Source organism: Undibacterium sp. Dicai25W (assembly GCF_049340505.1).
In the GTDB taxonomy this organism is placed as follows: Bacteria; Pseudomonadota; Gammaproteobacteria; order Burkholderiales; family Burkholderiaceae_D; genus Undibacterium; species Undibacterium jejuense.
Genome location: NZ_JBMPOQ010000012.1, coordinates 1 through 57671 on the forward strand (window position 1 = coordinate 1; position 57671 = coordinate 57671).

Annotated in this window: 52 protein-coding genes (1 of these 52 running past the window's edge); 36 read left to right on the top strand and 16 right to left on the bottom strand. The window is 46.0% G+C overall.

The features are described 5' to 3' along the window. Positions 1-253: 253 nt before the first annotated feature. From ACO0KY_RS13550 to ACO0KY_RS13585, 8 genes are all read right to left on the bottom strand, one after another. Positions 254-634 carry a hypothetical protein gene (locus tag ACO0KY_RS13550; RefSeq protein WP_423046851.1) on the bottom strand — a complete coding sequence of 127 codons (381 nt, stop codon included), beginning with the start codon at positions 632-634 and terminating at the stop codon, positions 254-256. 295 nt (positions 635-929) lie between these two features. Next, positions 930-1733: a DUF2145 domain-containing protein gene (locus ACO0KY_RS13555; protein ID WP_423046853.1), complete on the bottom strand. Its 804-nt coding sequence runs from the start codon at positions 1731-1733 to the stop codon at positions 930-932. Continuing rightward, positions 1733-2179: a hypothetical protein gene (locus tag ACO0KY_RS13560; protein ID WP_423046855.1), complete on the bottom strand. Its 447-nt coding sequence runs from the start codon at positions 2177-2179 to the stop codon at positions 1733-1735. Before ACO0KY_RS13560 ends, ACO0KY_RS13555 begins: the two co-directional genes overlap by 1 nt. Before the next feature lie 214 nt (positions 2180-2393). Continuing rightward, a complete protein-coding gene (locus ACO0KY_RS13565; protein WP_423046857.1) occupies positions 2394-3281 on the bottom strand; it encodes a sulfurtransferase in 888 nt (295 codons plus the stop codon). A gap of 71 nt (positions 3282-3352) precedes the next feature. Next, entirely contained in the window at positions 3353-3826 is a 474-nt protein-coding gene (locus ACO0KY_RS13570; protein WP_423046859.1) for a GNAT family N-acetyltransferase, read from the bottom strand. Between the two features lie 48 nt (positions 3827-3874). Continuing rightward, positions 3875-4720 (bottom strand): LytR/AlgR family response regulator transcription factor, encoded by an 846-nt coding sequence (locus ACO0KY_RS13575; RefSeq protein ID WP_423046861.1) that lies wholly within the window; start codon positions 4718-4720, stop codon positions 3875-3877. A gap of 25 nt (positions 4721-4745) precedes the next feature. After that, complete coding sequence (locus ACO0KY_RS13580) at positions 4746-5873, bottom strand: sensor histidine kinase (protein ID WP_423046863.1); 1128 nt, start codon at positions 5871-5873, stop codon at positions 4746-4748. Between the two features lie 155 nt (positions 5874-6028). Beyond that, positions 6029-7270, bottom strand: a complete 1242-nt coding sequence (locus ACO0KY_RS13585; protein WP_423046865.1) for a CaiB/BaiF CoA transferase family protein — start codon at positions 7268-7270, stop codon at positions 6029-6031. Between the two features lie 44 nt (positions 7271-7314). Between ACO0KY_RS13585 and ugpQ the strand changes: the two genes are divergently transcribed. The 7 genes from ugpQ (at position 7315) to ACO0KY_RS13620 (ending at position 13883) form a co-directional block, all read left to right on the top strand. After that, the gene (ugpQ, locus tag ACO0KY_RS13590; RefSeq protein WP_423046867.1) at positions 7315-8061 is read left to right on the top strand and encodes a glycerophosphodiester phosphodiesterase; all 747 of its coding nucleotides are present in this window, start codon (positions 7315-7317) and stop codon (positions 8059-8061) included. A gap of 183 nt (positions 8062-8244) precedes the next feature. Continuing rightward, entirely contained in the window at positions 8245-10857 is a 2613-nt protein-coding gene (alaS, locus tag ACO0KY_RS13595) for an alanine--tRNA ligase (protein WP_423046869.1), read from the top strand. Next, positions 10854-11372, top strand: coding sequence for a GNAT family N-acetyltransferase (locus tag ACO0KY_RS13600; protein WP_423046871.1), 519 nt, complete (start codon positions 10854-10856; stop codon positions 11370-11372). Before alaS ends, ACO0KY_RS13600 begins: the two co-directional genes overlap by 4 nt. Further along, on the top strand, positions 11372-11890 hold the full coding sequence (locus tag ACO0KY_RS13605; protein ID WP_423046873.1) for an NUDIX domain-containing protein: 519 nt from the start codon (positions 11372-11374) through the stop codon (positions 11888-11890). The genes ACO0KY_RS13600 and ACO0KY_RS13605 overlap by 1 nt, the downstream gene beginning before the upstream one ends. 185 nt (positions 11891-12075) lie before the next feature. Then, positions 12076-12303 (top strand): sulfurtransferase TusA family protein, encoded by a 228-nt coding sequence (locus ACO0KY_RS13610; protein WP_186912886.1) that lies wholly within the window; start codon positions 12076-12078, stop codon positions 12301-12303. Between the two features lie 293 nt (positions 12304-12596). Beyond that, on the top strand, positions 12597-13073 hold the full coding sequence (locus ACO0KY_RS13615) for a VOC family protein (RefSeq protein WP_423046875.1): 477 nt from the start codon (positions 12597-12599) through the stop codon (positions 13071-13073). 12 nt (positions 13074-13085) lie between these two features. Further along, complete coding sequence (locus ACO0KY_RS13620) at positions 13086-13883, top strand: thioesterase family protein (protein ID WP_423046877.1); 798 nt, start codon at positions 13086-13088, stop codon at positions 13881-13883. 75 nt (positions 13884-13958) lie between these two features. Here ACO0KY_RS13620 and ACO0KY_RS13625 read toward each other — a convergent pair whose 3' ends face one another. Further along, positions 13959-15401 (bottom strand): lipase/acyltransferase domain-containing protein, encoded by a 1443-nt coding sequence (locus ACO0KY_RS13625; RefSeq protein ID WP_423046879.1) that lies wholly within the window; start codon positions 15399-15401, stop codon positions 13959-13961. Positions 15402-16012: 611 nt separating this feature from the next. On the opposite strand from ACO0KY_RS13625, the gene ACO0KY_RS13630 reads away from it, so the two are divergent. The 3 genes from ACO0KY_RS13630 (at position 16013) to ACO0KY_RS13640 (ending at position 19892) form a co-directional block, all read left to right on the top strand. Beyond that, positions 16013-16765, top strand: coding sequence for an electron transfer flavoprotein subunit beta/FixA family protein (locus tag ACO0KY_RS13630; RefSeq protein WP_423046881.1), 753 nt, complete (start codon positions 16013-16015; stop codon positions 16763-16765). 113 nt (positions 16766-16878) lie between these two features. Further along, on the top strand, positions 16879-17811 hold the full coding sequence (locus tag ACO0KY_RS13635; protein WP_186912890.1) for an electron transfer flavoprotein subunit alpha/FixB family protein: 933 nt from the start codon (positions 16879-16881) through the stop codon (positions 17809-17811). A gap of 290 nt (positions 17812-18101) precedes the next feature. After that, positions 18102-19892, top strand: a complete 1791-nt coding sequence (locus ACO0KY_RS13640; RefSeq protein WP_423046883.1) for an acyl-CoA dehydrogenase — start codon at positions 18102-18104, stop codon at positions 19890-19892. A 187-nt stretch (positions 19893-20079) separates the two neighbouring features. Here the strand turns inward: ACO0KY_RS13640 and ACO0KY_RS13645 are convergent, their stop codons facing one another. Further along, a complete protein-coding gene (locus ACO0KY_RS13645; RefSeq protein ID WP_423046885.1) occupies positions 20080-20496 on the bottom strand; it encodes an NINE protein in 417 nt (138 codons plus the stop codon). Positions 20497-20666: 170 nt separating this feature from the next. Here ACO0KY_RS13645 and rpsP point away from each other — a divergent pair, with 170 nt between their 5' ends. From rpsP to ACO0KY_RS13680, 7 genes are all read left to right on the top strand, one after another. Further along, a complete protein-coding gene (rpsP, locus tag ACO0KY_RS13650; protein WP_186912892.1) occupies positions 20667-20918 on the top strand; it encodes a 30S ribosomal protein S16 in 252 nt (83 codons plus the stop codon). Between the two features lie 13 nt (positions 20919-20931). Further along, a complete protein-coding gene (gene rimM, locus ACO0KY_RS13655; protein WP_422991390.1) occupies positions 20932-21474 on the top strand; it encodes a ribosome maturation factor RimM in 543 nt (180 codons plus the stop codon). 25 nt (positions 21475-21499) lie between these two features. Next, complete coding sequence (trmD, locus tag ACO0KY_RS13660; RefSeq protein ID WP_423046888.1) at positions 21500-22246, top strand: tRNA (guanosine(37)-N1)-methyltransferase TrmD; 747 nt, start codon at positions 21500-21502, stop codon at positions 22244-22246. Between the two features lie 246 nt (positions 22247-22492). After that, complete coding sequence (rplS, locus tag ACO0KY_RS13665; protein WP_186912895.1) at positions 22493-22876, top strand: 50S ribosomal protein L19; 384 nt, start codon at positions 22493-22495, stop codon at positions 22874-22876. A 290-nt stretch (positions 22877-23166) separates the two neighbouring features. Further along, entirely contained in the window at positions 23167-23835 is a 669-nt protein-coding gene (locus tag ACO0KY_RS13670) for a CoA pyrophosphatase (protein ID WP_423046890.1), read from the top strand. A 160-nt stretch (positions 23836-23995) separates the two neighbouring features. Next, positions 23996-24946, top strand: coding sequence for a CobD/CbiB family protein (locus ACO0KY_RS13675; RefSeq protein WP_186912897.1), 951 nt, complete (start codon positions 23996-23998; stop codon positions 24944-24946). A 289-nt stretch (positions 24947-25235) separates the two neighbouring features. Continuing rightward, on the top strand, positions 25236-25574 hold the full coding sequence (locus ACO0KY_RS13680; protein ID WP_186912898.1) for a DUF3579 domain-containing protein: 339 nt from the start codon (positions 25236-25238) through the stop codon (positions 25572-25574). Positions 25575-25701: 127 nt separating this feature from the next. On the opposite strand, the gene ACO0KY_RS13685 is transcribed toward ACO0KY_RS13680, so the two are convergent. After that, positions 25702-26601, bottom strand: a complete 900-nt coding sequence (locus tag ACO0KY_RS13685; RefSeq protein ID WP_423046893.1) for a LysR family transcriptional regulator — start codon at positions 26599-26601, stop codon at positions 25702-25704. 137 nt (positions 26602-26738) lie between these two features. Here ACO0KY_RS13685 and ACO0KY_RS13690 point away from each other — a divergent pair, with 137 nt between their 5' ends. From ACO0KY_RS13690 to ACO0KY_RS13705, 4 genes are all read left to right on the top strand, one after another. Next, entirely contained in the window at positions 26739-27473 is a 735-nt protein-coding gene (locus ACO0KY_RS13690; protein ID WP_423046895.1) for a histidine phosphatase family protein, read from the top strand. A gap of 68 nt (positions 27474-27541) precedes the next feature. Further along, complete coding sequence (locus tag ACO0KY_RS13695) at positions 27542-28768, top strand: acyl-CoA dehydrogenase family protein (protein WP_423046897.1); 1227 nt, start codon at positions 27542-27544, stop codon at positions 28766-28768. A gap of 231 nt (positions 28769-28999) precedes the next feature. After that, the gene (locus ACO0KY_RS13700) at positions 29000-30706 is read left to right on the top strand and encodes a long-chain-fatty-acid--CoA ligase (RefSeq protein WP_423046899.1); all 1707 of its coding nucleotides are present in this window, start codon (positions 29000-29002) and stop codon (positions 30704-30706) included. A gap of 615 nt (positions 30707-31321) precedes the next feature. Continuing rightward, positions 31322-32071 (top strand): substrate-binding periplasmic protein, encoded by a 750-nt coding sequence (locus ACO0KY_RS13705; protein ID WP_423046901.1) that lies wholly within the window; start codon positions 31322-31324, stop codon positions 32069-32071. Positions 32072-32187: 116 nt separating this feature from the next. Here ACO0KY_RS13705 and pstS read toward each other — a convergent pair whose 3' ends face one another. Next, positions 32188-33225 (bottom strand): phosphate ABC transporter substrate-binding protein PstS, encoded by a 1038-nt coding sequence (gene pstS / locus ACO0KY_RS13710; protein ID WP_423046903.1) that lies wholly within the window; start codon positions 33223-33225, stop codon positions 32188-32190. A 469-nt stretch (positions 33226-33694) separates the two neighbouring features. Between pstS and ACO0KY_RS13715 the strand changes: the two genes are divergently transcribed. After that, on the top strand, positions 33695-34540 hold the full coding sequence (locus tag ACO0KY_RS13715) for a serine hydrolase (protein ID WP_423046905.1): 846 nt from the start codon (positions 33695-33697) through the stop codon (positions 34538-34540). 49 nt (positions 34541-34589) lie between these two features. Here ACO0KY_RS13715 and ACO0KY_RS13720 read toward each other — a convergent pair whose 3' ends face one another. Continuing rightward, entirely contained in the window at positions 34590-35210 is a 621-nt protein-coding gene (locus ACO0KY_RS13720; protein ID WP_423046907.1) for a response regulator, read from the bottom strand. 328 nt (positions 35211-35538) lie between these two features. Between ACO0KY_RS13720 and ACO0KY_RS13725 the strand changes: the two genes are divergently transcribed. Next, complete coding sequence (locus ACO0KY_RS13725) at positions 35539-36693, top strand: ATP-grasp domain-containing protein (protein ID WP_423046909.1); 1155 nt, start codon at positions 35539-35541, stop codon at positions 36691-36693. A 195-nt stretch (positions 36694-36888) separates the two neighbouring features. Here the strand turns inward: ACO0KY_RS13725 and sppA are convergent, their stop codons facing one another. Together sppA and ACO0KY_RS13735 are read right to left on the bottom strand one after the other, a co-directional pair. Then, complete coding sequence (gene sppA, locus ACO0KY_RS13730; protein ID WP_423046911.1) at positions 36889-38745, bottom strand: signal peptide peptidase SppA; 1857 nt, start codon at positions 38743-38745, stop codon at positions 36889-36891. A gap of 25 nt (positions 38746-38770) precedes the next feature. Next, positions 38771-39784 (bottom strand): S1/P1 nuclease, encoded by a 1014-nt coding sequence (locus tag ACO0KY_RS13735; RefSeq protein WP_423046913.1) that lies wholly within the window; start codon positions 39782-39784, stop codon positions 38771-38773. Positions 39785-40057: 273 nt separating this feature from the next. Here ACO0KY_RS13735 and ACO0KY_RS13740 point away from each other — a divergent pair, with 273 nt between their 5' ends. Then, positions 40058-41746 (top strand): peptide chain release factor 3, encoded by a 1689-nt coding sequence (locus tag ACO0KY_RS13740; RefSeq protein WP_423046915.1) that lies wholly within the window; start codon positions 40058-40060, stop codon positions 41744-41746. Positions 41747-42274: 528 nt separating this feature from the next. Further along, entirely contained in the window at positions 42275-42589 is a 315-nt protein-coding gene (locus tag ACO0KY_RS13745; protein WP_423046917.1) for a hypothetical protein, read from the top strand. Between the two features lie 60 nt (positions 42590-42649). Here ACO0KY_RS13745 and ACO0KY_RS13750 read toward each other — a convergent pair whose 3' ends face one another. Then, complete coding sequence (locus ACO0KY_RS13750; RefSeq protein WP_423046919.1) at positions 42650-43411, bottom strand: YoaK family protein; 762 nt, start codon at positions 43409-43411, stop codon at positions 42650-42652. A 1029-nt stretch (positions 43412-44440) separates the two neighbouring features. On the opposite strand from ACO0KY_RS13750, the gene ACO0KY_RS13755 reads away from it, so the two are divergent. The 11 genes from ACO0KY_RS13755 to ACO0KY_RS13805 all read left to right on the top strand — a co-directional run. Beyond that, the gene (locus ACO0KY_RS13755; RefSeq protein ID WP_423046921.1) at positions 44441-47092 is read left to right on the top strand and encodes a TonB-dependent receptor; all 2652 of its coding nucleotides are present in this window, start codon (positions 44441-44443) and stop codon (positions 47090-47092) included. Between the two features lie 211 nt (positions 47093-47303). Beyond that, positions 47304-48011, top strand: a complete 708-nt coding sequence (locus tag ACO0KY_RS13760; RefSeq protein ID WP_423046923.1) for a DUF6445 family protein — start codon at positions 47304-47306, stop codon at positions 48009-48011. Positions 48012-48255: 244 nt separating this feature from the next. Then, a complete protein-coding gene (locus tag ACO0KY_RS13765; protein ID WP_423046925.1) occupies positions 48256-49200 on the top strand; it encodes a BadF/BadG/BcrA/BcrD ATPase family protein in 945 nt (314 codons plus the stop codon). A 15-nt stretch (positions 49201-49215) separates the two neighbouring features. Then, complete coding sequence (locus ACO0KY_RS13770) at positions 49216-49950, top strand: GntR family transcriptional regulator (RefSeq protein WP_186912915.1); 735 nt, start codon at positions 49216-49218, stop codon at positions 49948-49950. Then, entirely contained in the window at positions 49947-51059 is a 1113-nt protein-coding gene (gene nagA, locus ACO0KY_RS13775; protein WP_423046927.1) for an N-acetylglucosamine-6-phosphate deacetylase, read from the top strand. The genes ACO0KY_RS13770 and nagA overlap by 4 nt, the downstream gene beginning before the upstream one ends. Beyond that, on the top strand, positions 51052-52062 hold the full coding sequence (locus ACO0KY_RS13780; protein WP_423047036.1) for an SIS domain-containing protein: 1011 nt from the start codon (positions 51052-51054) through the stop codon (positions 52060-52062). Before nagA ends, ACO0KY_RS13780 begins: the two co-directional genes overlap by 8 nt. Before the next feature lie 297 nt (positions 52063-52359). Continuing rightward, entirely contained in the window at positions 52360-53535 is a 1176-nt protein-coding gene (locus tag ACO0KY_RS13785) for an ABC transporter substrate-binding protein (RefSeq protein ID WP_423046929.1), read from the top strand. Continuing rightward, positions 53532-54404, top strand: a complete 873-nt coding sequence (locus ACO0KY_RS13790; RefSeq protein WP_423046931.1) for a carbohydrate ABC transporter permease — start codon at positions 53532-53534, stop codon at positions 54402-54404. The genes ACO0KY_RS13785 and ACO0KY_RS13790 overlap by 4 nt, the downstream gene beginning before the upstream one ends. A 14-nt stretch (positions 54405-54418) precedes the next feature. Next, positions 54419-55240: a carbohydrate ABC transporter permease gene (locus ACO0KY_RS13795; protein ID WP_423046933.1), complete on the top strand. Its 822-nt coding sequence runs from the start codon at positions 54419-54421 to the stop codon at positions 55238-55240. Next, on the top strand, positions 55237-56751 hold the full coding sequence (gene nagZ / locus ACO0KY_RS13800) for a beta-N-acetylhexosaminidase (protein ID WP_423046935.1): 1515 nt from the start codon (positions 55237-55239) through the stop codon (positions 56749-56751). Before ACO0KY_RS13795 ends, nagZ begins: the two co-directional genes overlap by 4 nt. Positions 56752-56865: 114 nt before the next feature. Continuing rightward, positions 56866-57671, top strand: the 5' portion of a protein-coding gene (locus ACO0KY_RS13805) for an ABC transporter ATP-binding protein (protein ID WP_423046937.1). It continues 322 nt past the right edge of the window; the window shows 806 of its 1128 coding nt (coding positions 1-806); the start codon lies at positions 56866-56868; the stop codon falls past the right edge of the window.

A 57671-nucleotide genomic window follows, 5' to 3' on the forward strand; every position in this document is an offset into this window, starting at 1 on the left:
TGTGTCGCCGACGCCGTCTAGGCGTATTGATTCCATCTTCCATCATGTACAAGTGTCCACTTAATAAGTGGACACGATCATCTACGCTTACGCTCTTAACTTCAAGATGACTTCACCGGGTGCTTACGATTAAACCTCATAGTCATCAAGAGCACTGAGCAAGATCACTGAGCATGAGCATGAGCATGTGCTTGTAAAAAATGATGGGCGGCCTATGCTAGCCGCCCATCAAATGTTGAACCGTTAGTTGGAATTACTTGCCGGTTGAAACGCCAGCCTGATTAGATTGAATGTCTGCTTTACGCTGTGCGTTGACAGCGTTTTCCTGACGGTTTAATTGACGTTGTTCAGCCTTGGTAATATGACCGCCGTCAGCCGCTGCATCGGCGCGTTCTTCGCGGCGGATTGCATTGTCTTCTTTGTTCAACTGTTTGCCCTGTGCTTGAGTCAGACTGCCATTTTTTACTTCTTTGGCAGTCATCGCTTTTTCATGCTTTTCGCGTTTAATCACTTCAGCGCGACGTGGATGTTCTTTTGCAAAATTGTTGTCTTGCGCAAATGCGGATTGGATCGACAGTGCTGCAAAGCCAGCGAGGATTGCAACGGAAGCGAATTGACGTGTGCTCTTGATCATGATGTTCTCCAATAAAGTAAGTGTGTCTACCGGTTTTTAATTAGCCACCAAACTGTTGTGGCCTGTGAGCAAAAAACGCACTAAATGCGAAAATGGATTACACGCCATGTGTAACGCTATGTCACTTATTTTTTAATGCAATGCATCAAGAGGTATTTCAATGTTCATTGAGTAGCTACTCTTTTTTGGGAATAAATATTACTTCCTATGTGTTACTTCCTATGTGTTACTTCCTATGTATTACTTCCTATGTATGGTCGTCTGGTAATTCGTGTATCAATGTGGCCTATGTAAGTCACAGACCAAGCACAATTTTCTGTGCACCGTTATCTCGCATTAGTATAAAACGTACGATGGATTCGACGGTGACGGTATCAATTGATCCCGACATGCGACGGTCAAATGGATGGTCGTCGAAGCTGACGTTGGCGCGAAACATACGTGCACCTAAACGGGTCACCGTATCAATATGTAAAACGTCCGCCTGATAGTCAGCGGATTTTAACCAGGCTTGCGCTTGCTCGCGCGTGTTGATGTTGATGCCTTGTGCCTGCGCAGCGGCCAGGACTTCGAGTGCCCACTGGTTTGAATTTTGATATTTCGTCGAAAATGGGTAGGACAGCATATTGTAGTGCGGATCATGCAGTGCTTTGGCTTTACCATTTTCTAGCAGGTTTCTGATTTTCGCTTGCAATTCAGGGTTAGGGATCAGTATCAAGGTCTCAAACGCGAACAAATCGTCGAGAAAGAAGTTACCCAATCCTTCATCAAATAAGCCAGAATTTGCGGTACCGCAATCATTGAGTTCATGGATCACTGACCAACGCCCATCCGCATCGTGTTTAACGATGCCAAGGTGGGAGTAGCGTAAATGGTATTTGGACAGGTCTTGTCCAACGCGTGCAATGATGGCGATATCAGCATGGCTATCTGCGAGTCTTATATGCGTTTTTTGAGCCAGTTCCAATGCTTGCATGACTTTATATGCATCGTAGGCCGGTGCATCACAAGACCGACCTGCAAAACTTAATGGTGCATAAACTAAGCTTAGTGCGACCAATACGCAGTTGAAAATCAATGAGACGGTCTTAGTATGCATCATTGCACCTTGTTATGATGTAAAAGTGCATTTCCGACTTCATTTGGAATAAAAGCGATCGCTTTGCCTGATGCAATCAACAAATAACCCGTTGAAGTAGCGCTGACTTCGACCGCAGCACCGCTGACAAGTGCGGCTTTTTCTACTACTTTTCCTGACAGCTTAACGGTAGTGCTAGCGGCTTGACCTGAGGCTTTAAGAACCACGGTAATGCCATCTGCAGCTTTTTCTACGCTAGTGACAATGACTGCTCCTGTTCCCACTAAGACTGACATGGTGCCTAAAACGACAAAACCCGCACCAAGTGATAAGGTTTCGGATGCATTTGACGGGGTGCAAGAGACACAATCGGCAGCATATGTTGTGGGAGCTAAATACATCATGCCGAGTAATAAGAAAACGTTGATTTGTTTGTTCAATTTTCTGTTTTTAATTTGCATAGTCATGGTGTCTCCTGGGTAATTTAAGTAAGAAGTGCTTATCATCAACGCAAAATTAGTTCTTAACAACGAGTGTAGCTCAAGTAGAATTATCTGAACAAAAAAGTAGCGAGATATGATCGCTAACGCCACTGACTAAATTAATTAAGTCGATAAAAAAGCGCCTTGGATCAATATAGATGCAAGGCGCTTTTTAACACTGCAAATCAGTAATAATTATTTATACGGCACTGCTAGTGCTGGCTCCGCTGGATTCTTTTTTGCAATGCGGGCAGGATTTTCCCGGTACATACCAAGGTGATAATTGCTCGCGAGGCGTGACTACGGCGCGGCAGGCAAAGCATTGCTTGGTATCGGTAGCTTCTAATTGTGGATTCAAAGCAGTCCGGTAATCAAAGACAAAACAATCGCCATGGTAGTGGTCGCCGCCGACTTCTTCGAAATACTTAAGAATGCCGCCCTCGAGCTGGTAGACACTGTTGTAGCCGATGTTTTGCATGTGGATCGCCGCTTTTTCGCAGCGAATACCGCCGGTACAGAAGGTGACCACAGTCTTGTCATTCAGTGCGTCACGATTCGCTTCAATGACCGCTGGAAATTCAGTGAATTTGGTGATGCGATAATCGATCGTGTTGTCAAAGCTGCCCACGTCGACTTCAAAATCATTGCGGGTATCAACCATGACCACTGGTTTGCCATTGTCATCATGACCTTGATCGAGCCAACGTTTTAAGGTTTTGGCTTCAACAAATGGCGCGCGACCTTCTTCAGGCTTTATCAGCGGCATACGCATGGTGATGATTTCTGCTTTCAGCTTCACCAGTAATTTGGTGAACGGCTGATGATCAGAAAAACTTTCTTTGGCGACGATATCAGCAAAACGCGGGTCAGCGTGCAGCCAATCCATATACGCGTCGATTTCATGGCGCAAACCAGCAAGGAACATATTGATGCCTTCAGGCGTCAATAAAACCGTGCCTTTCAGATTGAGTTCCGTGCATTTATCGATAAACGCCTGACGCTTTTCAGCGGTGTCGTTAAACGTGATAAATTTATAAGCAGAGATATTAACGTAGGGCGTTTCTGGGGAAAGTGTTGCTACCGGCATAATAAGTAATTCAGTAAGTCATTGATTTGTCAGCATTATAGTTGAAAACGTCACTGATTTGCTCAAAGCTTTTATTTGATTTCTGCTGCGAGCAGCATGTCAACGTGCGGAATATCGTCTTCCAGATACATTTCACTGACCGTGACAAAGCCAAAGCTGGTATAGAATTTTTCCAGATACGCTTGTGCACCGATGCGTATCGGTGCATTTGGGTACAACCCGCGCAAGGCCCCAATGCTATTGGCGATGAGCATTTTTCCTATGCCGGTACCGCGCCATTTGTTGCTGCTCAGAACCCGGCCTATGGATGGCTCTGGAAAACTAAGCCCTGCTGGCACGATACGCGTATAGGCGGCGACTTCACCATCCTGATCCCAGGCGATCAAATGATGGCATTGAGGGTCTTTGCCATCAATATCCAGATACGGACAGTTTTGTTCGAGAATGAACACAGCGCAACGCGCTGCATAGATTTGATGCAATTGCAGATTACTTAGCTCGTTAAAGCTCACGCATTGCCATTGCAATTGGGAAGTCGAGGTCATAGGAAAAATATTTGAAGTGAATGTCTGACGAGAATATTTGGTCAGACTTTACATCTGTTTGAACAAATGTGCATAAACGCGACTGACGCTGAGTTTATCATCGCTATTTTTTAACTTTAAGGTGATCTTGCCAGATTCATCTTTGTGCGCCATGTGTACCCGCTTAACATTGACCACTGTACTGCGATGTATTTGCCAGAACAGGCTGCTATCAAGTTGCGGTAGCAGATCACGTAAGCTACTACGTATCAAAGAAGAGTGTTCTGACGTGACGACGTTGATGTACTTGTCTGTCGCCTCGAAATAGATCACGTCCTCTATGGGAATAATACGTATATTGTTACCGACAGCGGCACGGATGACAGATAATTTTTCTGTTGTTTGTGATATGTTTTCTACCGAATTTGGCAGCTGGATTTGATGTAGTTGTCGTAATTGTGCAATCACGCGTTCGAGTTCTGTATCCGGTTTTTGGTTGCCATTCTGTGTTTTTTCACGCGCTTGAAAATGCTCTTGCAGACGTTTGATGGTCTTGTTAAAGCGTTCTTCACTGATAGGTTTTAATACATAATCTGCCGCACACGTTTCAAAGGCCTGAACCGCAAATTCATCATATGCAGTCACATAAACAACCATAGGGAAAGGCTGTTCGGCTGGCCACTCTTCAGCTAATTCTTGTGCAACTTCAAGGCCGGTTTTGCCTGGCATTTTTATATCCAGGAAAAGTACATCCGGCAAATTGCTGAGCGCAGCTTGTACAGCTTCTATGCCATTTTCCACTACGCTGCATAACTCTAATTCAGGCCATAGTTTGCCCAGCATACGTTGCAAGGTTAAAGATAAAATTGACTCGTCTTCGGCGATCAGGGCTTTGATGGTTGGCGCTTGATTCATATTTTAACGTCCGGTTGAAATGGCTTTAAGTTAATGCTGGCAGGGTAATCGTGGCTATTGCACCTTCAGGCAGGTTTGATTTCAGACTGAATGTTGCTCGTTCTCCGAATAATGCGAATAGTCGTTCGCGAATATTGGCATTGCCAACGTGTGCTCTATCTCGGTCGATAGAAATATTTTTCTCAAAATTAAACGCAAGACCTAAACCCGTATCACTGACTTCTAGTAGTATTTGATTGTTATTTTTTCTGACGCTGACGGTGATTTCTCCACCTTCTACTTTGGGTTCCAATCCATGCTTGATTGCGTTTTCTACCAGAGGTTGCAATAGCATAGGTGGGATTTTCTCTTCTTCCAATCCGGACGGTAAATCGAGCGTGTAGCGCAGACGTTTTCCCATACGGATCGCGAGTAAATCCAGGTAGGCCTGGATTAAAATAAATTCTTGTTTTAAGCTGATATTTTCGGCACGGGACGAGCTCAACGTGGCACGCAGATATACAATCAGTTGTGCCAGCATGTGTTGCGCTCTATCGGTATCGATGGCGATTAAGCCTTGTAAATTTGCCAGCGTATTAAACAGCATATGCGGCTCTATCTGTGCTTGTAGCAATTGCAGTTGCGCTTGCATTGCCTGCCGTTCAATCGATGCCGTGCGGGCTTTTTCTTTTTCTGCATTTGCGATCAATTCTGCAATCTTAATTTTGTTCCAAAATGACCATGCAGCGATGACGCTGATCAGGCAGCTTAAAGCAATGAATGCAGAAATATAGTTACTTTGAAAATGTAATACTTCACCAACGGGATAAGAGAATATCAACGCGCCAATAACTGATCCCAATGTAAAACCCACTGGCGCTAAAAAAATGCACAATAGATAAAACGCGAACATATTGCGCTGTGCCTTTCCCCAAATGAGACGATCGGCGACGCGAATCAGAGCATGACAGCTAAAACCAATAGCATTTGAAAAAACGAGGTTTTCCAATAACGAGCTACCATTGCGCATGACAAAGGTAACCAGGATTGCACAAAGAAAATTGATGACGAGTAATCTGGGTATTTCGCCGATAACTTTTTTAAGTAAACTATCTGGAATTACCTGGTATTTTTTCTGCAACCGCTCTCGCATCTGGTGGACTATCTGCATCATAGATATTCTTTGCTGTGGTGAAGTCTGAAGGGTATTCAATAATAAGCGTTTGTCGCAAGTAACTGGCGACGACATGTAGAATGATGTCGCCAACGGTCTCTGGTATGGCGGGAGCTGTATCTTTGTTTAAAAGAATATTTGTCCGGCACTGCTGCTCAGATCACTTTTTTTTCTTTCAGTAACTGCAGTTGATTTACATCGTAATTGAGTAAGCGCTGCAACACGGATTCGGTATGTTGCCCCAGCAAGGGTGGCGCACCTGCATAATTTACGGGTGTCGCGGATAATTTCATCGGACTGGCAACGAGTTTGACCGTCCCTGCGGTTGGATGTGGTAAGTCAATTTGCATCGCGCGTGCCTTGACTTGCGGGTCGTTGAAAACTTCATTGAGCTGATTGATGGGGCCACATGGGACGCCAGCTTCTTCCAACAGAGTGATCCATTCGGCTTTGGTTTTACGTTTTACCATGTCTGCCAACATCGGCACCAGCGTGTCGCGATGCTGTACCCGCGCTGGGTTGGTGCTGAAGCGAGTATCCTCCGCCAATTCTGGCTGACCGCCAATGTGGACAAATTTTTTGTACTGGCCGTCATTTCCAGCGGCGACAATAATGTGTCCATCAGAAGTCGCAAAGGTTTGGTAGGGGACAATATTGGCGTGGGCATTGCCCCAACGTTTTGGCGCATTACCGGTGGTCAGATAATTCATGTTCATATTGGCCAACATTGCTACTTGCACATCGAGTAAAGCCATATCGATGTATTGACCTTCACCCGTGCGGTCGCGATGCGTAAGGGCAGCCATGACGGCAATGGTGGAATACATTCCGGTCATTAAGTCGGTAATGGCAACGCCAGCTTTTTGCGGGCCGCCACCAGGCAAGTCATCCCGTTCACCAGTGAGTGACATAAAGCCACCCATGCCCTGCACAATGAAATCATAACCTGCGCGATTCGCATAGGGGCCATCTTGTCCAAAGCCGGTAATTGAGCAATACACCAGATCAGGTTTGATGAGTTTCAGAGAGTCGTAATCCAGGCCATATTTTTTGAGTTGCCCGACTTTATAGTTTTCCAGCACCACGTCAGAAATCGCTGCCAACTCGCGAATAATTGCCTGCCCTTCTGGCGTAGCAATATCGACAGTTATCGCTTGCTTACCGCGATTGGCAGCAAGGTAGTAGGCTGCCTCAGTGGTGTTGCTACCTTCGCCATCGCGCAAATATGGCGGCCCCCAGCTACGGGTATCGTCGCCGCAACCAGGGCGCTCTACTTTGATAATTTCTGCTCCTAAATCCGCCAGATTTTGTGCACACCATGGTCCTGCGAGAACTCTGGTCAAATCCAACACACGAATATGGCCTAGTGCCGTTTTAGGTAATGATGCAGTCGTCATCTTCGTTTATCCTTATGTTTATTTATTATTTTCAGGAGAGCAGTATGTGGCCCTATCCTAAGGTCATTGCCCACAGAGGCGGCGGCACCTTGTCGCCAGAGAATACACTGGCTGCGATGCAATGTGGTCTCGATTATGGGTTTGCCGCCGTAGAATTTGATGTCATGTTATCAAAAGACGGCGTTCCTGTGCTGATGCACGATCCTGAATTTGGTCGCACGATTGTTGGTACAGGTAGTGTTGCTGCCAGTCTGGCGGCAGAGTTGCAAAAAATGGATGCCGGGCGTTGGTTTTCAGATAAATTCACTGGCGAGCCCGTGCCCACTTACGAACAAGTGGTACGGTTTTGCCGTAACCACAGCATTTGGATGAATGTGGAAATCAAACCAGCGCCCGGTTACGAACAGGAAACTGGACGTGTTGTCGCAGAAATGACCACAGCCTTGTTTGCTGATGTCGGTGTGACAGATTTGGGGCATTTACCGCTGTTTTCATCATTTGAATTTGATGCGTTGATGGCGGCAAAACATGCTGCGCCGAATATTCCACGCGGCTATTTGATGGATGAAATGAATTTTGAGTGGCGTGCCCAAATGCAAGAATTAGCCGCAGCTGCGGTTCACACCAACCACAAGTATCTGACACCCGGCATGGCAAAACAGATCAAAGATGCGGGTTATGGATTATTTTGCTACACCGTCAATACGCCAGAGCGGGCAAGAGAAATTTTGAGTTGGGGTGTTGATGCTTTTTGCACAGACAGAATTGACCTGATACCTGCTGATTTTTAGATGTTAATAAAAAGCAATCTCTTGGTCAGATATTATTCGTCGCATAGGTTTTGTAAGTGTAGTAATTTGGCAACTCAATTTCGCCCTATTTACGACTTATTTGCAGGCGGATAGCTGATGTCGCACTTAATTTATACCGTATAATCAAAAATTAGACCATTTTTAGCTCAGCCATCTCAATTTATGAACTCGTCAGAAATCCGCGATAAATTCCTTAGCTTTTTTGAATCCAAAGGCCACAGCCGTGTGCGCTCATCAAGCTTGATTCCAGGCAATGATCCAACTTTGTTGTTCACCAACTCTGGTATGGTGCAATTTAAAGATGTTTTCCTTGGGCAAGATAAGCGTTCGTATAGCCGCGCCACAACCGCGCAACGTTGCGTGCGTGCCGGTGGTAAGCATAATGATCTGGAAAACGTCGGTTACACCGCGCGTCACCACACATTCTTTGAAATGCTGGGTAACTTCTCGTTCGGCGATTATTTCAAAACGGATGCAATCCACTATGCCTGGGAATTACTGACCGTCGTTTATGGCTTGCCAAAAGACAAGCTGACCGTCACTGTCTATCAAGAAGACGACGAAGCCTACGATATCTGGAAGAATGAAATTGGTGTTCCTGTCGAACGTATTATTCGTATCGGCGACAACAAAGGTAGCCGCTACGCGTCTGACAACTTCTGGCAAATGGCTGATACTGGTCCTTGCGGCCCATGTACAGAAATTTTCTACGACCACGGTCCGGAAATCTGGGGTGGTCCTCCGGGGTCTGAGCAAGAAGATGGCGATCGTTTCATTGAAATCTGGAATCTGGTGTTCATGCAATTTAACAAGGATGAAGCAGGTGTCTTGCATCCTTTGCCTAAACCATGCGTTGACACTGGTATGGGTTTGGAGCGCTTGTCTGCAGTATTGCAGCACGTGCATTCCAACTACGAAATTGATACCTTCCAAAATCTGATCAAGGCAGCTGCGCGTGAAACCGGCTGCACCGATCTGGAAAACAATTCTTTACGCGTCATTGCTGATCATATTCGTTGCGCTGGCTTCCTGATTGTCGATGGCGTCATTCCTGGCAATGAAGGCCGTGGTTATGTGTTGCGTCGCATTACTCGCCGCGCGTTACGTCATGGTCACAAACTGGGTCAGAGTCAGCCTTTCTTCTTTAAACTGGTCGCTGATCTGGTCAAAGAAATGGGTACCGCTTACCCAGAGCTGGCAGATGCTGCAGAGCGCGTTGCGCAAGTGATTAAGCAAGAAGAAGAGCGTTTCGGCGAAACGCTGGAACACGGCATGAAAATTCTGGAAACCGCATTGGCTAGAGACAGTAAGCAGCTCGATGGCGAGACAGCGTTTACTTTGTATGACACCTATGGTTTTCCATTAGATTTAACTGCTGACATTTGCCGTGAGCGCGATGTGGTGCTGGATGAGTCAGGCTTTAATGCCGCGATGGAAATCCAACGGAAAAAAGCCCGTGAAGGCGGTAAATTTAAAATGGCAGCTGCCATCGATTACAGCGGTGATAAAACCAAATTTGTCGGTTACGAACAATTACAACACGAAGCAAAAATCGTTGCATTGTATGTTGACGGCAGCGCGGTGAATGAAGTTAAGGCCGGACAACAAGCGATTGTCGTTCTGGATACTACGCCGTTTTATGCGGAATCTGGTGGTCAGTGCGGCGACTCCGGGGTACTGATCGGCAGTGATGGTGCGGTGTTTGAAGTCAATGACACACTCAAAGTACAAGCTGACGTATTCGGACATCATGGTGTTGTGAAGTCTGGTAGTTTAACTATCGTGCAAAGTGTCAAAGCCGAAGTCAATGCTGAGATCCGCGCTCAGACCATGCGCAATCACTCCGCGACACATCTGATGCACAAAGCATTGCGTGAAGTATTAGGTAGTCATGTTGCACAAAAAGGTTCTCTGGTTGACGTTGAAAAAACCCGCTTCGACTTTAGCCACAACGCACCAATGACAGCCGAGGATATTCGTCAGGTTGAAACCATTGTCAATCGCGAAATTTTAGCCAACGTCGCCACGCGTGCTCAACTGATGGCCTATGATGATGCGGTTAAGCACGGCGCTATGGCTTTGTTTGGTGAAAAATACGGCGATGAAGTGCGCGTATTGGATATTGGTACTTCGCGTGAATTATGCGGTGGTACCCACGTATCCCGTACAGGCGATATAGGCTTGTTTAAAATTGTTGCTGAAGGTGGCGTTGCCGCTGGTATTCGTCGCGTCGAGGCTGTGACCGGTGAGGTGGCACTCAATCTGGTACAAAGTCTGAATAACCGTGTTAATGAAGCTGCAGCGGCATTGAAAGCGCAGCCAGAGGAATTGACACTACGTATCACTCAGGTGCAGGATCACGTTAAATCTTTAGAAAAAGAATTGGCGGCATTGAAATCGAAATTAGCCTCCAGTCAGGGTGACGATTTGGTGGCGCAGGCTGTTGATATCAAAGGCATCAAAGTCCTGGCTGCTGTGCTGGAAGGTGCTGATGTAACCGCCCTGCGTGAAACCATGGATAAGCTTAAAGATAAACTGAAAACCGCGGCGATCGTACTGGCAAGTGTCAACGACGGTAAAGTGAGTCTGATTGCTGGCGTGACTGCAGATAGTACGTCGAAAGTTAAAGCAGGTGATCTGGTTAATTTTGTTGCTCAACAGGTTGGCGGTAAAGGTGGTGGGCGCCCGGACATGGCTCAGGCTGGCGGTACTGAACCAGCAGGCTTGTCTCAGGCTTTGGCTAGCGTCAATGAATGGGTGAACGGAAAATTATGATCCACGTACGTCGCGCAGAACTCTCTGATGCGGCCCAGATCCAACGGGTCTATGCAAGTACCGGTGCGTATTCCGGTACTTTGCAGTTACCGCATCCTTCAATTGAAATGTGGCAGGAAAGGTTACGAAATTTTGACCCTGATAGCACTATGTTGGTAGCGGTATATGATGGTGTTATTGTGGCTAATGCTGGTTTGCATTTAGAGAAGAAGCAGCGACGTTCGCACGTGGCAAGTATGGGGCTAGGGGTTGCTGATGCATTTACCGGTCGTGGCGTGGCGACCGCCTTGCTGACAGAGTTACTCAATCTTTCAGACAATTGGCTTCATATTTTACGGGTTGAGCTGACGGTATTCTGTGACAATGCACCAGCCATTCATTTGTATAAAAAATTTGGTTTTGAAATCGAAGGAACGCACAGAGCACATGCGATGCGCAATGGGCGTTTCACTGATTCGTATTCAATGGCGCGATTACATCCACATCAGCCTCTGATACCTCTGCGCGAAACTTGATGGAATTACGATTTTGTCCGGTGTGCGCGAGCACATTAGCTACCCGTGCGGATGAACAAGATCCGCAAAAGCTACGCCTGTCTTGTCCTGATGGCCATTGGACGCATTGGGATAATCCATTGCCGGTTCTGGCAGCCTTAGTTGAAGTCGACGGAAAAATTTTGCTTGCGCGCAATGCTGCATGGCCAGAAAAAAACTTCGCTTTAATCACCGGTTTTATGGAACGCGGAGAAACACCAGAGCAGGGCGTGGCGCGCGAACTCAAAGAAGAAACCAATCTTGATGCCGACACCATCAGTCTGATCGGCGTCTATGAATTCATCAAAAAGAATGAAGTCATTATCGCCTATTATGTAAGAGCGAGCGGGGACATTAATCTATCGCCTGAGTTAGTTGAATACCGATTAATTGAGCCGCAAAAATTGCGCCCATGGAATGCCGGAACAGGTCATGCGATGGCAGATTGGATGCGATCAAATGGATACGATCCAGTGTATACAGAGTGGCCTTCAGGATAGAAAAAGTGGTCTTTTCATGATTAAATGATAATTTAATGCATAAATTTGGTGCATTTAGTTTTCATTAAATTAAGAAAATGTTGTTAGAGTGTTGCGTTGCACCATCTCAAAGAAATTTCCGGTAGAATTGGTGCATCATATGTTTTGTAAATGAGCTGAACTCATTTGCTGCTACAGGAAAAATCATGCAATTCAACAAAGAACTGGATGCACGCGGACTCAATTGTCCTTTGCCCATTTTAAAGACCAAGAAGGCACTCGCAGAAATGATTACCGGTGAGGTACTGCATGTGCTGGCAACAGACCCGGGCTCAGTCCGCGACTTCAAGGCATTTTCTAAACAGACCGGCAACGAATTGCTGGCTCACCAAGAAAACACCAATGAGTTTGAATATTTTATTAAGCGAAAATAAGCCCTGGCTAAGCGGTAGATAGCGTAGCCAAATTAGTAGACGTATTTTCAATTAGATATTATTTAAAAGCCCGCCAATTGTTAGCGGGTTTTTTTACGTCTGTAGAGTTTGCTGCACTTGCATCAAATGAGATGAATTGACGTTGGCACAACAAAAAAGCGCTCTGTAAAAATTTGGTCTTAAAAGCAATTGAAATGATTTTTATTTAACAGCAAATTTTCGGTCCGCTGTTAAGTTAGCTAAATACATTTACACTAACAAATCAACGTAAAACACAGGCAAAGGTGATGAGGATGAAACTAATCAGCAAGTGTATACTTATCACGGTGATGCTGAGTGCATCATCTTCATCATGGTCACAAACACCAGAGTCAGCCAATGGGGCTGCTGGCCACATAACCGGCGTGGGCGGCATCTTCTTTAAAGCCAAAGACCCTAAAGCCTTAGCGGCATGGTATCGCGATGTGTTGGGTTTGCCTGTGGCAGCGTGGGGTGGTGCAGTCATGCGCTATGATGCGCCAGAGCATCCACCTGCAATTGGATGGAGCATTTTCCCTTCGAGTACGAAATACTTTGCACCGGCGACTAGTGAAATGATGATCAATTACGCGGTCGACAATATGGACGCAGTGATCGTTCGTTTAAACGCTAAAGGTGTAGAAATCATTAAGCGTAGCGATGATGATCAAAATGGTCGCTTTGCGTGGATACTTGATCCAGAGGGAAATAAGATTGAGTTATGGGAACCTAAACTAAAAGCATCAAAATAAAAAGGGTAAACGATGTCAATTGACCTGTTGCTGAAAGAAGCGCAAACGCAGTCCAAATTAATTATTCCTGCAAACTGGGGGCAGGGGCGTGCCACATTCGGTGGCTTGATCGGCAGTTTAATGTTAAGCCGTCTGACTGCTGAATTAGGTGAATTAGCGGAAGACCGGGTGTTGCGATCAGCGACTATTTCTTTTATTGGTGCGGTAACGCAAGGCGAAGTGGAAGTCAGTACCGAAATTTTCCGTAGCGGAAAATCAGTGACACAAGCGGCGGCAAAATTAATTCAAAATGGTGAGGTCATGGCATTTTTATTGGCGAGCTTTGGCAGTGCTCGCGAATCTGGCATTCATGTCACGCCCCGCAGTATTGCTCCCGAATTTAAAGCGCCTGGGGATGCATTTAGACTGCCATACATCCCAAATTTAACGCCAGAATTTATGCAACAAGTGGATCTGCGCTGGGCGCACGGCGATGCACCATTCAGTGGATCGAATAACGCTGATTTTGGCGGCTGGATGCGTTGGGTTGACGATTTTCCTTGTATGACGCTCCCGCACTTACTTGGATTGACGGACTCCTGGCCACCTTCAGTGTTGCCAATGCTTAAGGGCCATGGCAACGCAAGTACGCTTAGTTGGAATATCGAATTTTTCTCTCATGAATTTCAGAAGACGAGCGAGAATTGGTGGCAATATCAGGTCACAACTGATTTTGCAGAGTCGGGATACGCTCATGCGGAGGCACATATCTGGGATGATGATAAAAATCTGGTTGCGATCAGCCGACAGGTATCGACAATTTTTGCTTGATGTTTACTAAAGCAAATACCTTTGGCTCTTCGACTTGCAGGCGCTTGGCACCGCCTCCGTCATCGATGCCCGCGACTATTTAGTTTTCATTGATGACGTAGCATTTTCCCATGGCAAAGAGCGCGTCAGCAAAACGTTTAAAAGATTGTCCTGAAAATTAATATTATTCGTCAATTGCACATGGTCTTCGCATAAGAAAAACCAGTACGCCACCGGAATAAAACTATCTTCGCTTTGTTCGGTAGACGGGTCAAGTGTTTCTCTGGCTAAAAAAGAGGGCTTGGTGACGCGACCATCGCCTGGTTCCAGCATCAACTCATCGTAACGTATCCCTGTGATTGGCCTGTGGATCTCAGACGGATTGAGTCTGGTCATGAGTTGATCGCCCTCCGGCTCCAGCAGCAGTCGTGCCGGTGTCAGAGTGCAGTCACCACCAAATAGCACATAGCGTATCGGTGTTTCCGGCTCCGGTGTGGATAGTGCCCACATAAAGCGTCGCGCACGTTCCAGTCGGTAGGCGAAAAAACGTTGTAAATCGGCGAGACTCTCGCCCGCCATAGCGCCTCCTGAGTTAAGCATTCGCTGCTGAATACTCGGATTGAAGATGCTCCAGCGATAGCGTTCCCAAGTCGCAACATCGAACAAATTGTCATTGAGTGTATTGCCATTGACATCAATGAGCCAACTAACCAAAGGGTGAGGAAATAACTGGTAACCACTCGGCATTGTCGCTAACACCTCAGGGGCAATTTTTCCGAAGCCGACCTTTTCCCCATTCAAAAAAGCATGCAGCGAAGATGCTGAGCCAAGATTGGGAGTGCCGAGAAGGATGAGTTTGCGCACCCGTGTTGTACCGTAGAGCGTGACTTGTTCATGATCCCCATTCAACACATCCGCCACACCATAGCGTAAGTAATACCTTGCGACCAGACCGCCCATACTGTGCGCCACCAGATCAACTTTTAAATCTGGGTTGCTATAGTCGCGTCGAATCTGATCGATTAAGGCTTCCAGTGCAAGCGCATGGCGACTGTTATCCTGACGGAAGTCATACGGAAAAATATAGTAGCGTCGATCGTTTTTTAATGCTGGTGCCCCCAGCCCTCCGCGTTGGTAGCCGCCACTTTTTTCTAGAGTAGAAATGATAGGACCATAAATATCTTGCCCAAGCACACGGTCTGCAACATCGTAGGCCTCCAGATTGTCTGGCAGCACTTGCAAGGTCTCACGATCGAATTTCAGTGCAAGTTGTTGGTAGTCGCTAAACAAAACATTGGTTGCAGATCCGGGCCATACCTCTTTACCGGTTTGTTTGTCGCGCAGTTTAGATCCAAATAAACCGGGAATAAGAATGACGGGGGTATTGTCTGTCGTCTGATCGCTGATCCGGTATAGGCGGGACAGGTCTGGACGAAGTGGGGCGGAGCAGTCGCACAGCAATGTGCACATCAATACGGATGTCAATGACAGCAAAAGAAAGTGTGCTATGTTTTGAAGGCGGACATTGACGTTCAGCATCAGGAAACTCCTGTATCAGATCGGAAGAAAAATGCGTGTTTCAAAACCCATTAGTTCATCGCAGGTAGCATATCATTGCCGGCGAGATGCAGCCGGATAATTCCTGAGCAGGTGTCAGTCAGAAGCTTAACGCTATTTATTTCATATCGACGTTGGTGGGCTGTATTTGACCTCGCCCGGAATTAATTTGGTTGACCGAATGAAAAATAGAAGTAATCTGCTTATTTAGTTACCTGTTTTCATTTCTTATTCTTCTTTTAGTGTTTGTGACAGTATCTTTAGGTGATTCGCTCTAGCCTCAATTGAAGTAAAAAAGGAACGATCGTGCTAAATTATGCAAAATGTTCTTGTTTTCGATTTATAATCGTTAAGATTTACGTATACGTCAATTTGAACGCGTTGAAGTGCCACTTAATTTGCTGTTAGTACTCACTAATGCAATTTAAGGATTAGTATTCAGTGTTTGTCAGAGAAAGCGTAAGCAGAATTCGAATTAGGATTGATGTTAATTCAATATCAATTCGCTTAAGTGTTATTAAGCATTATTTAAGCAATACACTCAATTAGCAATACCCTCAGTATCCCCAAAATTAGCTCATAAAGGCAGAACTATGAAAGTCCTGGTACCAGTCAAACGAGTAGTCGATTACAACGTCAAAGTGCGCGTCAAATCTGACGGCTCAGGGATGGATATCGCCAACGTCAAAATGTCGATGAATCCTTTCGATGAAATCGCTGTTGAAGAAGCAACCCGCCTGAAAGAAGCTGGTGTTGTGACTGAAGTTGTGGCGGTTTCTTGTGGTGTAGCACAATGTCAGGAAACCTTGCGTACTGCGATGGCGATTGGTGCTGATCGCGGTATCCTGGTGGAAAGCGATGCAGAATTGCAACCACTGGCAGTCGCTAAGTTGCTCAAAGCACTGGCTGACAAAGAGCAACCACAATTGATCATCCTCGGTAAGCAAGCGATCGACGACGATTGCAATCAAACCGGCCAGATGCTGGCAGCCTTGTTGGGTTGGCCACAAGCAACGTTCGCTTCTAAAGTGACCGTTGCTGACGGTAAAGCAACGGTGACACGTGAAGTGGACGGCGGTCTGGAAACTTTGGCCCTGACTTTACCAGCGATCGTAACCACAGATTTGCGTCTGAACGAGCCACGTTATGTAACTTTGCCTAACATTATGAAGGCAAAGAAAAAACAATTGGATAACGTCAAGCCAGCGGATTTGGGTGTCGATGTGACATCCCGCGTTAAGACCTTGAAGGTGGCAGAGCCTGCAAAACGTAGCGCCGGCATTATCGTGCCAGACGTTGCGACGCTGGTTTCTAAACTGAAAAATGAAGCAAAAGTAATCGGCTAATTTTTAGCAACTTTTTAGCTTCTTTTTGGCTTCTTTTTTAGTTTCGCTGAGAATATTTACGAATAATTTTTCACCAGACCAAGTTGCTGGTGATTTACTAAGTGGAAAACATCATGACTACACTCGTCATCGCTGAACACGACAACGCTGGCCTCAAGGGCAGCACTTTAAATACCATCACTGCTGCTGCACAATGTGGCGCGGATGTACACGTTCTGGTCGCTGGCTTTAATGCTGGCGCAGTGGCTCAAGCCGCAGCACAAGTTGTTGGCGTAAGCAAAGTATTGCATGCTGACGCAGCGTACTTTGCTGACGGACTGGCAGAAAATGTTGCTGAACAAGTTCTGGCGATTGCTGGTTCTTACAGCCATATTTTGGCTCCTGCAACAGCCTACGGAAAAAACATTCTGCCACGCGTGGCAGCTAAACTGGACGTATCACAAATTTCTGAAATCACTAAAGTTGATTCTCCAGATACTTTCGAGCGTCCAATCTACGCAGGTAATGCGATTGCAACGGTGCAATCTACTGATGCAGTGAAAGTGATTACTGTACGTACAACAGGTTTTGATGCTGCTGCAGCGACAGGTGGTTCCGCTGCTGTAGAAACGATTGCTGCGGTTGCTGATTCTGGTAAATCTGCTTTTGTTTCGCGTGAAGTGGCTAAATCTGATCGTCCAGAATTGACTGCTGCTAAAGTCATCGTTTCTGGTGGTCGTGGTATGGGCTCTGGCGATGCATTTAAAGTGCTTGAGCCATTGGCTGATCGTTTGGGCGCGGCAATGGGTGCGTCCCGTGCAGCCGTCGATGCTGGCTTTGTACCAAATGACTGGCAAGTTGGTCAAACCGGTAAGATCGTCGCGCCACAACTGTATATCGCTGTTGGTATCTCTGGCGCGATTCAGCATCTGGCTGGTATGAAAGATTCCAAAACGATCGTCGCCATCAACAAAGATCCGGAAGCGCCAATTTTCTCGGTTGCTGACTACGGTATCGTTGGCGATTTGTTTGAAATCGTACCGCAACTGGTTGCTGAATTAGGCTGATCACCAGTCATTGTCAGTAATTACCGATCAATTTATTGATCTGAACAGGACAGAATGAGTCGTTTGTCGCGCTATTAACAGCAAACAGTTTGTTGTTGTGACACATTGCTCGTTCTGTCTTTTTTTATGCCTTTTTTTTATCGTTGAAATGGCTTTGTATAAAAGCTTGATACAAAATTGCTCTTAATTCTTAATGAAGGCATTGCCTTATTGCTTAAAAACGTCGTGTGCTTGCCTCGTTTTTATGAGAACCATTTTGCGTCAGTCTTAACTATTTTTGGGGAAATACTATGAGTTATGTAGCACCTGTAAAAGACATGTTGTTTGCGATTAATGAACTCGCAGGTCTGTCTGAAGTCAATGCTTTACCAGGCTGTGAAGACGCAACCGCAGAAACAGTTGAAGCGGTTTTGGAAGAAAACGCCAAGTTTGCAGGCGAAGTAGTTGCGCCCCTCAATTGGGAAGGCGATAAAGCACCGAGCTATTGGCAAGATGGTCAGGTATTCACCACAAAAGGCTTCAAAGAAGCGTTTAAATTATTTGGTGAAGCCGGTTGGCAAGGTGTACAGCATCCGCAAGAATTTGGTGGTCAGGGTTTGCCAAAATTAGTCGCGACACCATGCATAGAGATGCTCAATTCCGCCAGTATCTCGTTCGCACTGTGCCCATTGTTGACGGATGGCGCCATAGAAGCCTTGTTGACGGCTGGTAGCGACGAACAAAAAGCAATTTACCTTGAAAACCTGATCTCCGGTAAATGGACAGGCACCATGAATCTGACGGAGCCACAAGCTGGTTCTGATCTGGCGATGGTGCGTAGCCGTGCTGTTCCTCAAGGTGACGGTACTTACAAAGTGTTTGGTACCAAAATTTTCATCACTTACGGTGAGCACGATATGGCAGAAAATATCGTTCATCTGGTATTGGCTCGCACACCGGACGCACCAGAAGGCGTGAAAGGTATTTCCCTGTTCATCGTCCCTAAATTCCTCGTCAATGCTGACGGTAGCTTAGGCGCACGTAACGACGCGCATTGCGTTTCCATCGAACACAAACTGGGTATCAAAGCCAGCCCGACAGCGGTATTGCAGTTTGGTGATCATGGTGGTGCTATCGGTACGCTGGTTGGTGAGGAAAACCGTGGTCTTGAATACATGTTCATCATGATGAACGCCGCACGCTTTGGCGTTGGTATGCAAGGTATCGGTGTTGCTGAGCGCGCTTATCAAAAAGCCGTGCAGTATGCGCGTGATCGCGTGCAATCGCGCGATCTGGCTGGTTCTGCTGGCCCTGTTTCTATCATTCATCACCCAGACGTGCGTCGTATGCTGATGTCTATGCGTGCTCAGACCGAGGGCGCTCGCTCCCTGGCCTACGTAGCGGCAGCTTTGAGTGATGTGGCCCATCATCATCAAAATCCAGAAACACGTAAAGCAAATCAGACAGTCTATGAATATCTGGTACCTATCGTTAAAGGCTGGTCCACAGAAATGTCACTCGATGTGACTTCAACTGGTGTACAAGTGCATGGCGGTATGGGTTTTATCGAAGAAACAGGTGCAGCTCAGCATTACCGTGATGCCAAAATTCTGACTATCTATGAAGGTACGACAGCGATTCAGGCAAATGACTTAGTCGGTCGTAAAACCGTGCGTGATGGTGGCGCAACTGCGAAAGCGTTGATTGCTCAAGTACGTGCCGTTGAAGCGGAATTGGCAGCCGTTGGCACGCCAGATATGTTGGCAATTCAAGCGCAATTAGCCCTAGGTTCAGCCGCGTTGGAAGATGTTGTTAACTTCGTTGTTTCCAACGTGAAGCAAGATATCAAAGCGGTATTTGCAGGTAGCGTGTTGTATCTGAAACTGGCAGGTATCGTTTTAGGTGGCTGGCAAATGGCGCGTGCCGCATTGATTGCGCACAAAAAATTGCAAGCAGGTGAGGGTGATGCAGCGTTCTATCAGGCAAAAATCGTCACAGCACGTTTCTTTGCTGATCATATTTTGTCTGCAGCACAAGGTTTGCGTTCAGCGATTGTAAGTGGTAGTGCGGGGGTATTGGGCTTATCGGAAGACCAGTTCTAATTCGGATTTCCGAAAAGTCGCACCTATAGTATCGCCTGCGTCGTCGTGCCTTGCTGGGGTGGGTTTGCGAAAGTCCGTTGGGTGTGCTTTCGAAAAACGACCTCAGCTGCATTGCGATGACGCGCAAAAAAAACGACCCATTGAAATATTCTCTGGGTCGTTTTTTGTAAGTCGTATTGATTTGAATTTATCCGTAAGCCCCACCGGTATAAAACAGGTCAAAAGCGCGGGCGATCGTGCCAATCAGTGCGATTGCACCGAAGCCGACGGTGAATACCAGAATCAATGCCAGTGGCCAGGAAGACTCGCTTGGGTGTTCAGACAGCTTATTATGTCGCTCATCCCATTTTTCATCGGGAGTTAAGCCAATGATCAGCGCCTCTAATAAAGAGACTAGAAACGACAACACGAGGGCGCTATATGTGACTAGTCCGGGCTGGCCAATAAACAGGTGGCTGGCGATAAAAGAGATTGGCAATGATAAAAAATGCAACCATCCCCATTTGTCACTTTTGCCATACATGTAAAATCGGTGTCCGCCGATACTCCCAGTCAGGACGGCGAGGAGGGTCGTGATGGTTTTATTCTTATGTGGCGACGTCATTGAGGGCGATTTTATGATTAATGAAGAGTCATGATTGTAGCGCGATGTGCCTGTTACGGGCGAAAAGCATACGCTTGTCGTCGAAATCGTTGATAATCCTTGCGTGATTGGATTTAAGCGGGCTATAATCTACAGCTTTTTCCGCGTTTAGAACATTTTTTGGAAATATTATGGTCGTTATTCGTTTAGCTCGTGGTGGCGCAAAAAAGCGTCCTTTTTACAACATCGTTGCAACTGATTCCCGTAATCGTCGCGATGGTCGCTTTATCGAGCGTATCGGTTTTTACAATCCAGTAGCAACTGGCAATGCAGAATCCGTACGTGTTGCAGCTGACCGTCTGGCTTACTGGCAAGGCGTAGGCGCACAATTGTCTCCGGCAGTTGCACGTCTGGTTGCTCAAGCTGGTAAAGCAGCAGCTTAATAGTTTGCTCGCGATGTCAGTTGGAATCGATGTTCCTGAAGATTTAGTCTTGGTTGGCTATGTCTCGGGAGCATTTGGCATTCATGGTTGGGTAAAGATTCGTCCTTACTCGCCAGATGCTGATGCTATGCTTTCCGCCAAACACTGGTGGATAGATAAGCCTGAATTGCAAAACATTGCACGTATGGAAGCAAAAATCCATGGCGAAGATGTGGTTGCAAGGCTGGCAGGTGTCACAGATAGAAATGCGGCTGAAGCACTGAGAGGTGCAACGGTCAAAATTTCGCGCAAACAATTCCCGGCTTTATCCGATGGCGAGTTTTATTGGGTAGATTTGGTTGGCTTGCAAGTTGAAAATTTGCAAGGCGAAAGCTTAGGTATCGTCAGAGATTTGATGGATAACGGCGCGCATCCGATTTTACGGGTGGCAGCTGCCGATATTCCTGAAGCTGAGTTGCAAAAGCATGAAAGATTAATTCCTTTTGTCGATCAATTCGTCAAAGAAGTGAATCAGGAAGCGCGAAAAATACAGGTTGACTGGGGTACAGATTATTAGTCCGATGGAATCAGAAAGCATAGCTATGCAGTTTGATGTCATCACTCTGTTCCCTGAAATGTTCGCAGCGATCACCCAATCTGGTGTGACGCGGCGTGCGTTTGAACAAAAGAAGTGCGAATTAAAGCTGTGGAATCCGCGTGATTTCACCACAGACCGACACCGGACTGTGGATGACAGACCTTACGGCGGCGGACCAGGTATGGTCATGCTGGCGAAGCCCTTACAAGAAGCGATTCAGGCAGCGAAAGCGCGTCAGAATGCCTTGGGAAAGGCTGAACCCAAAGTGATTTACTTATCGCCCCAAGGCAAGCGCCTGACGCATCAACGTGTTATGCAAATGGCAGATTTATCTGGCATGGTGTTATTGTGTGGCCGTTATGAAGCAGTTGACCAGCGTTTGCTGGATTCCTGTGTGGATGAAGAAATTAGTCTTGGTGATTTTGTCTTGTCTGGTGGAGAGCTACCTGCCATGGCATTGATGGACTCGGTAATCCGGCAAATTCCAGGCGTATTGCATGACGACATGTCGGCTGTGCAAGATAGCTTTGTGAATGTGCTGCTTGATTGTCCACATTACACCAGACCAGAAATTTTCGAAGGACAAGCAGTCCCCGCTGTGTTAATGGGCGGGAATCATGCTGAGATTGAAAAATGGCGGCGTCAGCGGGCACTGGAAGCCAGTGTGCAAAAGCGACCTGATTTAATTCAAGCTGCGCGTGAGGCTGGTTTGCTTAGTCGCACTGATGAAAAGTTTTTAAGCAGTCTATAGTAGTCTATAGCAGGACATACGCAACATTGTTCCAGCGGCGTTATGGCTCTTGGCCGTACATTTGTACTGTCTTCGTCGCCATACCTTGCCGGGATAATTTTGTGTTCGTCCTACAAGTTTTCTTATTTGCGTTGCAAATAAGAATGTAAAGCGCATACCTCGGTATGCATGTTAAACCCCATCCTCTACCGGGCAGAAGTCAGACCTAGTCTGCGGCGTCGGCAAGATGGTTATCGGAGTATAAAAATGGATCTGATCCAAAAATTAGAGCAAGAAGAAATTGCTCGCCTCGGCAAAAACATCCCTGACTTCGCACCTGGCGATACAGTCATCGTTAGCGTGAACGTTGTTGAAGGTACACGTAAACGTGCACAGGCTTACGAAGGCGTTGTTATTTCCCGTCGTAACCGTGGTTTGAACTCTAACTTCATCGTTCGTAAGATTTCTTCCGGCGAAGGCGTTGAGCGTACATTCCAGTTGTATTCTCCTTTGATCGCTTCTATCGAAGTGAAACGTCGCGGTGACGTACGTCGCGCTAAGTTGTACTACTTGCGTGAACGTTCAGGTAAATCTGCACGTATCAAAGAAAAATTGCCAGCACGTAAAGTGGCAGCAGCAAAAGCAGAATAATATCTGCCTGCGTTGTTCAAAAAGGGGATGCCTTGTGCATCCCTTTTTTTGTTTGATTGCCGTGTATTCTGACCTTGATCTGCGGTACGTTTAAATAAAGAGTCAAACATGACCGGTTACACCCGCCAAAACAAATCTAATCTTCCTATTGACTGATTCTCCCAGTTCACTATAACTCGTTCATAATACGAAGATTGACGCCAATGCAGTCGCAAATTGATCGTAATGCACTACCGTTATCTTGTTGTGCAAACCGTATATTTTCCTTTTCTATGCAGAATTGAAACCCAGTGAGCAAATTAATTTTTGACCCGGAAATTTTACCTATCCTATCAGTGGCCAGTGAAGAGCCCTTGCCACATGTGAGACTGACGCCAGATCATTTAAAGCAACGTTTTGCACAAGCGCCCCTCTGGACGCCAGAAATACAGATGGAAGAAAGCCTATTTAAGGATCTTTCATTTCGTCCCGCATCGGTATTGATACCTCTGGTTTTGCGTGAGAGTGGATTGACGGTGCTACTGACGCAACGCGCGACGAGTTTGAATCATCACGCCGGGCAAATTAGTTTTCCTGGTGGGCGATTTGAAACCAGTGACGTGAACCCAATTGAAACGGCGTTGAGAGAAACTGAGGAGGAAATTGGCCTTTCTCGAAAGCATATTGATATCCTGGGTAACCTGCCTGAGTATAAGACTGGCACTGGTTATCTGGTAACACCCGTCGTATCCTTGGTGCATCCACCATTTGACTTAATCACTGATCCGGCTGAGGTGGCGGCGGTCTTTGAGGTCCCACTGGCGTATTTGATGAATGGACAGCACCACCAGCGTCGCGTATTTCAGATGCCGGATGGTAGTGGACAGCGTAGTTTCTATGCTATGCCGTATGAACAGCATTTTATCTGGGGGGCAACGGCAGGCATGTTACGTAACCTGTTTCATTTTCTGCGTGCATGATGTTTTTTGCTGAGCTTTGGTCGTGATTCTATGTAGTTTCGACCGAGTTTGTATTTCGTTTCGGAACAAAGCTTCATAATCTACGCAATTCCGTTTACACTTGCCGCATTAGCAAACTCATTGACCATTGTCGTTTGCCGCGACTTTTGCCTAGCCTACCATGACATTTCTTTCTATCTTGTTTGCCCTGCTGATCGAACAGCTTAAACCTTTGCGTGCAGATAATGTGATTTACATGCAAATCCAGACATTGGCGACGAAAATTGAAGCGTCGTTTAATGCCGGAAAAGCCAAGCACGGGCGTTTGGGCTGGTGGATTATGGTGGGCTTACTAACTGTGCCAACAGCTTTGATTCATTATCTGTGTTTGCGTTTTAGTCCGTTTGCAGCGTTTATCTGGAACGTCATCATTGTTTATCTGACTCTCGGTTTTCGTCGCTACAGTCACTATTTTACGTCGATACAACTGGCACTGAGTTCTGGAGATGAAGATGCTGCGCGTCGTTTTCTCGCTGAATGGACGCACCGTGACACTAGTGATATGGATGTGTCCGAAATTTCCAGGATTACGATAGAAAGTGCATTAATTGCGACGCACAGGAATGTATTTGGGGTGTTTTTTTGGTTTTTAATGCCAGTAGGTCCGGCTTGTGCCGTGATGTATCGAGTTGCAGAATATCTGGCGCGTGCCTGGACAGAACCAGATCACATGAAAAATGAAGAGTTTGGTATCTATGCGACGAAAGTGTTTTATTGGATAGACTGGATCCCTGCACGCCTTACTGCTGTCGCATTTGCCGTTGTCGGTAATTTTGAAGATGCGGTTTATTCATGGCGTAACTATGCTGATCGTTGGGCGGATGAGGTGGTCGGTATTATTTTGTCTGCTGGTGGTGGCGCCTTAGGAGTGCGTCTGGGTGAGCCAGAAGAAAAGGCCATGGTACTGCAAGCCGATGCCAGTGCAGTCGATGTTGATAGTTTGGAATTAGAAAGTCAGCCTGGGGCAGAGGCATCGCCACGGGCTTTGCAAAGTGCTGTTGGTTTGGTGTGGCGCGCCTTATTGTTATGGATGCTGTTGCTGCTGTTGCTCTCGTTTGCGATTTGGATTTAAGTTATCGTGATAAAGTGAAATAAGAAGCCGCTTTTAAGCGGCTTCTTTGTTTGTCATTGCCAGGTTGTTACCTTAATTTGCTTTTCGTTGATTGCGCGAGCTTTACTAAGCGTCAAAATACACTATATTGAGTGCGTGTCTTGCTTAACGTGCATTGTTACCGTATTAAAATGTATCGGAGGTTTCGATCCAAGTCTTCTATAAGATATAATACTGATTATCTAGAAAGCTGAGTGTCACATAATGATATTTTGCTTTTTTCAATTTTGCTTCACAGCGAGCCGAGCACATGGCCGATTCCAATAAAATTCATTCTGAGCCAATTAAAGAATTTTTCATCCAAGGCATTACCAGCGATGGAAAACAGTTCCGCCCTAGCGATTGGGCGGAGCGGCTTTGTGGCGCCATGTCTTGTTTTAGTCCTGATGGTGGACGTAATTCACATTTACAGTATTCACCCTACGTCCGTCCGATTTTGTTAAATGGCGTGCGTTCTGTGGTCGTGAATGAAGCCATTCGTGAGATTGAACCGCTGGCGTATCATTTTGTGGTCAGTTTTGCTAAAGATAATGATTTACAAATTGTCGATGCTTGCTTGTTGCCTGATGAGCCAGAAAAGAAAAAATAAGCAGAGAAAATCAAGTCAGCCAGCATGTCGTAGCCTGCATATTGGATGCTATCTTGGTATAAAAGAAACCGCTAACTTTTAAATTGGCGGTTTTTTGCTTTCTTTGCCATCGATTTTTATTCAGAAGCTATCCAAAAGCCTGCATTATTTGCTCTCTGAGCCAACAATTAGCCGGATCGCTATCCAAATTCTGATGCCAGTAGAGATAGACATCCCATGAGGGCATGGTCAAAGGCAAGGCTAATATCTGATTGGTAAATTGTTGGTTGACGATACGTGCGTAGGCTTCTGGCATGGTCAACAACAAATCGCTCTGGCTGACGACCCTGCAGGCGGCAAAATAATGCTGACAACGCAGGCGTATGCGCCTTTGTAACCCCAAACGGCTGAGTTCAAAATCTTCCAAACCCATACCCTTACGACGCGAGCTGGCAAGGATATGTTCGGCTTCCAAATATTGTTCTAGATTGAGGCTGCGCTTAATCAAAGGATGATCTTTGCGAGCCAGCACAACGGTGGTATCTCGCGAGACTTGTTGTCGCCGGATTTCAGGCGGTAAGGGCAATAACATATCGATCGCAACGTCGAGTGTACCTGCCGCTAATTCGCTCGCTAATTCGCGCCTTTCAACCTGAAAAGCCGCTAGATTAATTTCTGGTGCTTGTTGGGTAATGCTTTCTACGATTGGTGGTAGCACTGTCGATTCCAGTACATCGCGCAGCCCCAGATTGAATTGCTTGCGTGCCTGCGATGGATCAAATTTGCCGTTATCAGTCAGCGTCATTTCTAAGCCACGCAACGCTTGTCGGACAGGTTCAATAATGCTGCGCGCCAGCGGTGTTGAGACCATACTATTTCCCTGACGTACGAACAAGGGATCATCGAACATGTTGCGCAGGCGATTTAGCGCATGACTGATCGCAGGTTGCGTGAGGTTCAGTTGTTGACTGGCACGCGTGACCGTGCCTTCCGTATAAATGGCTTCAAATACAATAAACAGGTTTAGATCAATGCGAGAGATATGCATGAAATTAATATTAATTGATAACAACTATTCATTTGATCAATTATAGCCCCAGACTTACACTCCGTAACTGACCTGTGGAAAATCAGCAGCACGCTGAGCAATTGGTAATTTGAACTCAAAAGAAAGTGGAACATACAATGGCGCAACTGTATCTGATACGGCATGGACAAGCCTCATTTGGTAGTCAGAACTATGATCAATTGTCTGAACTCGGCACGCAGCAGTCACGCCAGTTAGGAAGATGGTGGGCGGAACGGGACTTTTCTGCGCATCGTATTGTTACCGGTGCCCTGCATAGACATCAGCAAACAGCATTGGCTTGTATGTCCGCGTTCCGGGATTGCGAAGAAAGCAAGTTGGATACCGTCGGTTGGTATACCGATGCTGGTTTTAACGAATATCATCACCATGAGGTGTTAGTGAAACATGTACCAGAATTCGAGGATCCAGCGTTTGTTAAACATTTTTTAAAAAGCAAACCCGATGCCGTACGCGAATTTCAGGACATCTTTTCTGCGGCTATTACACGCTGGATGTCAGGTCAGTTTGATACTGACTATACCGAAACCTGGCATGCATTTCAGACTAGGTGTATTGCCGCTTTTCATAAACAATTGGTATTGAATGATGGTGCCAAAAACATTGCCGTTTTTACGTCAGGCGGTACGATTTCTGCGATTTGCCAGCATCTTCTTCATTTACCCGATAGCAAATTTTCTGAATTGAATTGGACCTTAGTCAATAGCGGTGTCACGCGGATTCATGTTCAACCAGAGCGTGACGGACAAGCGCAGCGATTGGCGTTGGCATATCTCAATAATTTCTCTCACCTCGAGTTGCTCAATGACCCCAAGTATATTACCTATGTTTAGTGCCGCCATTTTTTCAAAACGTTGATACCGTCATTTTTTTGAATCTTATTTAATCAAAGAGGAACCACATGGATTTTCAATACAGCCCTAAGGTTATTGATTTACAGTCGCGCTTAAAGGCGTTTATGGATGCGCATATTTATCCAAATGAAGCGACATTTTTTGGTGAGATTGCTGCTAATCGTAAGGCGGGCGACGCGTGGGTGCCGACGAAGATTGTCGAACAACTCAAAGCAAAGGCAAGAGATGCAGGGCTATGGAATTTATTTCTGCCAGAGTCAGGCCATGGCGCAGGGTTGACCAATCTGGAATACGCACCGTTATGTGAAATTATGGGACGCGCATTGTGGTCGGCTGAAGTCTTTAACTGCTCGGCACCCGACACTGGCAATATGGAAGTGTTCGCACGCTATGGCACGCCAGCGCAGCAAGAGCAATGGCTTAAGCCGCTACTGCGTGGTGAAATTCGTTCATGCTTTGCGATGACAGAACCTGCAGTCGCTTCTTCAGATGCAACGAATATCGAAGCGTCAATTCGCCGCGACGGCGATGAGTACGTGATCAACGGTCGCAAATGGTGGTCTTCCGGTGCCAATGATCCTCGCTGCAAAGTATTCATCTTCATGGGTAAAAGTGATCCACAGAATACTGATCGTCATAAGCAACAGTCAATGATCATCGTACCGCGCGATACCCCAGGTGTGACGATTTTGCGCGCCTTGCCAGTGTTTGGATACGACGATGCGCCACATGGTCATGGCGAAGTCTTATTTGACAATGTCAGAGTCCCAGCATCGAATATGTTGCTTGGTGAAGGCCGTGGGTTCGAAATCGCACAAGGCCGTTTAGGCCCGGGTCGGATTCATCACTGCATGCGTTTGATTGGTCTGGCTGAGCGTGCGCTCGAAGATATGTGCAAACGCTCTTTGAGTCGTGTCGCCTTTGGTAAGCGTGTGGCTGAACAAGGCGTGACGCTGGAACGCATCGCCAACGCCCGCATCTTGATTGATCAGGCACGGTTTCTGGTGTTGAATGCGGCACAAATGATGGATACCGTAGGCAATAAAGCTGCCGCCAAAGAAATTGCCATGATCAAAGTCGCCGCACCAAATATGGCATGTCAAGTAATTGATTGGGCGATACAGGCGCATGGCGGTGGTGGCGTTTCAGATGACTTTGGTTTGGCCTATGCGTATGCTCAGGCGCGTACACTGCGACTGGCGGATGGACCGGACGAGGTGCATAGAAACCAGATCGGCAAGATGGAATTAAAAAAATATACCAGCAATAAGTAACGCATGTTGAATGCGACAAGCCAATATCAGACTGTTGGTTTGTCGTTTTTTTTGTTATGGCACACATCTAAAGATAGTAGCCGCAGAGTAAATCAGCTTTCGGGAGTATGATCAAAAACGATAAATATCACTGCGTGCTAATCAGGAAGCTACGTAGAGAACCTCAGAAAGATTTGCAGTTGATTTGTTGTGCTTAATTTTCCAAAAAAATGAAAAATTCAGGAGACAAAAATGAGCGAAACACCGTGGGTCAAATCTTATCCGGCAGGTGTACATTGGGATGCCAATTTACCTGTCAGCACTGTACCAACATTGTTGCATGATGCTGTAACGCGCTGGGCAGATCAAGTTGCACTCGAGTTCATGAGCAAGCAAATCACCTATCGTGAATTACAACACCTGGTTGATCAAGCGACCAAAGGTTTTCAGTCACTGGGCGTCAAGCCCGGCGTGCATGTGGGCTTGTTTTTGCCAAATACGCCGCATTACGTGATTTGTTTTTTTGCGATTTTGCAAGCGGGTGGAACGGTGGTGAACTACTCGCCACTCGATGCAGAAAAAGTGTTGGCACATAAAATCGAAGACAGCCAGACTGATTTGCTGGTGACCCTCGATATGGTTATGCTATACCCGCAAATGGCAGGGATGTTGTCTCATACGCGTCTGAAAAAAATTATCGTTGGTAACATTGCTGAGATGTCGCCATATCCAGAAGTAGTCAACGCCCATTTACAAAACACAGGACAGCTCAGCACGATCCCTCAGAATGCACAGCATCAATTATTTGCCAGTTTGATCGACAATGATGGTCGTTACCAGGCAATCGCAGAAACCGATCCCGCGGATACCATCGCCGTACTTCAATACACGGGCGGCACCACCGGCTTGCCAAAAGGCGCAATGCTGACCCACGCGAATCTGACAACCGCATGTAGCCAGATTTTAGAAACCACCAATGTTGTGCCGCGCATACTGGAAGAAGGTAAAGAGCGCGTGTTGGCTGTGCTTCCGTTATTTCATATTTACGCGCTGACGGTTGATATGCTTTTTGGCATCCGCATGGGAGCAGAAATCGTTCTGCATACGCGCTTTGATGTTGATGCTGTTGTTAAAGAGTTAGCCGCAAAAAAAATCACGGTTTTCCCTGGTGTGCCAACTATGTATGCGGCGATTATTCAACATCCGCAGATAGCCGAATTTGATCTGAGTTCATTGAAGTTTTGCAATTCGGGCGGTGCGCCTTTACCCGCTCAAGTTTTGCAAAAATTTCAGTCATTGACTTCGTGTAATTTGCTTGAGGGGTGGGGTATGACAGAGACCTCTCCTACTGGTACTTTTACACCTGCCAGTGGGCTGAGAAAAGCAGGTTCATGTGGCTTACCGACACCAGGGGTCAGTTTTAAATTTGAAAGCATCGATGAGCCCGGGAAATATGTAGGTTTAGGTGAGCGTGGTGAAATTTGTGTCTCTGGTGCCAACATTATGAAAGGCTATTGGAATAAGCTAGATGCCACTAAAGAGGCGTTTACGGCCGATGGTTATTTCCGTACTGGTGATGTTGGATACATGGATGCTGATGGCTTTGTGTACATTGTGGATCGTACCAAAGACATGATTTTATCTGGTGGCTATAACGTTTATCCACGCAATATTGAAGAAGCAATTTATCTGCATCCGTCCGTTGCTGAGGTCAGTGTGATCGGTATTCCGGATGATTATCGCGGGCAGGCGGCGAAGGCGTTTATTAAACTCAAAGCCGGGCAAAGTACACTGCTATTTGATGAACTGAAAGAGTTCTTGCGCGACAAATTAGGCAAGCATGAAATGCCTCAAGAAATTGAAATTCGGGCAGAATTACCGAAAACGTCGGTTGGAAAATTATCTAAAAAAGAGTTGTATGATGAAGAGGAAAAAAGGCGTGCTGTGAGACGTATCTAAATTCGTGCTGGATGTATCGGTAACGGGTGACTCAGGAAGTCGGGTATGAATTACCGATACATTTAAAATTTATGCTCCTTTTTGAGTGATAACCTCATATTAGTCAATTTGATAGAAATTGTATTGTAAAAATACGATCTCTTGCTCGCGTAACTTTTCGTAGAATTTATCGCTGGCGTCTGGCTGTAAAAATTAAGTTAAATTAATTTTGATTTATACTTATTTGTAGTGTCACGGAGATGTCTTGCGTAAGAGTGAGCAGAAAAGAACGTGATAGTTCGTATCAAAGAATTCAAAGACATTGCAAAAAAATAATTAACTTAATTGCAGTAGTTTTTTCAGTGGTTTGAAATGGGTATTTGAAGTATGCAAATAGTTCATGGAGTTCCGGCAAAGAAAAAATTTTTTAGGCACATTGTATCAAGCGGAATTGTAGTAAATGAAGGCGAAATTCATCCTATAATCAATTACCGACGTTAAAGATACTCATCATTTCAATTGTAGGCTGACTGAAGGTGTTTTATCGCCGTAAGAGGCGAGGTATAAAATGACTGGTTCATTGAAGCTTTTTCAGAATAGACTGGAAAAACTTTTCGCTGCACAGAGGAATCGCGAATGGATAAGCTACTTACCATACTAATTTCCAGCTTTCTGGCAGCGACTCCCGTTCACGCGACGGAAATCATCAAGATATTAGAGGGTGACAATATTGAGCCCTATGCCGTCAAAAATAACCCAATTAGTCAAGGTGCTGAAGTTGATATTATCAAGGCTGTCTTCAGGGATAGCGACTTTAATCCTGTGTTTGTTTTCGTTCCCTTAGCCCGCGTCACTATTAATTTCGATTGGCCGGATATTGCTGGCTCTGCTCGCATGACCGAAGTAGGGAAGAAAGGTTTTTTTACTAACGACTATATTTGTTACAGAGCCTGCTTCATTACCTTGGATGAGCATCGATCAATTCAGGAAATTGCTGATATGGCTAATTATAGTATCGTGGCTTTTCAAGGTGCTTCTGTCTCTTTTGGGGAGCAGTTTTTTGCGGTAACGCGTCAAAGTCCTCGTTACCAAGAATTGAATGATCAGGCCGCCCAGTTGGAAATGTTGATGTCCCGACACACGGATGCAATTGTTGCTGATCAATATATCGCTCAATATAAGCTTACTGAATTGACACAGCGGGGGAGGGTGAAGAGTGGGAAAATTAGCTGTAGCTACGAATTTAAAAACTCACCATACAAGGCATTCTTTAAAAACAAAGTCGTGGCTGATACGTTTAATTCAGGATTAGCGAAAATCATTCAATCAGGAGAGTACGAACAAATTTTAAAGCGGTATGGTTTGAAAAATCGTTTGCAACCCTAAGTTTTCGTACTGATACTGATACTGATACTGATTTTGGTGGAGCCAAATTCAAAAGGGCTTTCACTTTTGTCGTGAAAGCCCTTATTTTAGAAACTAATTAAATTTCTTCTGCTGAATTACCAAACAGCTTTACCGGAACCGTCTTTGATTTGTGCTTTCCAAGTTTTTTGGATCAGCTCAACAACAGAAGATGGCATTGGGATGTAATCCAGTTCTGTGGCCATTGCTGTGCCATTTTTATAGGACCAGTCGATGAATTTCAGAGTTTCTTTGATTTTAGCTGCATCAGGCTGAGTTTTGTGAACCAACACAAAAGTCGCGCCAGTGATTGGCCAGCTTGCTTTACCTGGTTGGTCTGTTGATACCACAGCGAAGCCTGGTGTTTTGTCCCATGCAGCACCAGCAGCAGCAGATTTAAATGTATCTGCATCTGGTGTAACAAACTGACCTTCACGATTTTTCAACTGCGTGTAAGACAGATTGTTTTTCTTAGCGTAAGCAAATTCTACGTAACCGATAGAACCATTGATACGTTGAACGTTAGCCGCAACGCCTTCGTTACCTTTGCCGCCCAAGCCTGCTGGCCATTTAACTGCTGTGCTGGAGCCAACAACTTTTTTGAATTCTGCATTCACTTTAGACAAGTAGTCAGAGAACAAGAAAGTGGTACCGGATGCGTCAGAACGGTGAACGACAGTGATGTCTTCCGTTGGCAATTTAACGCCAGGATTGATAACAGCAATTTCTGCATCAGTCCATTTTGTTACTTTACCCAAGTAGATGTCAGCGATTACCTGACCAGTCAATTTCAATTGGCCTGGTTTGATGCCATCGATGTGAACGACAGGTACTACACCGCCCATAACTACTGGGAATTGCAATAAGTCTTCTTTGTCCAGTTCTTCAACTGTTAAAGGCATGTCAGACGCGCCAAAATCAACTGTGTTTGCTTTAATTTGTTTGATACCGCCACCAGAACCGATGGATTGGTAGTTGAGGCTGTTGCCAGTCGCTTTTTTGTAAGCTTCTGCCCATTTAGAAGCGATAGGGTAGACGAAGCTGGATCCGGCGCCGGTAATTTCAGCGGCGATTGCGGAAGAAAGGGTCAACAGAGTTGCTGCAGTAACGAGTGTAGTTTTCAAAAAGAATTTCATTTTCATATCCTTAAACTCCAAACTTGGAGCCCCGAACCTTACAGATAATTTATGACAGAATGATGACAACCCTGCGTTGTGAATATTTAAATTTATTATTATTCAAAACCCCTTTCAACGCATTTAAATTTTCAGTAAAGTAACGGACTGCAACAAAAATTTGCAAACCCCAACATTTCTCTCGTCAGTCATTGGGCGCTCTACCATCGCACTTCCGCTATACCCCTACCTTTTGCAATTCAATTCGCTCAGAAGTTAAAAATATCTCCAAAGACATTAATTACTATGAAAAAAAGTTTTTAATGCGTCATAATTTAGGATGTTCAGAAAAATGTACTGAACGCCCTTGTTCTAACCTATTTCCCGTTCTGTGTAAAACCTTGATACTCTGATTTTTGCGATGTGAGATCAGGTGGCAATGAGACTGGCATTAGAAAACATTTATATTTAATAAGTCAGGTGTGAAGCAATGTTGAAACGCTTAGTTGGTCTATGCCTGGTGCTACATTTAGGTAGTGTCTCGGCAGTGCAGTTAAATTCACAGCACGCGATCGTGGTCGAAGATGGCACGGGTAAAGTGTTGCTGGAAAAAAATGCGACTGAGGTGGCACCGATCGCCTCTTTGACCAAGCTGATGACAGCGATGGTCATTTTAGATAGCAAGCCAAATATGGATGAAATGATTTCCATAGAAAATTCTGACATGGATACGCTCAAGCATAGTTTGTCGCATGTGCCGGTTGGTGCTACCTTGCCGAGGAAAGATGTCCTGCAATTAGCGTTGATGTCCTCAGATAATCGCGCTGCCGCAGCACTGGCAAGAACCTATCCAGGTGGAAATGTCGCTTTTGAGAAGGCAGTGAATGTCAAAATCAAAGCATTAGGAATGACCAATACTGTGATCAAAGAACCAACTGGCTTATCGCCAGAAAATACGTCTACGGCAGCCGACCTGGTAAAAATGGCCGTGGCAGCATCGCATTATCCACAGATTACTGATATTACGACCGACACATCAGATGTGATTGATATTAAAGGTCGTAAGCGCCTGTTCCACAATACCAACCGTCTCGTCGGTAAAAAGGGCTGGGATATTTTGCTTTCGAAGACTGGGTTCACGAATGAAGCAGGCAATTGTCTGATCATGCGTATTAAGCTGGCAGAGAAAAAAGCGACCTTAGTGTTATTGAATGCTAGTGCTAGTTCTTCACGCTTTGTTGATGCGATGAATATTTCGCGTCTGATCAAAGGAGAGGACATCGCGCCTGCGATCCATGCATCGATGCGTCGTCGTTCACGATCAGCTAAAGTTTAACGGATCATTCTTGCCAGGTCTATGAATTGAATCTTCACTGAGCTGGCGGCTACCGTGTTTGTCGGAACCAACCTTCATCCCTTGCAAGACGGTAAGCTGCTGCATGATTTTTTGCGCTTAATTTGTTGATTGCCTCAGACAAGTAATTGCGCACAGTTCCCTCGGATAAAAACATTAATCGAGCGATTTCTGCGGTGCTCGAGCCTGTACCCGCCGACCGAAGAACCTGACTTTCGCGCTCACTTAAGGGATCCAGTGACCCTCTCCAGCTTTGTATGGCTAGCTCTGGTGCTGCCGTCTTACCGCCAGCATGCACATTGTGGATTGTCTGTGACAGCGTCTCTGCAGGCGCATCTTTGAGTATATAACCGCGAACCCCACTCGCCGTAGCGCGACGAAGAAACCCGGTGCGCGCAAAAGTCGTAAGCATAATGACTTTACAGGTGAGCACCTGTTCTTGAATTGTGGCGGCCAGTTCAAGACCCGTCATTACCGGCATTTCGATGTCAGTGATTAAAGTATCTGGCATTTCTTGCTGATAGAGATTGAGTGCTTCCCGCCCATTATTTTTTATTGCAATAACTTGTAAGTCTGTTTTCAGATCGAGCAAGGCCGTTAGTGCGACGGACACCATAGGCTGAGGTTCGACAATAATAATTCGCTCTTTCATTAATAAGCATCGATTGGTTGGAACATTTTCCAAAGACTTTTGTTGAACTCAAATCGTACCCGACTATTTTGTATGCAATATGAATGGCTTATCTTTAGCAATAAGTAGGTAAATTTTTGATATTTAAATGAAAATTTTTCTTGCGAAGTAAGCATTTTAAAAGCGGCTTCTTTTTCATGTGAAATCTTAATGGCATTAAATTTCGGCCTGGAGAGTAATATAAAAATTTCATGGGTCTTCTCGTATACATGTGGTTTAAATTGCATTAATATATACACAACTAATAGCTGGAAAATATTAACATGATGAAACTCTCCAGGAAACTAACTTGAATTCTCAGCATCACTATCGAGTTCTGATCGTAACGTATGCACATTGGGAGGGACTTTCCCGTCTCCCAGCTTTGTTGCATGAAGCTGGTTGTGAAATTAGTGTGCTTGGGGTTCCTGACAGTTTTCCTACGTATTCTCGCTTTGTAAAGCATCAGTTTATTTCACCAAATGACGTTGATGCTGTCGTCGCTGATTTGAATGTTCACTTACAAGGTCAGAAGAATAAATATGATTGGATTGTGATAGGTGACGATCCTTTGTTGTATGCTTTAGAAAAGCGTCGCAATGAAGCATGGGTCAAGGCAATTTTTCCTACGATAGTGGGAAATAGGGGAATTGATTTTATTACGTCAAAATCTGTGTTTATTCAGCATTGTCAAAAAGAGCAAATTGTAGTGCCAGACTTTGACTTGTGTTCCGATTTCGACGAATTGCGCGCTGCTGGAGAGCGTCTCGGTTACCCCATCGTGCTAAAAGATGCTCAGGGTTTCGCTGGTTTGGCTGTGCATATTGTTGAGAATGAAGCCGCTCTGTCTAAGATTCATCTCCAACAGCAAGTGATTGCGCAGCGATTTATTTATGGCCGTCTGGCAAGTGCTGCGGCCATTTACCGAGAAGGAAAACCAATCGCATGGTTTTCGTATTATCGCTCACGTACTTGGGGCGATCTCGGTCCTTCAGCAGCGATCGAGTTTAAAGTGTTTCCAGAAATTGAAAAGTTACTGACCCAGCTGGGAAACTTATCTGGCTTTAATGGGCTGTGCGGAATTGATTTTATTGAACAGGAAGAAACCGGTCAGCTGGTTTTGCTAGAGCAAAATTTCCGTCCAACTTTGACGATGGATTTAGGCAGACGTGTCGGCGTTGATTTTTCTAAGGCAATCAGAATTTTGTTGAACATGGATACGTCCAATGGCAATCACATGCCTATGCAAAAAGAAGTCAGAAAAAATATTGTGCCTCTGTTTCCACAGGATGTATTTCGTGCGATAGATGCGAAAGACCATCGCGGGTTGTTAAAATGGTTGTGGTATCCGTTATGGTGGCGAGAAATGCGCTGGGCTGAGCCATTTATTATGTTCCTGAACTTACGTCATATTATCCTCAAATTACGTGGAGATAAAAAAGTGAGTACAGGTCGTTTTGTATAAAATCAATCATTGCGAGTGACGTAATATTTGATCTGCGTGGTTGAAGATTATGTTCGTGAACGTCTCATAAAGTACGTCTGACTCTCCTGCTTTTTCAAAAATAAATACGATAGCTTTTCATTTTATTTCTTTCTCTTGCCGTAAAAAAAGGGCAGCAGAGTTTCCTCCGCTGCCCATTCATTTTTCATTCATCTTTTATGGTGCTGAACACAAACAATGGGTAATCGCTGAGTAACCCTTGCCATCTTTATTGACATCCGCCAACCATGCGAAGTCAGACATAATTTGTGTTGCTGCAACAGGTGGAATACCTGTCGGTACTAAAGCAACTTTAAATTGGTCTTGTAAAATATGTGCCGCTTGCGAGCCGATCAGATCAAAGATACGATCAAACTTGGTCAGTTCCGGCTCGACATAGCTGATTCGGTAGTCATTGCCTAACTTGGCTCTGCTTGCAGCCGAGCTGATCGCATCGGAATAGCTACCGACTTTATCTACCAGACCACGTTCCTTTGCCTGAGCACCTGTCCAAACGCGTCCTTGGGCTACCGCATCGATTTTCTCTGGTGTCGTTTTACGCGCCGCTGCTGCTTTAGTCGTGAACTCGGAATAAATATGGTTAATACTCGATTGTACTAATTCGCCAAATTTAGGATTCAGAGGACGCAATGGATTAAACGGATCAGCCAGCCAGGTTGTCGTCGTGCCGCCAGTATGAATACCTAATTTTTCGATCGCCTTGTCTGCCGTTGGCAGAATTGCGAAGACACCGATAGAACCTGTCACGGTCGCTTCATCGGCGATCACTTCGTCAGAGGACATCGAAATCCAATAACCGCCAGAAGCTGCCACATTGCCCATAGAAACGACCACAGGTTTGCCTGCTTTACGCGTCAGTTCTAATTCGCGACGGATTAATTCGGAGCTGAATGCGCTGCCGCCAGGGGAATCTACACGTAACACAACGGCCTTAATGCTATCGTCTTCCCTTGCTTTGCGGATCAAGGCGGAAGTAGATAAACCACCGATAGATCCCGGTGGCGCTTTGCCATCACCAATTTCACCGGAGGCGACAATCACACCGACCGCATCACCAAACAATTTTGGTTTCTGGCGGCTCAGATAGTCATCAAATGCGATTTGACGGAAAGTATGATTTTGGTCATCACGTGCACCACGTTTTAGCATTAACTCACGCAGTTCATCGCGTGTTTTTAAACCGTCGACCAACTTCATATTCAATGCCAGTTTGGCACTATCATCACCAGCTGCTTTCATTAACTCTGGTAATTGGTCGATGCCCTGCATGATGCTGCCAACTGGAAGTTTGCGTGCTTGTTCAACGTTGTTGGTATAGGTTTTCCACATTGCATTGTAGAGAAAACTCTCGGCTTCTGTAGCTGCCTCGGAGGGGGCATTGGCGATATACGGTTCTGCAAAACTTTTGTAGGTGCCGACTTTAAGCAAGTTAACGGTGATACCCACTTTGTCTAATGCATCGCGATAATAATTTCGGTATCGACCAAACCCAGTCAACATCACTGAGCCCATCGGATGCATATACACTTCATTGGCATGTGCTGCTAAAAAGTACTGACGCTGGTCAAAGCTCGAGCCCCAGGCAACCACGGTTTTTCCGCTGGCTTTAAAGCGGTCGATCGCGGCCGCAACTTCGCGCAACATCGGTAGTCCAGTCGGACCCATGTCATCGAGCAGCAACACCGCACTATTGATTTTGTTATCTTTAGAAGCACTATCGAGCACCGCTAAGATGTCACGTAATTGCGTCGACTTTTTGGCATTGCCTTGTGCTTCAGCCAGCAAAGCGTCGCGCGCGTTTCCAGAATGTTGCTCAACGACCGGGCCTTTGAAATCAAGGATCAGTGATGTTTTGTCCTCTAACTTGCTCAAACCGCCACCGAAGATGCCGATCGCGATCGCAATTAAGATAAAAAAGGTCAGTACATTTAAAAAGATCTTACGGCTGGTATCGAGCGCATTCCATAAAAATTTGAAACCTGTGCCTATCCAGCGAAACAGTGGGAAACTCATAGTCAGTCCTTTATTGTCTTAAAAACTATTCAGGCCAGATGGCTTGTAATATCTGCGCCAGATGGGCGCCAGCACGGGCTAGCGCATCTTCTTTAACATTTTGCATCGTTTTTTCATATTCTAACGGCAAGCCTATAGACCAATTACTACCAAATTGGTTCTGCGTACTTTTGCTAAACTGAGTTCCGGCAAAAATCAGTTTGGCATCGGCAATGGCATCGTCAGCCCATATTACCGGTAGTTGATCGATAGTTGCACTGGCAAGCGTCAGTGTACGGGCTTTTTTGCTTAACGTCGCATTCATGCGGCCACGTTTGAATAGCAGAGGGACATCATCCCAAAGGGCATGGAAATTTCCGCACGGGCATTGCAACGCGTTGCCACCGACCGTATTGTTGTTTTGGTCGTGTGCAACATCGTCGGGATTGATTATTTGACCATTCGCGTCTAAGAATACGGAAGCGACATGCAGGGGTTGATGTATATCGCCGATGTAATGGGTGATGAGTGTTAAAGCTTCTGCCTTGTTTTTGAAATTAAAAGGTGCTGGCGCAGGTTTGTCTTGCAAAACCAGTGCTGCGGCGCGAATAGCGTGAACCACATCGTGATCGCTGGTGCCCACATAACCAGTTTGATAATGGGAGTGTTGCAGGCTCACGTCGGCGTAATGATATTGTTTGTGGCAACTTTCTTCACCTGCAGCAGGGTGACAATCATCCGAATTACGCTTTACGTAATCTGCCATCGCAGCGATGCCGTTGGCCGTTTCAAATGGTGCACATTCAGGATAGCGACCAGTTGACGTATAGGCAAAATCTTTTTCAGGTGAGATACCCTTAACGCAATCCGCCCACACTGACATTTTTTCCAGGGTGTTATCGTCCAACAGCTTTTTGACTTGCGCCCCGGCTTTAGTACCAGTGAGTAGCGTATCGGCAATCGCTCCGACGGTTTGATGACCATCGGCGCCCCAGGCAAAACTGAGTTGCGGTACTGTCGCTGCAGTCAGCATGGAAAGACAAATCAAGAGTTTTTTCATTTGTGTCAGAAAGGGAAAGAAAAATAGGAAAAAATAAGCATATTATCTTGTAAAGATGACTAGCATATAGCAAAGCTCCAAAAAATACTCCTCGGAGCATATCGCGCTTCTTTTTTTGCGGGAATACGCCATCCCTGCATGAAATTTCCCCGATCTATTGATCAGTCCCCTAATGTGTTTAAGATATTGTTTGACTGTCAATTCGACTTCGGCCGCAATACCAGCTAAACTTGCACGTTTTTCTTCCATTTTGCGGCACCTGCAATGAACACCATGAACGAATCCTCAGGCGAAAGTCCTGAATCAGCGTCTGACTCTGTAGTAGATACAACGCTTGAGTCTGCGAACGCTACTTCGCCATCGAGCGATCTGATCAGCCGCGAAGTGGCGCGCCGTCGTACTTTCGGCATTATTTCCCACCCGGATGCGGGCAAAACCACGCTCACTGAAAAACTGCTGATGTTTTCTGGTGCGATTCAGCTCGCCGGAACGGTCAAGGCGCGTAAGAGTGGTCGCCACGCTACCTCTGACTGGATGGAGATCGAAAAGCAACGTGGTATCTCGGTTGCTTCATCGGTGATGCAGTTCGAATACCGTGATCACGTTGTCAATTTGCTCGATACACCAGGTCACCAGGACTTCTCCGAAGATACGTATCGCGTGTTGACGGCGGTGGACTCGGCACTGATGGTAATCGATGCTGCTAAAGGTGTCGAAGAGCAAACGATTAAATTGCTCAATGTTTGCCGTATGCGCAACACACCGATCATTACCTTCGTCAATAAAATGGACCGTGAAACTCGCGATCCTTTGGAATTGCTCGATGAACTGGAATCGGTATTGAAGATTCAATGTGCTCCAGTGACCTGGCCGATAGGTATGGGCAAGACGTTCCGCGGTGTGTACCACATTCTGAAAGACGAGATTCTGTTGTTCACACCTGGTAGCGAACGCGCTGACCAGGAGTTTGAAGTGATCAAAGGCATTGATAATCCGCGTTTGGTTGAAATGTTCCCGCTGGAAATCGAACAGCTCAAAATGGAAGTCGAGTTAGTGCATGGTGCTTCTCATCCGTTTAGTCTGGAAGACTTTTTAGCTGGTGTACAAACGCCAGTATTCTTTGGCTCTGCGATTAATAACTTTGGTGTGCGTGAAATTTTAAATGCCTTGCTGGATTGGGCGCCGCCGCCTTGTGGTCGTGATGCAACTGTTCGCACGGTTGAATCACGTGAGTTGCCATTCTCTGGTTTTGTATTCAAAATTCAAGCCAATATGGATCCGGCGCACCGTGATCGTATCGCGTTTTTGCGTGTGTGTTCAGGGCGCTTTGAACGCGGTATGAAGCTCAAACATTTGCGACTCAATCGCGAAATCAAAGTGTCATCTGTCGTGACGTTTATGGCGTCCTCTCGTGAGCAAGTCGAAGAGGCGTATGCTGGCGATATCATTGGTTTGCCTAATCATGGAAATATGCAAATCGGTGATAGTTTTTCCGAAGGCGAATTGCTGCAATTTACTGGTATTCCCTATTTTGCACCGGACTTTTTCCGTACGGCACGTATTTTGAATCCGCTGAAAATCAAGCAACTGCAAAAAGGTTTGCAGCAGTTGGGCGAAGAGGGCGCAGTGCAAGTATTTAAGCCAGTTGTAAGTAGCGATCTTGTGTTGGGCGCGGTAGGTGTGTTGCAGTTTGAAGTGGTGGCAAGCCGCCTCAAAAATGAATACGGTGTTGACGCTGTGTTTGAAGGTACGAGTATCAGTTGCGCGCGCTGGATTACTTGCGACGACAAGAAAATGATGGCTGACTTTGAACGTTCTGCCGCCGGCGCCAATATTGCCTATGATGCCGCTGGCAACATGGCATACCTGGCGACTTCTGGTGTCAATCTGAAATTGACACAAGAGCGTTGGCCTGGCATCACCTTCCATGCGACTCGTGAGCATGCCGCAAAATTGAGTTGATGTATTGTTTCACCCGTAGCTACTGCTTTTGTAGGGCGGGTGCAAGCCGCCAACTCGCATCAGGTATTGTAATTCCTACGTGTTTTTAGCAGGAATCCAGTGTCTTTAGGATCTTGCGCATATTACACCGACACTGAATACTCCTGGATTCCAGCCTGCGCTGTAAGGAAAAGCTTGCCATGGATAGTAGTGTCTAGGAGTAACTTTTTTCAATCCTAGCCGGAATCAGAAAACCTTTCCTTATTCGGAAATTTTTCTTCGATAATCTTTCTTTGCGTACATACCTAAACGCGAGATGAAATAATAAATTTCCTCTCGCGTCTATGCGCCTTACAAGGGGTTTTGTCTTGAAGAGCCGCTCTGTAATTAGCTTTCCTGAAAAAACCCGGCGTCGAATTTCTTTGGTAATATTCCCGTTACTGAGGTTCAGAGGAGGACTTGTTTGTCCGGCTTCAGTTGCGAGGTAAGTTCTTCATCCCACACCATCCTTCTTCTGTTTTTTGTTCGTTGTAAATAAGGAGTATTGTCATGGCACTTTTCTTTATTGAGGCAGTCCGGTTTGACGATAGTGGCGAGCGTGTCGCTAAAGTGCGTTGGGGTCGAAGCAAAGGGGGACAGGTGATGCCACCTGCAGTCGTTGATCAGCTGCAAGAGGCGGATGTGTCGGCGGTTTGGGAAACAATCACGAATGGCGATGAGGTCGTGACGAAATTTCAGCGTGACAATGCCATTATTCTTGGGCCGAAGGTGGTCGGAATCATGTATGAAGATGGCATGCCAGGGTTAAGTACTGAAGTAGATGTTGTCTACGGTAGTCGACTGGCAGATCTGCCGCAATTTTAAGACGTGGTTTTACAAGCGCTGCGCCGGTAAATAGTAATTGCTGGCGCAGAAGCTTAAGTCTTATTGGATTTGCTTACTCTGTTTTAATCGCCGTTTCAGATTCGGTGCTAATGACAAAATAATGAGTGCGATCGACAACGGTACAGTCGAGATAAATCCCAGATGTTTAAACGCGGATGCGCCTAAGACTCCACCAACAAAAAACCAGACAACTAACAAGAGATGCAAGCGCAATTTATCCATATTTGCCGCCACTTCTGCCGATGGATGCAACTCATCTTTGTTTTTGTTCCAGTAAACCAATTTCCCTAGTTCTATCCCTATATCTGTAACTAATCCTGTGACATGTGTCGTCCGGATTTCTGCGTTAGAGATTTTGGTGATCAAAGCATTTTGCAATCCCATTGTGTAACACAGTAATACCGTGGTGAATGAAACGGTAATGACTTCATGTTGTTGAAGTCTCGTGCCTACCAGTCCAAACATCAGCAGCAACGCTGCTTCAAAAAGCAATACTGGCGTGTAGATATAGCGCAGGTGATTGCGTTTGGCGAAATTCACAATTAATGCAGTACATGCGGCACCAGTCGCAAAACTTAGTAATGAAAACATGGCCGCTATCGCTGGCAATATTCTTCCTAATACCAAATCATCTGTCGCTGCTGCCAACATACCTGTCATATGTGAAGTGTATTGACCAACCGCTAAAAATCCACCGGCATTGAGAGCGCCGGCAATCGCGGCAAGGCTGACACCCAGATGTAGGTTTGTTCGCGCAGAGCGCTTTGGAGAAGTCAGTGCAGACAGGTAGTTGATAGGCATAACGGTGCGCGCATTTTTACGAGTCGGAATTCAAGTGTAGTCGAGATCTTGCCGCAATTGTGCGGTGAAATAATCCGCTTGCTCATAATGTCTTTGATTTTCGTCAGTGAATTAAGCTTTTCTGGCTCATTGCAAACCTAAACCCCGAAAAACAGGAGCTCCACGCCTTTTATGAATCCCTACTATCCCTACTTTTGCGTGCAGTTCTTTACTGTTTTGTGTTGCCAAATAACGCCTTAATACCACTTAGATATGTTTTCTTAATCTTATTCGAAAAAATCGGTTTCTGATGGAAATTTTCTTCTTCTGAGTTTGCTCGTCCTTTTACTTTTTTATCTCCGTGTATAAAAAATCCTAGTAATTTTTAACGGCAATCTTTCCTGGGAAATTACCGTCAATTCAGGCGCCAATTTACTGGAAGTTTTGATTTCAAATGGTCGCAGAAATGTAGTGTTGGTTCATGTGAATCTGATATGCATTAAGTAAATATCTATATGTCATTGTTGGAAAAACTAAACAGACCACTTTATCTTGGTATTTAAAATAAATTAAATATAGTTGTTTAAAAACAGATGCTTACATCTAATTATTGATCAATATAATTAATACCAATGTCGCTCATGTTAATACCACGTAGATACCGCTTGACAACCACTTTTGCCGTCCTTAAAGTGAGACTCATTCGAAATTTTTGTCTGATTTTCACTCGCAATATCCAGGTTTGAAATCGACAATTCCGGATGCAAATGGGTGGTGTAACTGCCGAAAACTCTTTTTAAATTGAGGTGAATTTTGCGGTTTGGCTCAATAATTTATTTGTAAAAAAATAAATTTAAAATGATTTTTGGGACGAAGTTATAAGGCAATTTTACAAAAAAAGAATATTGCCTCCTTTATTTGTAGTGGCATCTAAGTGGATTTTTTTTTGTTGTAAAAAGTTGGTGTTTTTGTGTCGGTGGGGACTTGGCTTTTCATTAAATTGAAGTACTTTAGCTAAAAAATTGTTTAAAAAAATCCTTGGGGGAGTAAATGAAACATAATTCAACATCTGGTTTGACACCTATTGCTTCGGCAGTAGCGCTGCTGGTTCTGAGTGCATCGATGTCAGCGCAAGCACAGCAGGCGCAACAGCCTGCTGCACAAGAGGTCGTTGTAACGGGTATCCGTGCTTCGATGCAAAATGCAGTAAATATTAAGAGAAATTCAAATTCCGTCGTTGACGCCGTCTCTGCAGAAGACATCGGTAAGATGCCAGATACCGACGTTGGTGAATCACTGGGACGTGTTCCAGGTGTTTCTGTTGGCCGTGCTTTTGGTCAAGGTGCATCTGTATCTGTGCGCGGCTCTGATCCACAAATGACATACACAACATTGAATGGTCAGACGATTGCTTCTACTGGTTGGTATGACCAGCAATCTATTGATCGTTCATTTAACTACTCCTTGTTGCCTTCAGAATTGATTGGTGGCATAGAAGTGTACAAATCCTCTCAGGCAGATCTGACTGAAGGTGGTATTGGTGGTACGGTGATTGTTAAAACCCGTAAGCCATTGGATATGCCATCTGGTTCTGCATTTATTGGTGCGAAAATCGGTAAGGGCACTGTCAGCACTGAGTTGGATAAAGATGTGTCTGGTCTTTATAGCTGGAAGAATGAAGCCAATACATTTGGTGTGTTAGTTGGTGGTGCGGTCGAAAATGGTGAATATATTCGCCGTGGTATTGAGTCTGACTCACGCTGGTCTGGTGACGTTGCGCCAACGACCTTCGTGCAAGAGCGTAAGCGTCAAGCGTTTAACTTGAACTTGCAAGCTCGTCCAACCAAAGATCTGGATCTTGGTCTGAATTACTTAAAACTGAAATTGACTGGCGATAACTCGAACACGAGTCAGTACGTTTTCCAAAACACTTACGATCCTGCAGCGAAAACAGGATTCAATAACTGTACATCTTTGAATGCTGCTGGTGTATGTACAAGCAGTACAACAACGGCGGCAACTGCAAACAATGCATTCTTGCAGACTTGGGCGCGTACTGCAGAAATGACGTCTGATAGTTTGAATCTGAATGGTACGTACAAGGGTAACGGCTTTAAACTGGATGCGGTTGCTGGTTCTACCAAGGCAGACGGTGGTACTTCTGAAACAACTAACTACGCTTACTATTCAGGTGATGCGACTGGTCCAAATCTGCCAAAATGGACGGGTAATATCAATGCTACAGGTAAGCAAATTATTATGACACCAAGTTCGCCTCAGGATGTTGCTTTGGCGAATTTGCCTGGAAGTATTGGTCCTTCAGGTTCTTGGGCGACGTCTAAAGGACCTAACACTGACAAAGAAAATTATGCGCAAGCTGATTTGTTGTTGAACCTGGACTGGGCTAGCGGTATTTCTTCCTTCAAAACTGGCTTCCGCGTCTCGGATCACACGTTTGAAAAGAGTTCTTACCGTGCTAATTTTGCTGCGACTACCATCAACGCTCCAACTGCAAGTTTGTACAGCGGCACGATTGCGATGGGTCCAAACGGTTGGTCAAATCCAAAACCAAATATTGATGCAATGATGGCTAACACCAATCAAAACATCACTGGTTGGACTTATGATCGTAGCGGTTACGGCAAACTTGAAGAAAAAAATACCGCGATCTACGGTATGTTTAACTTCGAAAAAGAACAGTGGCATGGTAACTTTGGTGCCCGTTATATTAGTACCGATGCTACTGGGACCGGATATGCGTTTAACGGCACGCCATTGGCTGCTGGTGACATTGGTAATAACAATGGCTGGAGTAATAGTCTGACTAGTCAGACGGCAAAATACAACGACGTATTGCCAAGTCTGAATATTGCTTATGACCTCAACAAAAACACGATTTTGCGCTTAGCAGCTTCTCAGGCGGTTACTCGTCCTAATTTTGATAACATGTTCCTGGCGACAGAAACTGGTTATCAGGATAAAACGGCCGGTAATGAAACAATTACTTACGGTAGTGTAGCTCTGAAGCCAATGAAGTCCACACAGTTGGATCTCAGTGTTGAGTACTACTATGGTAAGGGTAACCTGTTGTCTTTGACTTACTTCCACAAAGACATCAATAACTTCATCACTACGCAGACTGCTGTTAATCAAAGTATTGGTGTGGTTAGTCCGGATAGTGGAAAAGATAGCTGGACAGTGAATCGCTATGTCAATGCTGGCGGCGGTAAAATCGATGGATTGGAAGCGCAAATTAATCATTCCTTTGATAATGGCTTCGGTGTTGTTGCCAACTACACGCTGGCAAACGCCACTGCACCAGCAACTAGCTACCAGGATCAGTTGAACGTATTTACGCAGTCTTCCAAGCACAATGTGAACTTGCTCGGTTACTGGGAAAGCCCGCAGTACTTTGCTCGTGCTGCCTACAACTGGCGTTCTGAGTATATGTTGCGTGAAACTGGTTGGTACGGTAACCGTATGCATGATTCTTATGGCACATTGGATGCAAGTATTGGTTGGAATGTTACTGACAAAATTCGCTTGACGTTGGAAGCAACAAACTTGCTGAAAGCAGACGATGTTCAATATGGTGCGGCATCAACCACCACTACAGTAAAAGTGCCTTTGCAAGCTGGCTATCCAGCATGGTCATTCAAGGGAGAGACAACTTATCGTCTGAGTGTCAGCGCTAAGTTCTGATGTAAGTTTGATGTATAAAAAAGCCCGGTTTATGCCGGGCTTTTTTTGAAACCCATGCCAGATTGATGCGTGGGATTGTCAAAATATAGTCCCTCCTTTAGTCTGTGATTTTTACGTATGACTGTGGTGATCACTGCGCAATTACGGTGCCGGTGGATGCCTCATATAATGAAGAAATACCGATATTTTCAGATACCTCATCGACGATTATATGGACACTCGTTTTGCAATTAGTATGCCGCCCGTCATTGAGTCAGTGAAGATAGGCGAGCATTATGCCTTGATCATCGATAATTTTTTGCAGGATCCGAAGGCTCTAAAAGAAATTGCGATGCAAAGTCAGTTTGAACCTTATCCTGGAGTGCGGGACGGTAAAGGATATCCTGGCGTGCGCGCTAAAGCACCAGAGCAGTATTCGTTCAACCTGACCGAGTTACTAGAACCAGTTATTAAAGCAAATTTTGATGTGCCAGAGGTATTGGCTGTACGCAAGAGTATCTGCATGTTTTCGTTGACGACCACGCCAGCAAACGAGTTGGGTCCCTTGCAATGCACGCCACATTTTGATGCCAGTACGCCAAATCATATGGCAGTGTTACTTTATCTTTGCGATCAGCAGCATGGAGGGACTGGTTTCTATCGGCATAAGAAGACTGGTCTGCAGCAAATTACTGCTGGCAATCGTGAAAGCTACCTTGACATTTATTACGAAGAAATTAATGCGGAACGACCACCGCAAAGATATTTTGATGAATCGAACTCTCAGTTTACTTTTCTGGGGATGATCCCAGCAAAATTTAACCGGTTGGTGGTTTATCGCGGCAGCTTACTGCATTCTGCGTGCATCAATCCGGTAATTAGTATCAATGCGAATCCAGATTCTGGACGTCTGACGGTGAATACCTTTTACGATTTCTGATGATAAACGGATCTGGTTTGATTGGGAGGTGGTTGGAGAAGCGCTATACGTCAAACAGTATTTTTGTTTTATTAGGACACATAAAAAGCAAAGAGGTATTTGAGCTTAGCATTATTTCGATACAATACCACTTAAATACCTATTGACAACCACTATAAAAAAACTTTACAGTGAAGTACTTTAGTTTAACAGAACTTCAAGCGTAAATTGCGTTTCGGAAAATTTGCTCGCTATAAATATATCAATGAATAATTTACACACACCGCAGGCAACTCTGGTAACACCGAGCCAGACTAAGAGCGTTGAACAAGCACGCAAGTTAAGCTATCTGATTGGTGTCGATGGTGGTGGTACTGGCACGCGAGTGGTGTTAGCTGATGGAAATGGTACTGAGTTGGCGCGCGGCGCTGGTGGGCCATCTGGTCTGGTTCATGGACGGCAAAAAGCGTGGGATTCTATTCTGGTTGCAATTCGTCAGGCGTTTCAGGATGCCAATCTGGCGATGCCAGAATTATCTGCAATGGCCATCGGTTGCGGCTTGGCTGGTGTGAATAATGTTCAATGGGCTGCTGAGTTTATCGCGCTTAATCCTGGTTTCGCCGTACTAAAAGCGGAAACAGATGCTTATACCACTTTGCTCGGCGCACATCTTGGACAGCCAGGTGTGGTTATAGCATTGGGGACGGGTAGTGTTGGTGAAGTGCTGCAAGCGGATGGTCAGCGGCGCGAGGTTGGTGGTTGGGGTTTTCCTGTCAGTGATGAGGCAAGTGGTGCATGGTTGGGCTTGCATGCAGTCAATCACTTGCAACGTACGCTCGATGGCCGGGCTACTGCGAATCCATTTTCGGCTGCGGTATTGGCGCATTGTGGTGGCAATAAAGATGCGGTTTTTGCGTGGCTTGCCAGTGCTAACCAAACCCGCTATGCCGAATTGGCGCCGATCGTGATTCGTTGTGCCGCAGAAGTAGATGTGGCGCGTAATATCATCCTGGCCGCAGGTCGCGAGGTGCAAGCAATGGCGCATGCACTCGACACTAGCGGACAATTGCCGATCGCCTTGTGTGGTGGTCTGGCCGCGGTGATGACGCATTATTTACCATTGGAATTGCAACAAAGAGCGCAAAAACCGCAGGGAGATTCAGCGAGCGGTGCTTTGATTTTGATTCAACATTATCTGCAAAAAATATAACAAGAGAGACAAAAAATGCTGACACAACTGGACGATTTTAAACCTGATAACGAGAGCTCTACGCCGCTCTATTTGCAATTGGCAAATAAGCTGGCGAACGGCATCCATAGCGGACAGTGGCAGCCTGATGAGGCACTGCCCTCAGAGCGTATGCTGTCCGAGGTTTTGCAGATTTCCCGCGTCACAGCGCGTAAAGCCATAGATATGTTGTGTGAGCGTGGTTTGCTGACGCGCAAACATGGCTCTGGCACTTATATTACGCCGAAGTTGGAGCAACCTTTATCCCGTCTGACCAACTTTAGTGAAGAGTTGCGTCAACGCGGTTTTGTGCCTGGATCACGCTGGATTTCCCGTGAAACTGGCATTGCATCGCCGGAAGAAATTTTATCTCTGGGCTTGTCGCCAAATACCGTTGTATCGCGTCTGAAGCGTCTGCGTACAGCAGATAACGTGGTGATGGCGATTGAAAGTACCACCGTGCCAGCGATGTATATGCCAAACCCAAAATTGGTCACAGATAGTTTGTACGGCTATTTGGAGTCACACAATGTTGCGCCGACCCGCGCGTTGCAACATATTCGCGCAGTAAATGCGACACCTGAACAAGCCCGATTGGCAGATATCAAACAAGGCGCTGCCATGTTGTTTATCACCCGCGTTGGCTACTTACCAAATGGCACCGCGATTGAGCTTTCGCATTCGTACTGCCGTAGCGATTACTACGACTTCGTGGCGGAGTTGTTCAGATGAGTGTGAATCAACAATTGCAAGGAAAAATACTCACGCCAGAAGGCTGGGTAAATGGTGAAATTCAGTTTTCGGAAAAAATTGAAAGCATCGAGGCGAGTGATTTTTCTGCTGAACCAGAGTATTTTATTTTGCCTGGCTTTGTGGATTTGCATGTGCATGGCGCTGGTGGTAAAGACACCATGGAAGCCGGAGACGCAGTGCAAGTGATTGCACGTCAACATGCTAAACATGGGACGACCAGTTTGCTGGCGACCACCATGACCGCGCCAATGGCCGATATTGAAGCGGCACTGCGTGCGATACAACCTGTGATCGAGCAAAGACCCGCTGGTGCTGCAAGAGTGCTTGGCGTGCATCTGGAAGGGCCGTACATTAATCCGGGTAAGCTTGGTGCGCAGCCCGATTTTGCTGATATTGGTTCGCTCGCACAAGTAAAACATCTGGATGCGATTGCGCCGATTAAACTCATTACCGTTGCGCCTGAAATGGAAGGGCATTTGCAACTGGTCAGCGAACTGTGTTCGATGGGTATGCAGGTGCAGATTGGTCATACATTGGGCACGTATGAAGATGGTGTCGCTGCTTTGCAAAATGGCGCTAAGGGTTTTACTCATTTGTACAACGCGATGTCGCGTCTTGATCATCGAGCTCCGGGTATGGTTGGTGCAGCCCTAGCTCATGCCGAGTTTTCGGAAATTATTCCTGATTTATTACACGTACATCCTGGTGCAATTAAAGCCGCAATGCGGGCTATTCCTCATTTGTTTTGCGTGACTGATTCTACGGCTGCCTCGGGTATGCCTGATGGGCAATACATGCTCGGTCGTCAGGTGGTGCATAAATGTTTGGGCGGTGTGCGCCTCGAAGACGGCACGCTGGCAGGTAGTACCCTGACCATGGATCAGGCTTTGCGCAATCTGGTCAGTATCGGACTTGATTTGGAAGACGCTTCCAAACGGGTTTCTACTTACGCCGCTGATTACCTCGGATTATCTGAACGTGGCCGTTTGAAAGCGGGCGCGTTTGCCGACCTCGTTGTGCTGGATCGTCAGCTCAACCTCATTGCTGTGTATGTAGAAGGAGAAAAGATTGACCTCGCAAATGCTTAAAGAAGCCTGTTCTTCCGCAGAACGTGTCGCTTATCAATTAACCCAGGATCGTGAACGCTATGTTGAGCTTGGTGCTCATCTGCGCGCCAAACCGCCGACTTCAGTCGTGACTGTTGCGCGTGGTAGTTCTGACCATGCAGCGAATTACGCTGCGTATCTGATCATGCAAAGACTGGGACGCATCGTCGCATCCTTACCGATGTCTTTGGTGACTTTGAATAAAGCACCATTGCTGGCAAAAGATGCATTGGCAATTGCTATTTCCCAATCTGGTCAGAGCCCTGACGTGGTAGAGCCTATCTCCTATTTCAGTCAGGGTGGCGCCACCACGGTAGCGCTCGTGAATGATGCTACCTCGCCTTTAGCCCAAGCAGCACAATGGACTATGCCTTTACATGCCGGTCCAGAACTGAGTGTTGCTGCCACCAAGAGTTTTATCACTTCGTTGGTCGCTGGTGCTCGTCTCGCAGGTCATTGGCAAAACGACGCGGCATTTTTAGATGCGATAGAACAGTTGCCTGAAGCGCTGACAGCAGCGACTCAATTAGATTGGTCACCTGCATTAGAAGTGCTGACGCCAGCACAACGCATTATGGTGGTGGGGCGTGGTATCAGTTTCCCGGTTGCCTTGGAATCGGCATTGAAGTTTAAAGAAACCTCAGTTATTCAAGCAGAAGCATTTAGTGGTGCAGAGATCAAGCATGGTCCTATGGCCTTGATTCATGATGGTTATCCTTTGTTGATCTTCGCAACGCGTGGGCCGGCACAAGATGGTTTGATCAAGCTCGCCGAAGAAATGCGTGGCCGCGGTGCGAATGTATTGCTGGCAGCACCGGATAATATTAAAGAACGTAATCTTACTTTGCCTGTTGCAGCGACTCCTGACCTTGATCCTATCGTGGCGATTCAGGCGTTTTATGTGATGGCGGCTAACTTGTCAGTGGCACGCGGACTTGATCCTGATAAACCACGTCATTTGAGCAAAGTGACTAAAACCAACTAAACCCAACTAAACCCAACTAAACCCAACTAAGCATCTTCAGGTTGGTGTGAAATTTTTTTAATGTATAAAAACATACTCCCTCTCAGTATTAAAAAATATTCTAATAAAGGTATCGGTTAGATGCACTATTTTTTAAAAAAATGGGGGAGTATATTTAATTCGCGTATTTCTAGCAAAATCGTTGCCAGTCGCAAGCGAGACGGCAGGCTTGTTTTCGCTCAGATCATCAGCACCTTTGTTTTGCTGCTTTCTTTTCAGACCTCGGCTTTTGCAGTTCAGAAAATCGAATTCTGGACCATGAGTCTTAAGCCCAAATTTATTCCGTATTTTCATGATCTGGTGCGTGACTATGAGATTACTCATCCCGGCGTTCAGATCGTCTGGGTGGATTTTCCTTGGGACATCTTGCAGCTCAAGTTGATCACCGCCATTGCCGCAGGCAAACCCCCAGCACTGGTCAATCTCAGTGTGCCCTGGGCTGAGGAAATGGCACGCGATGGCTTGCTGGAACCCTTGGATGCGTATTTAACCATGCCGGGTCAAGCGATGCCATACACGGATGCGGCATTAGCAGATTTGCGCTTCAATGGAAAAGTGTATGGCTTCCCACATTACAGCAACGTCAATGTGATTGCCTATAATCGCCAACTATTGGCAGCAGCGGGCATCACGCAAGCGCCTCAAAATATGGATGAGCTGTTAGCACTGGCCGTAAAGGTGGCCGCCAAAACTGGCAAACCAGGCTATGCACCCGCTTTAGGTAAAATCGACGGCTTCATGATGCAGCAAGGGCTGGATTTGATCGTTGATGGCAAGGCGGTTTTTAATTCGCCAGCGCATGTAGCCTTAGTTAAAAAACTGGCAGCAACCTACAAAGCCAATGGTTTTTTAAAAGATAAGTTGTTCGCTGAAGACAATTTTCCAGCTGTCGTCGATGCTTATCTGGGAGGGCGATTAGCGGTCATGGTGAGTGCTCCCACGGCGATCAAACGCATACAAACTGATGCACCTGACATCTATGCGCAAACCGGCATTTTTCCTATGCCAGCAGGCCCCACAGGTATTAACGACGGTGGCTGGATGTTTCACTTCGCGATTCCTAAAGGTGTGAAGTCACAAGACGTACCAGCAGTCGCAGAATTTGCACGTTACCTGACCGGTGATCGCAGTCAACTTGCTTTTGCTCGTTTGGCTGGCGTCATGCCAATCACGAAGCAAGCCTTAGCCAATCCGTATTTCAAACAATTGCCAGTCAATGCTGGTGCGGCAGAATTAGCATCTGCCGTGGCCGCAAACTCGATGAATTCAGCACGTAGCTTATATGTTGCCGGTATCGATGATTATGACGAATTACGTCGTTTTCTGGTGAAAGCAGTTGAGGCTGGCGTTACCGGAAAAGCCGACATCCAGACTTCCCTCAATGAAGCTGTTGTGATCTGGAACAAGAAATTAGCCAAGGTACACAGGCCATGAGTCATTACCGCCATTCATCTAAATTAGCCTACGCCTTTCTGGCCCCCGCATTGCTGTTGCTGGCGGCGTTTTCGTTCTGGCCGGTGTTTTACGGTTCGTATTTAAGCTTCACCGATTTTAGTCTGATGCGAACCACGCATTGGGTTGGCCTGGATAATTATCAGGCTTTGTTTAGCAATGATATGTTTTTAACCGGACTGAAAAATTCACTGATTTTTTTATTGGTCGTGCCATTTACCCAGATCGGTGCGATCAGTCTGGCGGTGCTGGTCAACAATCAATTGCCTGCGATTCGCTGGTTCCGTGCCGCGTATTATGTACCCGTAGTGACGACCGTTTCTGTGGTGGGCATTATGTGGGGTTTTATGTTTCATGAGCAAGGCACGCTCAATTATGTGCTGTTGCAATTACATTTGATACACACGCCCTTAGGTTGGTTGTCTGATGATGCATTAGCTTTATTTGCCATCATGTTTGTGTCTTTCTGGCGCGGTCTGGGTTGGTATATGGTGATGTATCTGGCGGCTTTGCAATCTTTGCCTTCAGAGATGCAAGAAGCCGCCATACTCGATGGCGCAAATCGTTGGCAACGTTTCTGGCGCATCACCGTGCCTATGCTATATCCAACCATCATGGTGTGCAGCATTATGTCCGTATTGGCGGCATTAAAAGCGTATCAGGAAGTCGATGTGCTGACGCAAGGCGGGCCGATGAACTCGACGTTTACTGCGCTCTACTATGCGTATGATCAAGGTTTAAAACATTTAAAATTGCCGCGCGGTTTAGCTGCCAGTTTTGTGGTGTCTGTGTGCTGCATAGGTATCGCCTTTACGTGTCTGAAATATCTGAAGCCAAGGCACCGCGAATGAAATTGGCAGCCAAAATGAATCATCATAAAATTTTCCGTATCGTGTCGCAGTATCTGGTGCTTGGCGTGATCGCTGTGATTTGCGTTTTCCCGTTTTGGTGGACTTTTGTCGTCGCCATTTCTACCAAAGGAAATATGTTTGAATTCCCGCCGACGTTTTGGCCGCAAGGCATCTCGTTGGATAATTTTATTGAAGTCTTTCGGGTCATACCCATCCTGGCGTTTTATAAAAATTCGTTGTTGATTACAGTTGCGACGGTACTCGGGAAATTAGTGATTTGTTCGCTGGCCGCTTATCCTTTATCGAGGATGGAATTTCGCGGCAGTAAATTGATACTGGGCATCATTCTCGCAACGATGATCTTGCCTTCTGAAGTGAATTTTTTGGTCAACTTTATTAGCATGACAAAACTAGGTCTGGTTGATACCTATACCGGTGTGGTATTGCCCAATGTTGTGACCGCCGTTTCTATTTTGTTGCTCAAGCAGGCGTTTGATGAGGTGCCGCAGGATTTGTTAGATGCAGCGCGGGTGGATGGTGCAACAGAATGGACGATCTTTTACCGCATCGTTTTACCATTGATTACGCCTTGGTTGGCAACGGTCGGCATTTTGACGGCGGTGGAAGCATGGAATGAATATATCTGGCCATCGATCATCATTGCTAAGCCGGAAGATTTTCCTTTGTCAGCAGGTGTTTTATATTTGCGCGGCACCTACGGCAGCAGCACCCGCGTTATTGCAGCGGGAACAATTTTGACAGTCGCACCAATTCTGGTCGCCTTTTTATTTACTCAGCGCTTTTTTATGCGCGGTATGGATGGAGCAGTGAAATGACGCAAGACAAACAGTATGTAATGAGCCTTGAAGAAGCACGTAAGTTGGCGGGCCAGTTAGTGATGATACGCATGCCAATCACCAGTCTGGATGAAGAATCAGCACATTATTTGAAGCAACATCACATCCGTGCCATCTGCCTGTTCCGCGGCAATATGACAGATGAAATTCAGCTCAAAAAATTGACATCTGATTTGCGTGAAGCGATGGGCCCGGAGTCGCTGATCGCTATTGATCAAGAGGGTGGGGCGGTAGTCCGTGCCACCTGGGTACCGCAACCACCTGCAGCAATGTCACTCGGTGCTAGTGATGATCCAGAATTATGTTGTCAGGTTGGTGCAGCCGTAGCACGTGGTGTGAAGGCTTTAGGATTTAACTGGAATTTTGCTCCCGTACTGGATTTGAATAATAACGTCGATAACCCAGTCATCTCGGAACGCTCATTTGGCTCTGATCCACAACGCGCAAGCGAATTGGCGCTGGCATGGATGGACGGCAGTTTGTCCGAAGGCGTGGCGTGCTGCGTCAAACACTTCCCAGGCCATGGCGATACCAATGTCGATTCACATCGCGACTTGCCGACCGTGGATAAATCACTGGAACAATTGCAGGCTTTGGAATTAGCTCCATTCCAGATTGCAGTGAGCCGCAACGCGCCAGCAATGATGACCGCACACATCGTTTATCCAGCTTTGGATGCAGACAACCCGGCAACGATGTCTAAGCCTATTCTGACCGGCTTGTTGCGTGATCAGTGGAATTATCAAGGCGTTGTCATTACCGATGGTATGGACATGCATGCAATTGCTGGTCGCTACGGCGTCGGCAATGCCGCAGTGAAAGCCTTGTTAGCTGGTGCTGATCTGGTGATGGCCTTGGGTACAACAGAAACGCAAATTGAAACGCTCGAAGCCTTAACTGAAGTCATTGCGAGTGGTCAGATTACCCGTGAAGAAATTGCTCAACGCCTGGCGCGTGTGCGTAGCCTGACCGATGCTTATCCATGTCAATCTACTGCATATCAATCAGACATGGCAGACCGTATTTTGATGTCGTCCGCTTGGAAGCGTGGATTGACAGTCAGCGGCAATCCAGTCGCACCAGCCAAAGGTAGTAAGGTGCGTCTGGTCATCAGTGCTGACGTGGTGAGTGATGGCGTTTCTGAAGCAGGTATTCCTGCCGAAAAAGTCACGGCCATGCTCAGCAGCGTGTACGACGTTGAGACGGTTTGTTTTGAAGACGCCAATAGCTTTGACTGGAACGCTTTGCCGCAAGATGGTCGCTTTGTGATCCTGGCATCCACAGTACGTATTCGATACAGCCAACAAGTCCGCGATAGCTGGAAGCCTGATTTGCATCTGGTGTTGTGGAATCCGTTTCAAATGTTGGATATTCAGGCACCAGCCTTGATGACATATGGCTTTGCGCCACCCGCGGTGGATGCTGCGCGCGCCTGGTTTGCCGGTGAAATCAGTGCAGACGGAAAAATTCCTGTTCACGGATTTAACTGAGCATATTTCAAATCCTTGCACAGAGAAGATCAGCAGATTGAGCCAGGCCTTTGAGGCTCAATCTGCTGATCTGAAAAACCCGTTTAAAAAAAATAAAATCATCAGAGACAAATCATGGCCGACGTCAGACTTCAACAACTCGCAAAATCCTATGGCAATAATCAGGTATTGCGACATATCGATTTGCACATACAAGATGGCGAGTTCATGGTATTCGTGGGACCGTCTGGTTGCGGTAAATCGACATTGCTGCGCATGATTGCGGGTCTGGAAGAAATCGATGAAGGCGAGTTACTGATAGGTGGTGCGCGAATGAACGACACGCCACCAGCACAACGTGGTTTAGCCATGGTGTTTCAATCATATGCTCTATATCCGCATATGACGGTATTTGAAAATATGGCGTTTAGTCTGAGTTTGTCCGCAATGGCTAAGTCTGAAATTGCCAACGCCGTTCACAAAGCCGCCGCAGCATTGCAAATCATACATTTGCTGGATCGTAAGCCGCGCGACCTGTCAGGTGGACAAAGACAACGGGTTGCTATCGGCCGCGCGATCGTGCGTCAACCGCAACTATTTTTGTTTGACGAACCATTGTCTAATCTTGATGCCAGCCTACGCGTACAAATGCGTATAGAACTCAGCAAAATGCATAGAGAATTGCAGTCAACCATGATTTATGTCACGCATGATCAGGTAGAAGCAATGACGCTGGGACAGCGTATCGCCGTCTTTAACGGCGGCGTTATTGAGCAGGTTGGTACGCCATTGGCATTGTATGAACATCCGGCTAATTTGTTTGTGGCTGGTTTTCTCGGGTCACCAAAAATGAATTTTTTATCTGCCTCTGCGATGACTGCCAGCGCTCAAGGTTTAATCGTGCAATTGACGGATGGTAGTCTTTTGCAAGTCTTGGTCGA

What these genes read in the sequence shown, in the direction of transcription:
- ACO0KY_RS13550 (WP_423046851.1), bottom strand. Translation starts at nt 634, where the DNA reads ATGATCAAGAGCACACGTCAATTCGCTTCCGTTGCAATCCTCGCTGGC.
- ACO0KY_RS13555 (WP_423046853.1), bottom strand. Translation starts at nt 1,733, where the DNA reads ATGCATACTAAGACCGTCTCATTGATTTTCAACTGCGTATTGGTCGCA.
- ACO0KY_RS13560 (WP_423046855.1), bottom strand. Translation starts at nt 2,179, where the DNA reads ATGACTATGCAAATTAAAAACAGAAAATTGAACAAACAAATCAACGTT.
- ACO0KY_RS13565 (WP_423046857.1), bottom strand. Translation starts at nt 3,281, where the DNA reads ATGCCGGTAGCAACACTTTCCCCAGAAACGCCCTACGTTAATATCTCT.
- ACO0KY_RS13570 (WP_423046859.1), bottom strand. Translation starts at nt 3,826, where the DNA reads ATGACCTCGACTTCCCAATTGCAATGGCAATGCGTGAGCTTTAACGAG.
- ACO0KY_RS13575 (WP_423046861.1), bottom strand. Translation starts at nt 4,720, where the DNA reads ATGAATCAAGCGCCAACCATCAAAGCCCTGATCGCCGAAGACGAGTCA.
- ACO0KY_RS13580 (WP_423046863.1), bottom strand. Translation starts at nt 5,873, where the DNA reads ATGATGCAGATAGTCCACCAGATGCGAGAGCGGTTGCAGAAAAAATAC.
- ACO0KY_RS13585 (WP_423046865.1), bottom strand. Translation starts at nt 7,270, where the DNA reads ATGACGACTGCATCATTACCTAAAACGGCACTAGGCCATATTCGTGTG.
- ugpQ (WP_423046867.1), top strand. Translation starts at nt 7,315, where the DNA reads ATGTGGCCCTATCCTAAGGTCATTGCCCACAGAGGCGGCGGCACCTTG.
- alaS (WP_423046869.1), top strand. Translation starts at nt 8,245, where the DNA reads ATGAACTCGTCAGAAATCCGCGATAAATTCCTTAGCTTTTTTGAATCC.
- ACO0KY_RS13600 (WP_423046871.1), top strand. Translation starts at nt 10,854, where the DNA reads ATGATCCACGTACGTCGCGCAGAACTCTCTGATGCGGCCCAGATCCAA.
- ACO0KY_RS13605 (WP_423046873.1), top strand. Translation starts at nt 11,372, where the DNA reads ATGGAATTACGATTTTGTCCGGTGTGCGCGAGCACATTAGCTACCCGT.
- ACO0KY_RS13610 (WP_186912886.1), top strand. Translation starts at nt 12,076, where the DNA reads ATGCAATTCAACAAAGAACTGGATGCACGCGGACTCAATTGTCCTTTG.
- ACO0KY_RS13615 (WP_423046875.1), top strand. Translation starts at nt 12,597, where the DNA reads ATGAAACTAATCAGCAAGTGTATACTTATCACGGTGATGCTGAGTGCA.
- ACO0KY_RS13620 (WP_423046877.1), top strand. Translation starts at nt 13,086, where the DNA reads ATGTCAATTGACCTGTTGCTGAAAGAAGCGCAAACGCAGTCCAAATTA.
- ACO0KY_RS13625 (WP_423046879.1), bottom strand. Translation starts at nt 15,401, where the DNA reads ATGCTGAACGTCAATGTCCGCCTTCAAAACATAGCACACTTTCTTTTG.
- ACO0KY_RS13630 (WP_423046881.1), top strand. Translation starts at nt 16,013, where the DNA reads ATGAAAGTCCTGGTACCAGTCAAACGAGTAGTCGATTACAACGTCAAA.
- ACO0KY_RS13635 (WP_186912890.1), top strand. Translation starts at nt 16,879, where the DNA reads ATGACTACACTCGTCATCGCTGAACACGACAACGCTGGCCTCAAGGGC.
- ACO0KY_RS13640 (WP_423046883.1), top strand. Translation starts at nt 18,102, where the DNA reads ATGAGTTATGTAGCACCTGTAAAAGACATGTTGTTTGCGATTAATGAA.
- ACO0KY_RS13645 (WP_423046885.1), bottom strand. Translation starts at nt 20,496, where the DNA reads ATGACGTCGCCACATAAGAATAAAACCATCACGACCCTCCTCGCCGTC.
- rpsP (WP_186912892.1), top strand. Translation starts at nt 20,667, where the DNA reads ATGGTCGTTATTCGTTTAGCTCGTGGTGGCGCAAAAAAGCGTCCTTTT.
- rimM (WP_422991390.1), top strand. Translation starts at nt 20,932, where the DNA reads ATGTCAGTTGGAATCGATGTTCCTGAAGATTTAGTCTTGGTTGGCTAT.
- trmD (WP_423046888.1), top strand. Translation starts at nt 21,500, where the DNA reads ATGCAGTTTGATGTCATCACTCTGTTCCCTGAAATGTTCGCAGCGATC.
- rplS (WP_186912895.1), top strand. Translation starts at nt 22,493, where the DNA reads ATGGATCTGATCCAAAAATTAGAGCAAGAAGAAATTGCTCGCCTCGGC.
- ACO0KY_RS13675 (WP_186912897.1), top strand. Translation starts at nt 23,996, where the DNA reads ATGACATTTCTTTCTATCTTGTTTGCCCTGCTGATCGAACAGCTTAAA.
- ACO0KY_RS13680 (WP_186912898.1), top strand. Translation starts at nt 25,236, where the DNA reads ATGGCCGATTCCAATAAAATTCATTCTGAGCCAATTAAAGAATTTTTC.
- ACO0KY_RS13685 (WP_423046893.1), bottom strand. Translation starts at nt 26,601, where the DNA reads ATGCATATCTCTCGCATTGATCTAAACCTGTTTATTGTATTTGAAGCC.
- ACO0KY_RS13690 (WP_423046895.1), top strand. Translation starts at nt 26,739, where the DNA reads ATGGCGCAACTGTATCTGATACGGCATGGACAAGCCTCATTTGGTAGT.
- ACO0KY_RS13695 (WP_423046897.1), top strand. Translation starts at nt 27,542, where the DNA reads ATGGATTTTCAATACAGCCCTAAGGTTATTGATTTACAGTCGCGCTTA.
- ACO0KY_RS13700 (WP_423046899.1), top strand. Translation starts at nt 29,000, where the DNA reads ATGAGCGAAACACCGTGGGTCAAATCTTATCCGGCAGGTGTACATTGG.
- ACO0KY_RS13705 (WP_423046901.1), top strand. Translation starts at nt 31,322, where the DNA reads ATGGATAAGCTACTTACCATACTAATTTCCAGCTTTCTGGCAGCGACT.
- pstS (WP_423046903.1), bottom strand. Translation starts at nt 33,225, where the DNA reads ATGAAATTCTTTTTGAAAACTACACTCGTTACTGCAGCAACTCTGTTG.
- ACO0KY_RS13715 (WP_423046905.1), top strand. Translation starts at nt 33,695, where the DNA reads ATGTTGAAACGCTTAGTTGGTCTATGCCTGGTGCTACATTTAGGTAGT.
- ACO0KY_RS13720 (WP_423046907.1), bottom strand. Translation starts at nt 35,210, where the DNA reads ATGAAAGAGCGAATTATTATTGTCGAACCTCAGCCTATGGTGTCCGTC.
- sppA (WP_423046911.1), bottom strand. Translation starts at nt 38,745, where the DNA reads ATGAGTTTCCCACTGTTTCGCTGGATAGGCACAGGTTTCAAATTTTTA.
- ACO0KY_RS13735 (WP_423046913.1), bottom strand. Translation starts at nt 39,784, where the DNA reads ATGAAAAAACTCTTGATTTGTCTTTCCATGCTGACTGCAGCGACAGTA.
- ACO0KY_RS13740 (WP_423046915.1), top strand. Translation starts at nt 40,058, where the DNA reads ATGAACGAATCCTCAGGCGAAAGTCCTGAATCAGCGTCTGACTCTGTA.
- ACO0KY_RS13745 (WP_423046917.1), top strand. Translation starts at nt 42,275, where the DNA reads ATGGCACTTTTCTTTATTGAGGCAGTCCGGTTTGACGATAGTGGCGAG.
- ACO0KY_RS13750 (WP_423046919.1), bottom strand. Translation starts at nt 43,411, where the DNA reads ATGCCTATCAACTACCTGTCTGCACTGACTTCTCCAAAGCGCTCTGCG.
- ACO0KY_RS13755 (WP_423046921.1), top strand. Translation starts at nt 44,441, where the DNA reads ATGAAACATAATTCAACATCTGGTTTGACACCTATTGCTTCGGCAGTA.
- ACO0KY_RS13760 (WP_423046923.1), top strand. Translation starts at nt 47,304, where the DNA reads ATGGACACTCGTTTTGCAATTAGTATGCCGCCCGTCATTGAGTCAGTG.
- ACO0KY_RS13765 (WP_423046925.1), top strand. Translation starts at nt 48,256, where the DNA reads ATGAATAATTTACACACACCGCAGGCAACTCTGGTAACACCGAGCCAG.
- ACO0KY_RS13770 (WP_186912915.1), top strand. Translation starts at nt 49,216, where the DNA reads ATGCTGACACAACTGGACGATTTTAAACCTGATAACGAGAGCTCTACG.
- nagA (WP_423046927.1), top strand. Translation starts at nt 49,947, where the DNA reads ATGAGTGTGAATCAACAATTGCAAGGAAAAATACTCACGCCAGAAGGC.
- ACO0KY_RS13780 (WP_423047036.1), top strand. Translation starts at nt 51,052, where the DNA reads ATGCTTAAAGAAGCCTGTTCTTCCGCAGAACGTGTCGCTTATCAATTA.
- ACO0KY_RS13785 (WP_423046929.1), top strand. Translation starts at nt 52,360, where the DNA reads ATGAGTCTTAAGCCCAAATTTATTCCGTATTTTCATGATCTGGTGCGT.
- ACO0KY_RS13790 (WP_423046931.1), top strand. Translation starts at nt 53,532, where the DNA reads ATGAGTCATTACCGCCATTCATCTAAATTAGCCTACGCCTTTCTGGCC.
- ACO0KY_RS13795 (WP_423046933.1), top strand. Translation starts at nt 54,419, where the DNA reads ATGAATCATCATAAAATTTTCCGTATCGTGTCGCAGTATCTGGTGCTT.
- nagZ (WP_423046935.1), top strand. Translation starts at nt 55,237, where the DNA reads ATGACGCAAGACAAACAGTATGTAATGAGCCTTGAAGAAGCACGTAAG.